This is a genomic window from Sorangium aterium, from assembly GCF_028368935.1.
Lineage (GTDB): Bacteria > Myxococcota_A > Polyangia > Polyangiales > Polyangiaceae > Sorangium > Sorangium atrum.
This window is the reverse complement of record NZ_JAQNDK010000006.1, coordinates 676,371-720,000: the sequence shown is the minus strand read 5'-3', so window position 1 is coordinate 720,000 and position 43,630 is coordinate 676,371. Positions and strand designations below refer to the sequence as shown.

38 protein-coding genes and 1 tRNA gene (1 of these 39 running past the window's edge) are annotated in these 43,630 nt (G+C 72.9%); 18 read left to right on the top strand and 21 right to left on the bottom strand.

Going from position 1 to position 43,630, the window contains the following annotated elements; translation table 11 throughout:
- The 6 genes from POL72_RS46775 to POL72_RS46750 all read right to left on the bottom strand — a co-directional run.
- A protein-coding gene (locus POL72_RS46775) for a peptidylprolyl isomerase (RefSeq protein WP_272103503.1) crosses the window boundary here: on the bottom strand, window positions 1–508 show its 5' portion. Its footprint begins 356 nt before the window's first position; the window shows 508 of its 864 coding nt (coding positions 1–508); the start codon lies at window positions 506–508; its stop codon lies off the left edge, out of view.
- Between the two features lie 116 nt (window positions 509–624).
- Entirely contained in the window at window positions 625–807 is a 183-nt protein-coding gene (locus POL72_RS46770) for a hypothetical protein (protein WP_157906650.1), read from the bottom strand.
- A gap of 91 nt (window positions 808–898) precedes the next feature.
- Complete coding sequence (locus POL72_RS46765) at window positions 899–1,741, bottom strand: hypothetical protein (RefSeq protein WP_272103501.1); 843 nt, start codon at window positions 1,739–1,741, stop codon at window positions 899–901.
- Between the two features lie 9 nt (window positions 1,742–1,750).
- On the bottom strand, window positions 1,751–2,602 hold the full coding sequence (gene ttcA / locus POL72_RS46760) for a tRNA 2-thiocytidine(32) synthetase TtcA (RefSeq protein ID WP_272103500.1): 852 nt from the start codon (window positions 2,600–2,602) through the stop codon (window positions 1,751–1,753).
- 3 nt (window positions 2,603–2,605) lie between these two features.
- The gene (locus tag POL72_RS46755) at window positions 2,606–4,090 is read right to left on the bottom strand and encodes a leucyl aminopeptidase (protein WP_272103498.1); all 1,485 of its coding nucleotides are present in this window, start codon (window positions 4,088–4,090) and stop codon (window positions 2,606–2,608) included.
- Window positions 4,091–4,401: 311 nt separating this feature from the next.
- Window positions 4,402–5,328 carry a class I fructose-bisphosphate aldolase gene (locus tag POL72_RS46750; protein ID WP_272103497.1) on the bottom strand — a complete coding sequence of 309 codons (927 nt, stop codon included), beginning with the start codon at window positions 5,326–5,328 and terminating at the stop codon, window positions 4,402–4,404.
- A 309-nt stretch (window positions 5,329–5,637) separates the two neighbouring features.
- Here POL72_RS46750 and fbp point away from each other — a divergent pair, with 309 nt between their 5' ends.
- Window positions 5,638–6,681, top strand: a complete 1,044-nt coding sequence (gene fbp, locus POL72_RS46745; protein ID WP_272103496.1) for a class 1 fructose-bisphosphatase — start codon at window positions 5,638–5,640, stop codon at window positions 6,679–6,681.
- A gap of 63 nt (window positions 6,682–6,744) precedes the next feature.
- Here the strand turns inward: fbp and POL72_RS46740 are convergent, their stop codons facing one another.
- From POL72_RS46740 to nadC, 3 genes are all read right to left on the bottom strand, one after another.
- Complete coding sequence (locus tag POL72_RS46740; RefSeq protein WP_272103494.1) at window positions 6,745–7,398, bottom strand: radical SAM protein; 654 nt, start codon at window positions 7,396–7,398, stop codon at window positions 6,745–6,747.
- A 117-nt stretch (window positions 7,399–7,515) separates the two neighbouring features.
- Window positions 7,516–8,337 carry a biotin--[acetyl-CoA-carboxylase] ligase gene (locus POL72_RS46735; protein WP_272103492.1) on the bottom strand — a complete coding sequence of 274 codons (822 nt, stop codon included), beginning with the start codon at window positions 8,335–8,337 and terminating at the stop codon, window positions 7,516–7,518.
- Window positions 8,334–9,191 carry a carboxylating nicotinate-nucleotide diphosphorylase gene (nadC, locus tag POL72_RS46730; protein ID WP_272103491.1) on the bottom strand — a complete coding sequence of 286 codons (858 nt, stop codon included), beginning with the start codon at window positions 9,189–9,191 and terminating at the stop codon, window positions 8,334–8,336. The genes POL72_RS46735 and nadC overlap by 4 nt, the downstream gene beginning before the upstream one ends.
- A 320-nt stretch (window positions 9,192–9,511) precedes the next feature.
- Here nadC and POL72_RS46725 point away from each other — a divergent pair, with 320 nt between their 5' ends.
- Entirely contained in the window at window positions 9,512–11,584 is a 2,073-nt protein-coding gene (locus POL72_RS46725) for a serine/threonine-protein kinase (protein ID WP_272103490.1), read from the top strand.
- Window positions 11,585–12,055: 471 nt separating this feature from the next.
- On the opposite strand, the gene POL72_RS46720 is transcribed toward POL72_RS46725, so the two are convergent.
- Window positions 12,056–12,553, bottom strand: a complete 498-nt coding sequence (locus tag POL72_RS46720; protein WP_272103488.1) for a hypothetical protein — start codon at window positions 12,551–12,553, stop codon at window positions 12,056–12,058.
- A gap of 153 nt (window positions 12,554–12,706) precedes the next feature.
- On the opposite strand from POL72_RS46720, the gene POL72_RS46715 reads away from it, so the two are divergent.
- Window positions 12,707–12,910, top strand: coding sequence for a hypothetical protein (locus POL72_RS46715; protein WP_272103487.1), 204 nt, complete (start codon window positions 12,707–12,709; stop codon window positions 12,908–12,910).
- 45 nt (window positions 12,911–12,955) lie between these two features.
- On the opposite strand, the gene uvrA is transcribed toward POL72_RS46715, so the two are convergent.
- The 3 genes from uvrA to POL72_RS46700 all read right to left on the bottom strand — a co-directional run bounded on the left by uvrA (window position 12,956) and on the right by POL72_RS46700 (window position 20,663).
- Window positions 12,956–18,301, bottom strand: a complete 5,346-nt coding sequence (uvrA, locus tag POL72_RS46710; protein WP_272103485.1) for an excinuclease ABC subunit UvrA — start codon at window positions 18,299–18,301, stop codon at window positions 12,956–12,958.
- Window positions 18,302–18,538: 237 nt separating this feature from the next.
- On the bottom strand, window positions 18,539–20,191 hold the full coding sequence (locus POL72_RS46705) for a DUF8740 domain-containing protein (RefSeq protein WP_272103483.1): 1,653 nt from the start codon (window positions 20,189–20,191) through the stop codon (window positions 18,539–18,541).
- 40 nt (window positions 20,192–20,231) lie between these two features.
- Entirely contained in the window at window positions 20,232–20,663 is a 432-nt protein-coding gene (locus POL72_RS46700; RefSeq protein WP_272103481.1) for a hypothetical protein, read from the bottom strand.
- Between the two features lie 186 nt (window positions 20,664–20,849).
- On the opposite strand from POL72_RS46700, the gene smpB reads away from it, so the two are divergent.
- The 3 genes from smpB (at window position 20,850) to POL72_RS46685 (ending at window position 23,318) form a co-directional block, all read left to right on the top strand.
- Window positions 20,850–21,374, top strand: a complete 525-nt coding sequence (gene smpB / locus POL72_RS46695; protein WP_272103479.1) for an SsrA-binding protein SmpB — start codon at window positions 20,850–20,852, stop codon at window positions 21,372–21,374.
- On the top strand, window positions 21,371–21,673 hold the full coding sequence (locus tag POL72_RS46690) for a hypothetical protein (protein ID WP_272103478.1): 303 nt from the start codon (window positions 21,371–21,373) through the stop codon (window positions 21,671–21,673). The genes smpB and POL72_RS46690 overlap by 4 nt, the downstream gene beginning before the upstream one ends.
- A gap of 190 nt (window positions 21,674–21,863) precedes the next feature.
- Window positions 21,864–23,318, top strand: coding sequence for a DUF362 domain-containing protein (locus POL72_RS46685; protein WP_272103476.1), 1,455 nt, complete (start codon window positions 21,864–21,866; stop codon window positions 23,316–23,318).
- On the opposite strand, the gene POL72_RS46680 is transcribed toward POL72_RS46685, so the two are convergent.
- From POL72_RS46680 to POL72_RS46650, 7 genes are all read right to left on the bottom strand, one after another.
- Window positions 23,296–23,838 (bottom strand): hypothetical protein, encoded by a 543-nt coding sequence (locus tag POL72_RS46680; RefSeq protein WP_272103475.1) that lies wholly within the window; start codon window positions 23,836–23,838, stop codon window positions 23,296–23,298. The genes POL72_RS46685 and POL72_RS46680 overlap by 23 nt on opposite strands.
- 41 nt (window positions 23,839–23,879) lie before the next feature.
- Window positions 23,880–24,299, bottom strand: a complete 420-nt coding sequence (locus POL72_RS46675; RefSeq protein WP_272103474.1) for a hypothetical protein — start codon at window positions 24,297–24,299, stop codon at window positions 23,880–23,882.
- A gap of 124 nt (window positions 24,300–24,423) precedes the next feature.
- Complete coding sequence (locus tag POL72_RS46670; protein ID WP_272103473.1) at window positions 24,424–25,188, bottom strand: hypothetical protein; 765 nt, start codon at window positions 25,186–25,188, stop codon at window positions 24,424–24,426.
- A complete protein-coding gene (locus POL72_RS46665; protein WP_272103471.1) occupies window positions 25,178–26,467 on the bottom strand; it encodes a P-loop NTPase family protein in 1,290 nt (429 codons plus the stop codon). Before POL72_RS46665 ends, POL72_RS46670 begins: the two co-directional genes overlap by 11 nt.
- A complete protein-coding gene (locus POL72_RS46660) occupies window positions 26,464–27,204 on the bottom strand; it encodes a hypothetical protein (protein WP_272103470.1) in 741 nt (246 codons plus the stop codon). Before POL72_RS46660 ends, POL72_RS46665 begins: the two co-directional genes overlap by 4 nt.
- A 185-nt stretch (window positions 27,205–27,389) precedes the next feature.
- A complete protein-coding gene (locus POL72_RS46655) occupies window positions 27,390–28,694 on the bottom strand; it encodes a formylglycine-generating enzyme family protein (protein WP_272103469.1) in 1,305 nt (434 codons plus the stop codon).
- 4 nt (window positions 28,695–28,698) lie between these two features.
- Window positions 28,699–30,144 (bottom strand): sigma-54-dependent transcriptional regulator, encoded by a 1,446-nt coding sequence (locus POL72_RS46650; RefSeq protein ID WP_272103875.1) that lies wholly within the window; start codon window positions 30,142–30,144, stop codon window positions 28,699–28,701.
- Between the two features lie 337 nt (window positions 30,145–30,481).
- On the opposite strand from POL72_RS46650, the gene POL72_RS46645 reads away from it, so the two are divergent.
- The 12 genes from POL72_RS46645 (at window position 30,482) to cyaY (ending at window position 41,543) form a co-directional block, all read left to right on the top strand.
- The gene (locus tag POL72_RS46645) at window positions 30,482–31,261 is read left to right on the top strand and encodes a tetratricopeptide repeat protein (protein WP_272103468.1); all 780 of its coding nucleotides are present in this window, start codon (window positions 30,482–30,484) and stop codon (window positions 31,259–31,261) included.
- Window positions 31,262–31,415: 154 nt separating this feature from the next.
- Complete coding sequence (locus tag POL72_RS46640) at window positions 31,416–32,639, top strand: hypothetical protein (protein ID WP_272103467.1); 1,224 nt, start codon at window positions 31,416–31,418, stop codon at window positions 32,637–32,639.
- Entirely contained in the window at window positions 32,636–33,892 is a 1,257-nt protein-coding gene (locus tag POL72_RS46635) for a hypothetical protein (protein ID WP_272103465.1), read from the top strand. Before POL72_RS46640 ends, POL72_RS46635 begins: the two co-directional genes overlap by 4 nt.
- 11 nt (window positions 33,893–33,903) lie before the next feature.
- Window positions 33,904–34,488: a hypothetical protein gene (locus POL72_RS46630; RefSeq protein ID WP_272103463.1), complete on the top strand. Its 585-nt coding sequence runs from the start codon at window positions 33,904–33,906 to the stop codon at window positions 34,486–34,488.
- A 120-nt stretch (window positions 34,489–34,608) separates the two neighbouring features.
- Window positions 34,609–35,310 carry a winged helix-turn-helix domain-containing protein gene (locus POL72_RS46625; protein WP_272103461.1) on the top strand — a complete coding sequence of 234 codons (702 nt, stop codon included), beginning with the start codon at window positions 34,609–34,611 and terminating at the stop codon, window positions 35,308–35,310.
- A 3-nt stretch (window positions 35,311–35,313) separates the two neighbouring features.
- Window positions 35,314–36,690: a histidine kinase dimerization/phospho-acceptor domain-containing protein gene (locus tag POL72_RS46620; RefSeq protein ID WP_272103459.1), complete on the top strand. Its 1,377-nt coding sequence runs from the start codon at window positions 35,314–35,316 to the stop codon at window positions 36,688–36,690.
- 305 nt (window positions 36,691–36,995) lie between these two features.
- Window positions 36,996–37,736 carry a polyprenyl diphosphate synthase gene (uppS, locus tag POL72_RS46615; protein ID WP_272103457.1) on the top strand — a complete coding sequence of 247 codons (741 nt, stop codon included), beginning with the start codon at window positions 36,996–36,998 and terminating at the stop codon, window positions 37,734–37,736.
- 113 nt (window positions 37,737–37,849) lie between these two features.
- Window positions 37,850–37,923, top strand: a tRNA-Arg gene (locus POL72_RS46610).
- Between the two features lie 22 nt (window positions 37,924–37,945).
- Window positions 37,946–38,269: a hypothetical protein gene (locus tag POL72_RS46605; RefSeq protein ID WP_272103456.1), complete on the top strand. Its 324-nt coding sequence runs from the start codon at window positions 37,946–37,948 to the stop codon at window positions 38,267–38,269.
- Window positions 38,270–38,368: 99 nt separating this feature from the next.
- Window positions 38,369–39,664 carry a phosphonoacetate hydrolase gene (gene phnA, locus POL72_RS46600; RefSeq protein ID WP_272103454.1) on the top strand — a complete coding sequence of 432 codons (1,296 nt, stop codon included), beginning with the start codon at window positions 38,369–38,371 and terminating at the stop codon, window positions 39,662–39,664.
- Between the two features lie 34 nt (window positions 39,665–39,698).
- Entirely contained in the window at window positions 39,699–41,147 is a 1,449-nt protein-coding gene (phnY, locus tag POL72_RS46595; RefSeq protein WP_272103452.1) for a phosphonoacetaldehyde dehydrogenase, read from the top strand.
- A 57-nt stretch (window positions 41,148–41,204) separates the two neighbouring features.
- Window positions 41,205–41,543 (top strand): iron donor protein CyaY, encoded by a 339-nt coding sequence (cyaY, locus tag POL72_RS46590; RefSeq protein WP_272103450.1) that lies wholly within the window; start codon window positions 41,205–41,207, stop codon window positions 41,541–41,543.
- Window positions 41,544–41,570: 27 nt separating this feature from the next.
- Here cyaY and POL72_RS46585 read toward each other — a convergent pair whose 3' ends face one another.
- On the bottom strand, window positions 41,571–43,241 hold the full coding sequence (locus POL72_RS46585; protein WP_272103449.1) for a hypothetical protein: 1,671 nt from the start codon (window positions 43,239–43,241) through the stop codon (window positions 41,571–41,573).
- Window positions 43,242–43,630 lie beyond the last annotated feature (389 nt).

Below are 43,630 nucleotides of genomic sequence, written 5' to 3'. Positions count from 1 at the left end.
CGGCGGGGACGCCCTTCGCGGCGCTGATGAACGCCTCTGCAGCCGGATCGGGGGGCGGTTGCGGTGCCCCCGCGGCGCGGGGCGGCTCGGTGCGCTGAGCGACCTCGCGCGAAGACGACACGGCCGTCCGGATGGCGTCGGCGATCGCCTTCGCCTTGTCACGGGTGGCCTCGCCAGCGTCTTCCGAGAGCTTCACGACGGCGTGCACGGTGCGGTACCCCTCGGGACGATCGAGATCGAGCCAGTGGCGCTCGGTGGCGACGCGCAGCTCGTCGTCGGTCACCGGGCCGGCGTTCGCCGCCTCTTCTTTCAGGCCGTGGAGCATGCGACGGGCGAGCACCAGGCTGATCTCGCGCTGCACGTCGGGCTCCTGTTCGAGGCCGCGGGCTCGTGCCTCGGCGGCCCAGAGCGCGTCGCGGACCGCCGCGTCCCGGGCCTGCGCAGGCGGGATCTGCTGCGCCGCCGCGATGCGAGCTACCGAGTCGACGGCGACGTCGCTCGCGCCCACGCGGGCCGCCACGTCGGGCGGCAGCGGCGCCGCCCCCCTCGCGGACGTCGATAGAGCAGCCCAGGCCGCACACGCGCACAGGCACGCGACGGCCGCGATCGCTCGGCGCCCGGGGCTCACGCGCTACCCCCGCGGGGACGAAGGATCTCCGTGGACGCCTTGAGCGAGAGGCCGCCGATCACGAGGAGGTAGATCGCCTTGAAATCCTGGCGATCACCGAGCGCGTGAACCCCGAAGGCAAAGGAGAACGCTGCGGCGACGAGGAGCAGAACCGCGAACACATCGACTGCGCGGGACACGCCCATGAGTGTAACGCGATTTGATGGGGAACCGGCGGGGATGCGGGACACCAAGGAGCGGCAGCCGGGAGGCCACGGCCGCGCCCCTCGCTCACCGCAGCGTCATCGCGACCGCCCCCAGGACGGCAAAGACGATCAGGACCACCAGGTGCCGAACGGCTCGGTGGGGGAGCCGCCGTGCGCCGGCCGTGTGCCGGCGGCCACGGGCCACCGCGACGCCGGACGCCGCCGTGATCAGCGCGACAGCGCAGGCCACCGCGACGGCCTGGGCCAAGAGGGCGCGGTCCGGGTCCCGGACGCGCCACGCGAGCACGAGGATCGCGAGGCTCACGAGCGCGCCGAACGCGACGATCGCCGTCGCGAGCGGAGGAAGGTGGGCTCGGGCCTGCAGGAGAGGGGCGTCCGGTTCCGGCTCCGGCTGGCGCCGCACATCCCAGCGATCGCGCCAGGAAAGCGCGAAGATGCCCCAGGCGATCGCGCCGATCGCCGCGCGGACCGGGTCGAGGCGGGAGGGCTGAAGGGAGGGAGAAGCCAGCAGCCAGGTCAGCGTGACCAGCGCGAGGAAGACGGAGATGCCGAGGTGCCGCGCGAGCCGGCGGTGCGTGGCGGCGAGCAGCGGCGCAGCGACGCCGCACAGGAAGGCGAGCGCGGCGGCGATGCTGGCGAACACCGGCGCGCCACGACCGAAGCCCGCAGGCGCGACCGTGATCATCCAGGCGACGACCGCGGCGAGCAACGCCTGCGGGGCGCGCCCGCCGCCCAGACCCAGGTCGAAGCGCGCCGGCCCCGGCAGCGGCGCCTCCGGGCGGTCCGAGCCCGACGCCTCGTCGACCTCGCGCGTCAACGCACCGCCGCGATCGACGGCGGCCGACGCGGTGGACTCCTCCTCGCGCGGAGCGCCGATCGAGATGGCGCCGGGGGCATCCGTGCTCATGAGCGAGCGCTAGGCCAGGTTTCTCAGGAGGTTGCCCACGGGCAGCACGTCCGGCGCTGGCGCACCCGCGCCTGCTTCGTCGGTTGCGCTCCCCTCTTCCCGGGCGACCTCGAGCCCGAGCCGCTTCCAAAGGCCCGTGTCGAAGAGGTGGCTCGGGCGCACATTGCCGAGGGCGGCGAGCATGCTCTGCCGCGTCCCGGGGTGGCGCGCGTCGAGCTCCGCGAGGAGCTGGCTCACCGCCTTGCGCTGGAGGTTCTCCTGGGACCCGCACAGGTCGCAGGGGATGATCGGGAACCGCTCCTCGGCGGCGAACGCGGCGAGCTCGGCCTCGGCGCAGTAGATCAGCGGACGGATCACGATGTTGTCGCCGTCGTCGGAGATGAGCTTCGGCGGCATCGATTTCAGCTGACCCGCGAAGATCAGGTTCAGGAGCAGCGTCGTCACGGCGTCGTCACGGTGGTGGCCGAGGGCGATCTTCGAGCAGCCGAGCTCGCGCGCGATGCGGTACAGGATGCCCCGGCGCAGGCGGGAGCAGAGGGAGCAGTACGTCTTGTTCTCGGGGATCTTCTCGGTGACGATCGAGTAGGTGTCCTCGGAGATCATCCGGAACTCGTGGCCGCCCGCCGCCATGTAGTCGGTGAGGAGGTGTCCCGGGTAGCCAGGGTGCCCTTGGTCGATGTTGACCGCGATCACGCTGAACCGGACCGGCGCGCGCCGCGCGAGGTCGACGAGGAGCGCGTGCATTGCGTAGCTGTCCTTGCCCCCCGAGACAGCACAGAGGATCCGATCGCCGTCGGCGATCATGTCGAAGTCGGTGATGGCGCGCCCCATGGCGCGCGCGAGCTTGCGGCGGAGTTGCACGGTTTAGCCGGTGAAGCCTTCGATGAGGCGGAGGAAGGTAAGCACGCCGTGGCCCGTCCCGCCCTTGGAGAAGATGCCGTACGGCTTGCTCGCCATGGAGGGGCCGGCGATGTCCACGTGAATCCAGGGGACGTCTCCCACGAACTCGCGCAGGAACAAGGCCGCGGTGATGGCCCCTCCCCAGCGGTCGGCCGTGTGCTTGATGTCGGCCCAGTCGCTCTTGAGGCCGTCGCGGAGCTCTTCGATGAGCGGGAGCTGCCACATCGACTCGCCCGCGGCCTTCGCGGCGCTCCGCAGGCGCTCCGCGACCTCCTCGCGGTTCGAGAAGAAGCCCGACACGGTCGGCCCGAGGGCCACGACGCACGCGCCCGTGAGGGTCGCGTTGTCGACGATGAGGTCCGGCTTCAGCGCGCGCGCATAGGCGAGGCAGTCGGCGAGGACCAGGCGCCCCTCCGCGTCGGTGTTGATGATCTCGACCGTCCTGCCATCCAGAGAGCCGAAGATGTCGCCGGGCCGGTATGCCGCGCCGTCGGGCATGTTCTCTGCCGCGCCGATGACGCCGTGCACCTCGACGTTCGGCTTGGCGGCCGCGACGGCGGCCATCAGCGCGATCACGTTCGCGGCGCCGCCCATGTCGCCCTTCATTTCTTCCATGCCCTGAGCCGGCTTGATGCAGAGCCCGCCGCTGTCGAAGGTCAGCCCCTTGCCCACGAAGACCAGCCTCCCCTTCGGCTTCCCGGAAGGAGCGTAGACCATGTGCACAAGCCGGGGGTCCCTCGCGCTCCCCTGCCCCACCGCCATGATGAGCTTCATGCCCCGCTTGATGAGCGCGGCCTTGTCGAGCACCGTCACCTTGAGCTGGTGCTGCTTGCCCACGTCCACCGCGACACGCGCGAGCGCCTCCGGATAAACCTCGTTCGGCGGCTCGTTGACGAGGTCGCGCGCGACGCAGATCGCCTCCCCGACCTGCTGGCCGAGCGCGACGGCATCGCGCGCCGCCTTGCCCACCTTGCCCTCGATGACCACGGTGCCGCGCGAGAGCTCGACCTTGGGCCGACGATCGCCCGTGAAGTAGCGGGTGAACCGGTACGCCCCGAGCACGAGCCCCTCCGCGGCGGCCCGCTCCGCGCGCTCGACGCCGGGGGGCACCACGACCGCGACGCTCTCGGCGCGCACGCCGTTCGCGAAGCGCGCTCCCTTCGCCGCGAGCAGCCTGCACTCGACGTCGGTGACCTTGCCCGACCCGAGCCCGAGCAGCAGCACCCGGCCGGGCTTCAACGCGCCGTGCGTCGCGAAATCGATGCTCTGATCCCTCTTCCCCGTGAAGTCGTCACGCTTGACCTGGTGGGTCACCGACTCGCCCAGCGCCGCCACGAGCCTCGCCAGCACGCCCTCACCCGTCGATGCGCCTTCGGGCACGCCGATGACGACGACGTCGACGGCGATGCTCAGCGGGTCGGACGAGGCGAGGTTCAATTTGATCGGCATGCGGTCTCCTGAGCCCGGGATGTGGAGGGTGTCCAGCGCGGCATCTAATCACGAAGGGCTAACCCCGTCGACGTGGACGATGCCCGCGGGCGGTCGGCCCGAGGTGCGGGCGGGAGAGCGCTCCCGCTCCCGGGCGCGCGGTCCCGCTCCCGCCGCGCGGTCCCACAACGGTCCTGCGCGGTTCCGCGTGGTTCCGCGAGGCTCCGCGCAGGCTTAGCGCTCGGTGGCGCGCCGTCGGAGCGCCGAGCGCAGCGCTGACCGCCGGACTGCGGGTCCGAGGAGGCCCGGCGCGAGCGTCGGATCGAGGGGCGTCAGCGCGCCGACCTGTAGATCTGGATCACGTCGGCGAGGAGCTGCAGCGCCTCGGCACGTGGGCGCTGGAACGCGTTGCGCCCCATGATCGACCCGAAGGAGCCGCCCGCGGCCATCTCGCGCACCTCCTCGAGGACGGCATCGGTCGCCTTGGACTCGCCGCCGGAGAAGATCACCACGCGCTTGCCGCCGAAGGTCGCCTGCACGACGTGCCGGGTCCGGTCGGCGAGCGTCTGGATTGGAATGCTGTATTTCTCGTACATCTTTTTCGCCTCCTCCTGCTCGATATGAGCCGTCGGCGGCTTGACCTTGATGATGTGTGCGCCGAGCTGAGCCGCGATCGTCGCCGCATAGGCGCAGACATCGATCGCCGTCTCGCCCTGCTTCGACAGCCCGGCGCCGCGCGGATAGCTCCAGACGATGACGACCAGACCTCTTCGCTTGGCCTCGAGGGCGATCTCGCGAAGATCCTCGTACATCCTGTTTCTCGCGCCGGACCCGGGGTAGATCGTGTAGCCGACGCCGACGCAGCCGAGGCGGAGCGCGTCCTCGACCGAGCCGGTCACCGCCGACACGGGCTGCTCCACCTTCGCCAGCGTGTCGCTGTTGTTCAGCTTCAGGATCAGCGGGACCTGCCCCGCGAACCTGGCCGCGCCCGCCTCCAGCGATCCGAGCGGCGCCGCGTAGGCGTTGCAACCGGCGTCGATCGCGAGCTGAAAGTGGTAGTCGGGGTCGTAGGCCTCGGGGTTGGGAGCGAACGATCGCACCGGACCGTGCTCGAAGCCCTGGTCCACGGGCAGGATCACCATCTTTCCGGTGCCCGCGAGCGCGCCATGGTTGAGCAGCCGGACGAGGTTCGTCAGCGTGCCTGGGTTCTCGGAGGCATACCAGGAGAGGATCTGCTCTACACGGGTGGTGAGGGCCATGAATCACTCCGTCGAGGATGCTGCTGCGCCGGGAGCGCGTGACCCGCCCGGGGCGTGGACTCCCCCGCCCTGCCCGCGGCTCCGTGTCTCGGGGTGCTCGGACGAGCGGGCTCGGGCCGCATCTTCAGGACTTGGACGAACGTATCGAGCCCAACGCGCGGGCGGTCCAGCGCTCCGAGGATGTTGTACGAAGGCATCGGATACGCAATTCTCGAAACTGCGCCGGTCCGCCTCGGGGGCCACAGCGGCGGACGCGAGCGCGAGCACGTGGCGGGGCGGTAACGTCCTCGCCGACAACGCGGAGGGATCATGTCGGACCAACGGGATCTGAGCTGGAAGCCGCCGGAGGCGCCGTCGCGCATCGGGATCACGCTCGAGACGTACATCCTCGAAGGAATGCTCGGGTTCCCCGCGGCGACAGGGGCGTTCACCTCCCTCCTGAACCAGTTCGGCCTGGTGGCGAAGCTCGTGACGTCCAAGGTCCGGCGGGCCGGCCTCGCCAACGTGCTCGGATACACGGGACAGACCAACGTCCAGGGCGAGGTCGTGCAGAAGCTCGACGAGGTCGCCAACGAGACGCTGCTCAGCGTGCTGGGAAGGCGCGGGCACTGCGCGGCCGTGGTGAGCGAGGAGCTCGGTGAAATGAGGCTCCTCTGCACGGACCCACGGGCCAAGTACATCGTCGTCGTGGACCCGCTCGACGGCTCGTCCAACATCGACGTGAACATCTCGATCGGCACGATCTTCGGTGTGCTCCGGAAGAGCGACGCAAAGATGGGCGCCGATCCCTCGGATTTCCTTCGCCCCGGCCGCGATCTGGTCGCGGCCGGCTACGTGCTCTATGGCTCGTCGACGCTGCTCGTCATCACGACCGGCCTGGGCGGCGTGCACGGCTTCACCTACGACCCGACCGTGGGAGAGTTCTTTCTCTCTCACGAGAACATCCGGATCCCCGAGCGCGGCTCGACATACTCCATCAACGAAGGCCACAGCGCGCGATGGCCGGAGAGCGTGCGCCGCTGGAACGCGTGGATCAAGGAGGACAGCAAGCACGAGGGGCGGCCGTACGGCGCACGCTACGTCGGATCGCTGGTCGCGGACGCGCACCGGACGCTGCTCAAGGGCGGCATCTTCGCGTACCCCGCCGATCGCGGCGGCCAGGGAAAGCTGCGGCTGCTCTACGAGGCGAACCCGTTCGCGTTCATCTTCGAGGCCGCGGGCGGAAAGGCGAGCACGGGGGCCGAGCGCATCCTCGACAGGGTCCCGAGGTCGCTCCACGAGCGCGTGCCGCTCGTCCTCGGCTCGCCCCGCGACGTCGAAGATTTCGAGCAGTTTGTGCGCGGCGAGGGCTGAGGCTGCGAGAGAAGGACGCCGCCCTCACCGCCACGAGCCGCAGCGCGGGGGGCGACCCGCGGGTCAGACCCCCTGCGCGTCCGCTCCCCAGATCACCTTGTGGAGCTGGACCTGCACCCGGACGCGGAGGCCGTCGTCGAGCACCCACTGGACGAGCTCCTTCGGCGACAGCTTGCCCCAGACGCACGAGGCGAGCAGCGTCACGCCGCGCGCGTCGAGGCGCCGCTCGCGGATGGTTTCCCGCATCCAGTCGTAGTCCGCCCGATCGGCGAGCACGAACTTGATCTCGTCGCGCGGCGTGAGGTGATCCAGGTTCGACCAGCGGTTCCGGTGGGATTCCCCCGAGCCAGGCGCCTTCAGGTCCATGATCTTGTGCACGCGCGGATCGACGCGCGACACGTCTGCCTCGCCGCTGGTCTCGACGAGGACCGTCCGGCCCGCGTCGCAGAGCTCCGCGAGGAGCGGGAACGACCCGGGCTGAAGGAGAGGCTCGCCCCCCGTGAGCTCGACGAGCGGCGTGCCGAGGGCCAGCGCGCGCTCCAGGACCTCGCCGCGGCGGATCCGCTTGCCGCCGTAGAAGGCCTGCGCCGTGTCGCACCAGGCGCAGCGCAGGTTGCAGCCGGTGAGCCGGACGAAGGTGCACGGCAGCCCGGCGAACGTCGATTCGCCCTGCACGCTGGCGTAGATTTCGTGGACGACGAGGGTGTCTTCTTTCAAGGAAGCGACGCCTCCGAGGAGCCTCGGTCGGCCTCGGCGGCGCCGCGCCGCCGGCGACCCGAGGTGGGGCGGAAGCTTTGGCCGCGCCGAGCGCGCAACGCAAGCGGCTCGGGGCGCTCAGCTGGAGATGACGCTGACCTCGCCCGCCGCCACCGCCCGGAGGATGCCGTCCGCGCCGCGGACGAGCAGGTGTCCCTCCGGATCGATCCCCGCCGCGACGCCGACCACCCCCGCGACCTCGACGCGACGGCCGCGCAGCCAGTCCATCCGGGCGAGATCCTCCGCGAAGGGCGCGAGCTCTCCTGCCTCGAACCTCGCCGCCGCGTCGCCGATCGCCTGGAGCAGCTCCGCGGCGAGGAGCTCGCGCGGGACGTCGTCGATCCCGAGCATCGCGAGCGACGTGGCCCGGGCCGACAGATCCGGCGGGAAGCTCGACGCATGGACGTTGAGCCCAACGCCGACGATCACGCTGCTCACGGACTCGCCGCGCAGCTGGGCCTCGACGAGGATCCCCGCCAGCTTGCGGCCCCCGGCGAGCACGTCGTTGGGCCACTTGAGCCGCACCTCGACGACGGAGCCGTCGGCCGATGCGCCGCGGGACGGAAGAGGCGCGAGCCGCCGCTCGATGACGGACGCGACGGCGAGCCCCATGACGAGCGCGATGGGGGCCACGCGGCTCGCCGGCAGGCTCGGGCGCAACACCACCGACAGGTAGAGGTTCTCGCCGGGCGGAGAGTGCCAGGAGCGCCCGCCGCGCCCCCGACCCTGCGTCTGCGCGTCGGCCAGAAACGCAGCCCCGTGCGGGGCGCCGGCAGCGGCCGCGCTCCGCGCGTCGTCGTTCGTCGACGCGGTCTCGGCCGCCACGGCCAGCGGCTTCCCGAACGACGCGCCCAGCCGCGAGAGCTCGCGCTCGATCGCCTCCCCGTCGAGCCGCCTCACAGCGAGAGATCCAGCGCGATGTCGGCCGCGCGCGCCGAATGCGTCAGCGCCCCGACGCTGATGACGTCGATGCCCGCCGCGACGAGCTCGGGGATGCGCTCCAGCGTGATGCCGCCGGAGACCTCGAGGAGAGGCCGGCCGTGCTGCGCCGACCGCACGCGCGCGGACGCGACCTTGACGTCGGCCAGCGTGAAGTTGTCGAGCATGATGATGTCGGCGCCGGCGGCCAGCGCCTGATCGAGCTCCTGCAGCGAGGCGACCTCGACCTCGACCTTCGTCGTGTGCGGGGCGCGCGCCCGCGCGCGGGCGATGGCGGTCGCGATGCCGCCCGCCGCGACGATGTGGTTGTCCTTGATGAGCACGGCGCTCCCCAGGCTGTCGCGGTGGTTGTGCGCGCCGCCCACGCGCACCGCGTAGCGCTCCAGCCCGCGGAGACCGGGCGTCGTCTTGCGGGTGTCGGTGATCCGCACGCCCGACCCGGCCGGGATCGCCTCGGCGTAGCGACGCGCCTCGGAGGCGACGCCGCTCATCCGCTGCGCGAGGTTGAGCGCGGTGCGCTCCGCGCTGAGGAGCGAGCGCGCGCGGCCACGCACCGTCCACAGCACGGTGCCGGCGCCGACGGCCGTGCCGTCCGCGACGAGCACCTCGCCCTCCACCTGCCGATCCAGGCGCTGAAAGACGCGCAGGAACACGTCGCCCCCGCACGCGACGAGCGGCTTGCGCGCGACCGCCTTCGCGGTCGCGCGCGCGGAAGCCTCGACACACGCCTCGGTGGTGAGATCGCCTCCCGCGAGGTCTTCTTCGAGAGAGCGATCGATCAGGGCATCGAGCAACGGCGCAGCCAGCACAGGCATCTCCTCGGCGCCGCTCCCACGCGGCGCTCCCAGGTATACTCGGTCCCGCACGCGCGCATCAGCGCTGTCGCGCCCACACGAACCCCGACAACGCATCGCGTCACCACAGCTCCTTGCAGGGGCACGTGTATGCTGGAGCGTTCGACCTCAGCCGTAGGGGCGCCCTGGACGGGACGCGGGCGGGAATGGATGGGGCTTGCGGCGCCGAAAAGCAGGGCGGATCGCGATCATCGCGACGCTGTGTCGCACAAATGGGGCTGACGTTCGTCTACCAGCCTGTGAGACTCTCCGAGCAACTCCAGCGCCCTCAACGGAGATCGATGCGTCCGCAGGCAGGCCAGGTCATCAACAACAAGTACCGACTCGTGCGCCTCATCGGCGATGGCGGCATGGGGAGCGTCTACGAAGCCCGCCACGAGGTGCTGGGGACGACGGTCGCCCTCAAGTTTCTCCACCCCGAGCTGTCCCGCCGCTCCGGCCTCGTGCAGCGCTTCCTTCAGGAGGCGCGCGTCTCCGCGCAGATCCAGAGCGCGCACGTGGTTCGCGTCAGCGACGTCGACCAGACGGCGTCCGGCCTGGCGTTCATCGTGATGGAGTACCTGGAGGGGAAGACGCTCCAGACCCTCTACGAGGAGCTCTACCGCGCAGGCGTCCGTCTCGGGTACCCCGACGCGCTCGAGTACGCGATGCAGATGCTCGAGGGCGTCGAGGCCGCCCATCGCGCGGGCGTCGTCCACCGGGACCTCAAGCCGGACAACGTGATCATCACGAAGACGGCCAAGGGAGAGCCGCTCATCAAGCTGCTCGACTTCGGCATCGCCAAGCTGAAGGTCACGGGGGAGCTCGATCGCGGGCTGACGCGCCCCGGCGTGATCATGGGCACCCCCGAGTACATGGCGCCCGAGCAGGCCTACTCGGCGGACTCCGTCGACGCGCGCGCCGACATCTTCTCGCTGGGCGTCATCATCTTCGAGATGCTGGCCGGCCGCCGGCCGGTCGGCGGCGATGAGCCGCAGCAGATCGCGGGGGCCTACCTCTCGGGCCAGATCTCGCGGCTCTCCGACCTGGCGCCGGAGCTCGCGCCCGGCCTCTGCGCCGCCATCCACCGCGCCATGGCGGCCTCGCCGCCGGATCGCTTCGCGACCACCGCCGAGTTCCGCAGCGCCCTGGAGCCGTTCGCCCGAGCCGCCCGCGCCCCGTCGGCGCTCACCCCTGCGCCGTCCGAGGTCAGCATGGCGCGGTCGTCCGGGGCCGCCCTGGCAGCAGCCCTCGCGGCGCCCGGCATGCTCACGCCCTCCGCAGCGGCGCCCGCGACCAACGCGATGGGGGACGGTCGCACCAGCTCCGTTCCCAAGACGATTCCGCCGGAGGACGGCGGCGCGCAGCACGCGTCGAGCGGCCCCCCGGGCGGTCTCGGGCCCTCGACCCCCATGGGCGGCTTCTCCTCGGATGCCCGTGGTCCCTCGGCGTCGGCTCCAGGGTTCACGCCGAGGCCAGAGCCCTCCTCAGGCCCGTACTTCGCCCAAGGGGGCTATCCCCAGATCGCGCAGCCGGCGACCGTCAGCGCCGCCCCCTACGCTCCCCCCCAGGGGGTGCCTGCCACGAGCCACGAGCCGGGACCGTTCGATGTGTCGCCGCGCCCGGGAGGGACGGCGGTCGGAGGCGCGCCGTTCATCGACAGGAGCGGGGTCCCGGGCGGCGGATTCAACGGCGGTCCAGCGCCAGGGTATGGCGGTGCGTATGGCGGCGGCGCGCAGGGCTACATCCCTGGGACGGCGCCGATGGATCCGCTGCCGAGGATCTCGCAGAGCGCGTCGGCGCACGGCGCGCAGCGGCCCGCACGACGCGGGACTTCGCTGTTCGCCATCCTGCTGCTCGCCACGGGGATCACGGGAGCCGTCGTCGGCGGTCTGTACATCGCCAACGAGCTGAGCCGGAAGGAGCAGGCCGACGTGGGGCCGGCCCTTCCGACCCTCCAGCCGGCCAACACGGTGCCTTCGGATCCGAGCCCGCCCGCGACGACGCCCACCGCCGTGACGCCCCCGGCGGTGACGCCGCCTCCTGTTGAGCCGCCCGTGGTCGCCAAGCCTCCGCCCCGGCCGACCACGACGGCGAAGCCCCCGGCCACACCGAGCACGACGGGAACGCCGCCGACCACGACGGCGCCGACGACACGCCCCAGCGGGACGACGATCATCCCCCAGCTCCCCTGGGTCATCCCGTCGACGCTGCCGCCGTTCCCGTTCCCCGCGCCGACCAGCGCACAGCCGCCGGCCAACCCCCAGCCGAACACGACGAGCCCGCCGACGACGAGCCCGCCGACGACGAACCCGACCACCACCACGCCGCCGGACAGGCCTCGACGACGCGTGATCATCGTACCCAACAACTGACGCGCCCGACGCGTACGGTAGGTAGGATGCGATCTCGATGAGCAACCAGAATAGCGGTCCGCCGCCGGGATGGCCTGCGCCCCCGAGCGGCATGTACGGCCCTGGCAAGACCGTGCCCGGCGAGCCTCCGCTCGCAGGGCTCAACTCGCCGCAGGGCGCCTTTCCCGTGCCGCCCGGCACCGCGCCGCATGATCCGAACGCCGCTGGCGCAGCCGTCCCGCGGACCCTCGTCGAAGGCGGGACCAACAGCGCGCCCCCCGGAACGCCCGGCCCTTACGGCGCTCCCGCAGGCCCGTACGGCGCGCCGCCGCCCGGAGCACCCGGCCCGTACGGCCCCGGTGCGACAGCGAATTACGGCGGCCCTCCTGGAGCTGGGAGCGCTTACGGGCAGCCGCCCCAACCTCCCAGCCCGTACGGCGGCTCGCCGTTCGGGGCCCCGAGTGGCCTTGGAGCCGGCGGACCGCCGGGCTTTCATGCCGGCGGCGCTCCCCAGCCGCCGGGTGGCGGCGCGCTGTACCCGGCGCCGATCCCCGCACGGCCTCGCGCGAAGAGCTCCGGCCCGACGCTCGCGCTGATCGGGATCGGCGCGTTCGTGCTCATCGGAGGGCTGACGACCGCCTTCTTCGTGATCCGCAGCCGAGGGTCGTCCGAAGATGCCGCAGCGCTGACGCCCATCGAGGCGCCCCCGGCGCCTGCGTCGGTCGCCGGCGATCCGGCGCCTCCCCCGCCGACGGCCGCCACCCCCGCGGCGACCGCGCCGCAGCCTCCCGCGGCGGAGCCGGCCCCCGTGGCGGCCCCGAAGCCGACGGCGCAAACACAACCCAAGCCGACGGCGACGACCCCTGCACCTACCGCCACGGCGACGACCCCTGCGCCTACCGCCACAGCGACGACCCCGACGCCCACCGCCACGGCGACGACCCCTGCGCCTACCGCCACAGCGACGACCCCTGCGCCGACCCCTTCCACGTCCTCGACGGGTCGTCGAAGGATCGTCCTGCCAGGCAGCCACTGAGCTGTCCTGCGCCGCCCGCTGTGCCGCTGGCAGCGGCGCGGCGGGTCCGTGCCGAGGTCGCACGAGCCCGCTTGACAGGGCGGTCACGGTGATCAGGTTCCGATGCCATGAGCAAATCCGGGACCGCCGCCGTGCTTTCTTTCCTTATTCCGGGCGTTGGACAGCTCTACAACGGCGCGTTCCTGCGCTGCATTTTCTGGCTGATCGTCACCCCCGGCCTGTGGATCGGCTCGGGCGGCTGGCTCGGCTGGATCTGCCACGTGATCTCCGCCTACACCGCGTACCAGTACGCGAAGCGCGCAGGCGGCTGAGCCGCGCTCCCTGGGACGGCGCGCCGGTTCGCGCGGCGCGCCCGCTCAGGTAGCCTTCGCGAAGATCCGCTTTAGCACCTCGCCCGTCGCCGTCGGCTGACGCGCCACCTCGCGCGGGGTGCCCTCCGCCACGATGCGCCCGCCGCCGGCGCCGCCCTCCGGGCCGAGCTCCACCACGTGATCCGCGCACGCGATGACCGCCGGGTGGTGCTCGATGATCACCAGCGTGTCGCCGCGCTCGACGAGGCGATCGAGCACGCGGACCAGGCGCGTCACGTCCGCCAGATGCAAGCCGGTCGTTGGCTCGTCGAGCACATACAGCGTGGGCTTCGGCCGCGCGCCGGCCGTCAGCTCCGCCGCGAGCTTGAGACGCTGGGCTTCGCCGCCCGAGAGCGTGTGCGAACCCTGCCCGATGTGGAGATAGCCCACGCCGAGATCGCACATCGTCGAGAGCGGGGCGCGGATCTTCGGGTGGGCCGCGAAGACCTCGACGGCCTCCTCCGCGGTGAGATCCAGGAGCTCGCCGACGGACAGGCCGAGGTAGCGCACGTCGAGCGTCGCCGGCTCGAAGCGCGCGCCGCCGCACGCCTCGCACGGCGTGGTCACGTCCGGCAAGAACGACATCTCGTGCGCGATGACGCCCTGCCCCTCGCACGCGGGGCACCGCCCGCCGGAGGCCGTGTTGAAGGAGAACCGCGCAGGGCCGTAGCCGCGCACCTGCGCGTCGGGGCAGGCAGCGTAGAGCTTGCGGACCTCGTCCCAGACGCCAAGGAACGTCGCGGGGATCGAGCGCGGCGTCCGCCCGATGGGCGACTGATCGACGGCCACCGCCCGCAGGATGCCCTTCGGCAGCCGCAGCGCCTTGTGCGGTCCCGGCTCGGGCGCCTCCAGCTTCAGCGCGCGGCGCGCGGCGGGGTAGAGCACCTTCTGGATCAGCGTGCTCTTCCCCGAGCCGGACACGCCGGCGATCACCGTCATCCGCCCCGCGGGGATGCGGAGCGTGTCCCCCTGGAGGTTGTGCGCGCGGGCGCCGAGGAGCTCGATCTGCTCGCGCACCTGAGGGCGCGCCGGGCGCGCGCTGAGCAGCGCGTCCTCGCCGGCGAGCGCTCGGGCGGTCGGCGAGTCGGGGTTCGCGAGCACCGCGCGCGACGGCCCCGCCGCGACGATCCGGCCGCCTTTGCGCCCGCCCGAGGGGCCGAGGTCGATCAGGTGATCCGCCGCGCGGATCGTGTCGGCGTCGTGCTCCACCATGAGCACGGTGCTCCCCATGCTGGCGAGCCTCCGGAGGTTGCCGAGCAGCCGGTCGGTGTCGCGCGGGTGCAGGCCGATGGTCGGCTCGTCGAGGACGTACAGCGCCCCGGTGAGGCCGCTGCCGAGCTGCGCCGCGAGCCGCAGGCGCTGCATCTCGCCGCCCGAGAGGGTGGCCGCGCGCCGATCGAGCGTGAGGTAGCCGAGGCCCACCTCGCAGACGAAGTCGAGCCGGCGGCAGAGCTCCTTGTGCGGCGCCTCGGCGATCAGCGCGCGATCGCCCGTGAACTGTAGCCCCCTCGCCCACGCGGCCGCGGCCGCGACCGAGCGGCCCGACGCCTGGTGGTAACGCTCTCCGGCGAGCCGGACCGCGCGCGGGATCGGCGCGAGGCGCGAGCCGCCGCAGTCCTCGCACGGGTCGGGCGTCGCGAGCGCGTCGTCGTCGAAGTCCGAGGCGCCCGTCCCCTCGCACGACGCGCAGCGGCCCTGCTTCGTGTTGAAGGAGAACCAGCGAGGATCGAGCTCCGGGACACCGACACCGCAGCGCGGGCACGTGCGCGTCGTGGAGAGCAGCTGCTCTCCGCCGCGGCCGCCGACGAGCTTGACCGCGCCGCGACCGAACGAGAGGGCGCGATCGAAGAGGGCGCGATCCAGCCCGTCCATGCGCCCCTCGTACATCACGAGATCGATCGAGTGCTCGCGGCGCTTGTCGAGGCGAGGAGGGCTGTCGGTCGCGCACGGCTCGCCGTCGGCGAGCGCGCGGGTGATGCCGGCCCGGGCGGCGGCGGTGAAGACGTCGAGGTACGTCCCCTTGCGCGCCACGACGGCGGGGGCGAGGAGCGTCCGCGCGCCGCGCGTCGAGACGAGCGAGCGGTAGACCTCGTCCGGCGATCGCGCCTCGATCGGCACGTCGCAGTCCGGGCAGCGCGCCTCGCCGACCTTGGCGTAGAGCAGCCGCAGGTAGTGCGCGATCTCGGTCACGGTCGCGACGGTCGAGTTGGCGCCGGAGCGCGTTGTGCGCTGCTCGAGCGCGATCGAGGGGGGGACGCCGGTGACGCGATCGACGTCCGGCCGCGGCAGCGTGGGGAGGAACTGGCGCGCGTAGGGGGTCAGCGTCTCGAGGAAGCGCCGCTGGCCCTCGGCGAAGACCACGTCGAACGCGAGCGTGCTCTTGCCAGAGCCGCTCGGGCCGGTGACGACGACGATCTCGCCGTGCGGGATCACGGTCGAGACCTCGGCGAGGTTGTGCTCGCGGGCGCCCTCGACCTCGATCCGCCCCCGGTCGAGCGACGCGCGCGCGGCGGCGCCGCCGCGCTTGCCGGGCTTCGGGGCCGCAGGGGCCGCCGCCGCACCGCGCCGCGGACGCCGAGCGCCGCCGTCGCCCCGCTGCGCGAACCACTCCGCCAGCGAGACGCCGGTCCGCGTCGCCGTCCTGGCCACCGCCTCGGGCGTCCCCTCGGCGACGACGCTCCCGCCCTCGCTGCCCGCGCCCGGGCCGAGATCGACGACCCAATCCGCCGCGGCGATGACGTCGAGATCGTGATCGACGACGATCACGGACGCGCCCTCGGCCACGAGCACGGAGAGCGCGGCGTTGAGGTGCGTCACCTCCTCGGGGTGAAGGCCGGCGCTCGGCTCGTCGAGGAGGAAGAGCGCGCCCGCGCAGGGCTCGCCGAGCGCGCGCGCGATCTTCAGCCGCTGCGCCTCACCGCCGGAGAGCGTCGAGAGCGGCTGGCCGAGCGTGAGGTAGCCGAGGCCGAGCTGCTTGAGCGGCGCGAGCGCCCGCCGGACCGCGGGCTGCCCCATGAAGACCTCGAACGCCTCGTCGATCGAGAGGTCGAGCACGTCGGCGACCGAGCGGCCGTCGAGCTTCACCTCGAGCACCTCGTCGCGGAACCGCTTGCCCTTGCAGGTCGGGCAGGTCAGCGACACGTCGGCGAGGAACTGCATCTCGATCGTCTCGCTCCCCTCGCCCGCGCACGCCTCGCAGCGCCCGAGCGCGACGTTGAACGAGAAGTGGCCGGGCCCGAGATCCCGCGCCGACGCCTCCGGTTGCTCGGCGAAGAGCGCGCGGATCCGGTTCCACGCGCCGGTGTAGGTGGCAGGGTTGCCCCGCGAGGTGCGCCCCAGCGGCGCCTGGTCGACGAGCGTGACGGTGCGGATGTCGGCCGTGCCCTCGATGCGCCTGTACAGGCCGGGCGCCTCGACGTCCTTGTAGCCGCGCGCCCTCGCGACGTGCCGGTAGAGCACGTCGTTCACCAGCGTGCTCTTGCCCGAGCCGCTCGGCCCCGTGATCGCCACGACGACGCCGAGCGGCACGTCGACCGTGACGTCGCGGAGGTTGTTCTCGCGAGCGCCGTGGATCGTGATCTTCCCGCTCGGCGCCCGGCGCTCCGCGCGCGCCGGCGCCAGCGGGCCGCGCGCGGCGAGCCCGTCGGGCGGGCCGTCGAAGGTGACGCGCCCGCCCTGCTTGCCCGCGCCGGGGCCGAGCTCGACGACGCGATCGCTCGCCCGGACGACGAGGGGCTCGTGCTCGATGACGAGCACGGCGTTGCCGCGATCGGCGAGCTCGCGCATGGCCGCGATGAGCGGCGGGATGTCCGTCGGGTGCAGCCCGACCGTCGGCTCGTCGAGCACGAAGAGCGCGCCCGTCAGCGACGTGCCGAGCGCCGCGGTGAGCGCGACGCGCTGCGCTTCGCCGCCGGAGAGCGTACGCGCCTGGCGGGCGAGCGAGAGGTAGCCCAGCCCGACCCGCTCGAGGTACCCGAGCCGCGCGATGAGCTCGCGGCGCGCCATCTCCCCCTGGCCCGTCTGGGGGCGCTCGGCCTCGAGGCGCGCGCGGGCGTCGCGGAGCTCGAGCTCGTGCCAGGCGGCGAGATCCAGGCCGCCGACGCGGTAGAGGAGCGACTCGGGGGAGAGCCGCTTGCCGTTGCACGCGACGCACACGTCGTAGGTGCGGTAGCGCGCGAGCAGCACGCGGACGTGCATCTTGTACGTGCGCGTCTCGAGCCAGCGGAACCAGGCCTTCACCCCGGGGTACTTCCCCTGGGTCCATGAGCCCTCCCCCTCGAGCACGAGCGCGCGCTGCGCGTCGGAGAGGTCGCGCCACGGCTTGTCGGTGCGGATGCCCTTCCGCTCGCAGAACGCGCGGAGCAGCTTCCGCTCCCACGTCGTCGAGCGGCCGTTCCAGGGCCGGATCGCGCCGCCCGCGATCGACTTCGAGGCGTCCGGGATCACCTTGTCGTAATCGATGCCGAGCGTGCGGCCGAAGCCGCGGCACGAGGGGCACGCGCCGGTCGGGGACTGGTACGAGAACAGCCCGGGGCGCGGCGGATCGAAGGCGCGCGCGCACGAGGGGCAGGCGAGCCCGCGCACGAGCCGGAGCCGCGTGGGCCCCGCCCCCTGGCCGACCTGCTCGTCGGCCTTGCGCTGCAGGTGGAGCGAGGCGTCGCCCCCGCTGCCCTTCCACGCCTCCTCGATGGCGGCGCCGAGGCGCCGGCGCTCTCGGGGGGCGACCCGGACGCGATCGACGATGACCTCGACCTTGTCGACGCCGCTCATCGCCTCGGACGGCGCCACGGTGTCGATGTCGCGCGCCTCGCCGCGGACGAGGAGGCGCCGGTAGCCGGCGGCGAGCAGCGACTCGCGCACGTCGAGGAACCGCTCGGTTCCGGCGACCGGGATCGGGTACGTGACGAGCGCGGTCGCCCCCTCGTGCGCGCTCGCGGCGAGGTCGGCCGCGCGCGCCGGATCGGTCCGCGCCGCCGGCACCTCGCAGGACGGGCAGACAGGCACCGCCTCGCGCGCGAAGAGCGCGCAGAAATACGGCTCGAGGTCGGCCATCGTGGCGACGGTCGACCGCGAGCTCTTGACCGGCGCGCGTCGATCGACGGCGACGCCGGCCGCCACCGGCTCGAGCGCGTCGATCGGCGGCCGCTCGAGCCGCTCGAGGAACTGGCGAGCGTACGGGCTGAAGCTCTCGACGAACCGGCGCTGTCCCTCGGAATAGAGCGTATCGAGCGCGAGCGACGATTTGCCGGCGCCCGAGACGCCAGCGATGGCCACGAGCTCGCCGGGCCGGAAATCGAGGTCGATGCCCTGGAGGTTGTGCGTGCGGGCGCCGCGGAGAGAGATCGAGTGCATAGGAGGCGCGGTAGGGTGAACCCGCGGGGACGCCGTCCGGAGTGGACACGCCCGCGTGAAAACCGCGAGTGTTTAGCCCCCTTTCAGCCCATCGTCGCGGACGATCGTACGAGGGGGGCGCGCCGACCGAGCGCGCCGCAGCATTGCGTTCTGCGCCGTCGAATTATCAGGGCACGTGGCGAGGGACCCGGGGGCGGGGTGCGCACGACGCTCGGGCGCGCCCGGCAGGCGCTGCGGCTAGCCGTTGACGAGGACGATCGAGAGGTAGCCGTAGTCGTTGCTGGTCCAGTTCGGGCTGAAGGTCTGGCCGCACATCCCGATGTTGTAGGTGCCCGCGGCGAGGCCGGTGATGACGGCGCTGAGCCCGAAGGAGACGCGGGTCTCCGCGGGAAGCCGGCCGCCTGCCATACCGAGGCCGACCGCCTGGACCTCGTCGAGCACCGTGCCAGACGGCCCGGAACGAACCCGCTGGTAGCACATGTAGAGCTTGAGGGTGTCCGCGGGCGAGCCGTCTGTGCCCAGGTACCGATGCGCGGTCGCGTAGATGGACTGGCTCGTCGACGAGACCGCCACCAACGCTGTCGGTCCGAAAAAGTCGACAGGCTTCCCGGCCGGCAGGGAGGAGTACGGACCGACGCCCTGGACCGTCAACGTCAGCACGACCCCCTGGGGCCCGGTCGGACCAGCAGGACCGGTAAACCCGCGTGGTCCCTGCGGACCGGTAGGGCCCACGGGTCCCTGCGGGCCGGTAGGGCCCACGGATCCCTGCGGGCCGGTAGGGCCCGCTGGTCCTATCGAACCGGCAGGACCCGCTGGTCCCATCGGACCGATCGGCCCCTCGGGCCCGAGCGGGCCCATTGGCCCCTCCGGTCCCATCGCGCCCACCGGGCCTTCTGGTCCCCTCGGGCCCATCGGCCCCTCCGGTCCCATCGCGCCCTCCGGGCCATCTGGTCCCCTCGGGCCCATCGGCCCCTCCGGCCCCATCGCGCCCTCCGGGCCTTCTGGTCCCCTCGGGCCCATCGGCCCCTCTGGCCCCATCGGGCCCTCCGGCCCCTCTGGTCCCCTCGGCCCCTCTGGCCCCATCGGGCCCACCAGGCCCTCTGGTCCCATCGGACCTGCTGGCCCCGTGGGCCCGATGGGACCTGCGGGCCCTGCCGCGCCCTCCGGCCCTCTAGGGCCAGCCGCGCCTTCCGGCCCCGTGAGCCCGATGGGACCTGCGGCGCCCGTTGGCCCGACCGCTCCAGGCGGCCCGGCCGGCCCTGTCGGACCCGCAGCACCCGCAGGCCCGGTCGCACCGACCCTCCCCTCCGGGCCCGTCGGTCCAGGCGGGCCTGCTACACCGGCAGGACCGATCGGCCCAGGCAGCCCTTGCGGTCCCTGAAGCCCCGCCGGCGAGCCGACCCACTCGCCGTTCTCGTCGATCACGAGGACGCCGTTCACGATGACCCCGCGTTCGCCGAGCACCAGCGTGTTGCCGCTCGTGGTGTTCACCGTGACCGAGGTCGGCGTGATGTCGCCGTTCACATTGCCGGCAAGCAGCGCATACGGAACGCTCGCGACCGTCGCGCGTGGCTCCAGCTCGACATCGTCACCGACGGTGATGCCGAGGTACCGCTCGGCGCCGTCGAAGATCGCTCCCTCGAACGGGACGATCGAGCCGAGGCGCACCGAGAAGAAGCCGTCCTCGAACGTGATCGAGTGGACCTCGCTCCACAAGGGCGTCGAAGCGTCGCGCTCGTCGTAAAGGGCGAACACGACATCGAGCGTCGCGCTGATGGGCGCGTCGCGCTCGTCGTAGAGCCGGCCCTGATGGGTGATGGTCGCCGGAACCGCCGCAGCCGCGGTCCCTGCGCCCATGACCGCGCCCGCCGCCAGGGCGGATGCCGTCATGCATCGCGCGATCATCGACGTCCGCATCACCAGCTCCTCGTCATGGCAAGCTCCCGTTGGCTCCGATGAGCCCTCCTCGCATCCGAACCTTGGGTGAGGTCGACGTGCCCTGGTTCTGCGTCGGCTGGCCGAGCGTGAACACCATGCGGTAGCGCGAGCTCCTCGCGACCTCGCCGGCCGTCACCGTCTCGGTCGCCCCGAGGCGCCTGGGAGTCTGCGTGCCCCCGCCCCGCCCGTCGCCGCCCTGCCCATCGCCGCCGCCCCGCCCGTCGCCGCCCTGCCCATCGCCGCCGCCCTGCCCGTCGCCGCCGCCCCGCCCGTCGCCGCCTTGCCCGTCGCCGCCCCACCCCCCATCGCCGCCCACGGTGCCGCCGTCCGCGGCGACGCCGCAGCTGCAGCTGCACGCGGGGAGCAGCGCAGAGCTGACCACGATCGCCCCGAGCCAGGCCGAAAAGCGCAGTCCGCGATTCACTGAGTCCTCCAGGCCGACGGCAGGTCGTGCGAAAGGACCATTGGACGAGCGGCGGCGATCGGCGTCAAGCGATGACGCCGCCACCGCAGCGGGACGCGCCGCGCGAAGCGGCGCGCAGCCGCGGCGCGCTCGCGCCGCCCCGTGAAGCGGTGTGGACAGGCGGCGGCGCGCGCGCTATGCGGCCGCGTGAGCCGCGCTGGCAAAGAGAAAGAGCGAGAGGGGGAGAAGCTCATCGTGCGCAACAAGCGCGCGACGTTCGACTACACCCTCGACGATCGGTTCGAGGCAGGGTTGGTGCTGCTCGGCAGCGAGGTGAAGATGCTCCGCGAAGGCGCGGCCGAGCTCACCGACAGCTGGTGCGCCATCGAGAACGGAGAGGCGTTCCTGAAGGGGGTCAACATCCCCGTGATGCCCGGCGCCGCCTTCGGGCACGAGGCGAAGCGCCCGCGCAAGCTGCTGCTGCACGAGAGCGAGATCGAGACGATCCGCAAGAGCGTGGAGCGGGAGGGCATGACCGTGATCGCGACCCGCCTCTATTTCAAGCACGGCCGCGTGAAGGTCGAGATCGCCCTCGCGAAGGGGAAGAAGACCGTCGACAAGCGCGAGAGCCTGAAAGAGAAGGACGCCGCCCGCGAAGCCCGCGCGGCGATCGAGCGGGCCCGCGGCGGCGCCGCCCGCGGGCGGAGCGCCGGGCTGCGGAGGCCGGAATGACATCGCACCTCACCTGGTCCAAGGGCGGCGAGGCGGAGCTCGTCGAGCTCGACGGCGATCGCGTGCGGCTCCACTCGACCGCCTCCTCGGCGCCCGGAGCGCGCGTGGAGGGCTCGCTGCAAGCGACGGGGACGGCGATCCGGGTGAAGGTCGCCCGGTGCCGCCTGCGCACACCCACCGAGCCCAACGGCGCAGCGCCCGGTGAGCGTACCTACGAGCTCGAAGGCCGGCTCATCGATGCGACGCGCGAGGTCCGCGCCGAGCTGGCGCGGCTCGTCGGCGGCGAACGCACGGGCTGAGCCACGACGATCCGTCCAGCAGCGAACGCCACGCCGTTCTGCATGGGCAACGCGGCGTGGCTCGTCCGGCGGCCAGAGTTGCGATGGCTCAGCGCGACCCATACGCTGGCTTTCTATGAAAATTACGTCGCGCCCTCGTGTAATTCTGCGCCGCTGCTCGACGTATGACGTTGCGAAGATCCGCAGCATCGTGCGCAGCGGTCTCGAAGAGCTCTCGCTGCGCCCGCATGGCCGGACGCTCATCAAGCCCAACGTCGTCGCGTCGGGCGCGCACTTTCCGCACGCGTACACGCGGCCCGAGTTCGTCGAGGGGGTGATCGGCGCGCTCAAGGATCGCGACGACGGGCGCGTGAGAGAGCTCGCCGTCGGGGAGCGGTGCGGCATCACGCTCCCGACCCGCATGACGTACGAGAGCGCCGGCTATTACCCGATGTTCCGCCGGACCGGGGTCAAGCACTACCACTTCGAGGAAGAGCAGCAGGTCGAGATCCCGCTCACGCACGAGGGCCGGCTGCGCGACTACGTGTTCACGCCGGAGCCCGTCGCGAGGGCCGACTTCTTCGTGAACTGCCCCAAGTTCAAATCGCACCCCTGGACCACGGTGACCTTCTCGATGAAGAACTACATCGGGATCCAGGACGATCGGCACAGGCTCATCGATCACGATCACCGGCTGAACGAGAAGGTCGCCGACCTCCAGTACATCGTGCAGCCGCAGTTCATCGCGATCGACGCCATCACCGCCGGCGAGGGCCGGATGCTCACGCCCTCGCCGTTCGACCTGGGCCTCATCATCATGGGGAACAACCAGGTCGCGTTCGACTCGGTCTGCTGCCAGATCATCGGCGTCGATCCGAGGAGCGTCGAGCACATCCGCCTGGCGTCGGAGCGCGGCTTCGGCCCGATGGATCTCGGCGACATCGAGATCGCGGGGGACGTGACGCTCGAGGAGGCGAAGCACAAGGCCAAGGGGTTCAAGGTGGGCCTCGTCCGCGTCGAGAAGTACTTCGAGGGCACGAACATCACGGCCTACGCGGGCTCTCCGCCCGAGCCCGAGCGCACCGACTACTGCTGGGGCGGCTGTCCAGGGGCCATCGAGGAGGCGATCGAGATCCTGCGCGAGTACGACAAGGAGTGCGACGCGAAGATGCCGCGGATGCACGTCGTGTTCGGCGCCTACGACGGCCCCATCGACGCGAAGCCGGGCGAGAAGGTGATCTTCATCGGCGACTGCGCGACGTACAAAGGGAAGATCGGCGATCAGCTGGTCAGCATCGAGAGCCTGTACCGGGAGCGGAGCGCGCGGGACCCCTACACAGCGAAGCACGACGACGTCCTCGCGAAGATGGTGAAGGTGACGACCAAGCTCGCGATGGCCCGGAACGAGACCACCCTCCGGCTCGAGGGCTGCCCCGTGAGCGTGGCGGAGCAGGTGCTCACGCTGGTCACGCTGGGCAAGACGAAGAACCCCTACTTCGCCCCCGACCAGCTGCTCGACTTCAACAAGGCGTACGTCGCCTGGCGCGGGGCCTCGCTCGCGAAGCGGCTCGCCGGCAAGCCCTACCAGGTCCACGGCGCCTGCCCGCGCGGCGAAGCGGCGCCCGAGCTCCCGTCCGAGCCGCCTAGCCCGCCGGACGCAGAGTGAGATCGAAGAGGACGTCGAGCTCGTCCCGCACCTTGAAGGCGCCGAGCGGCCCCTTCACCTCCCGCACGCCGAGCGCAGCCATCGACAGCTGACAGGTGCCCGTCACCCCGATCGCTCCGTCGCCGCGATCGCGCGAGGAGAGCCGCGCCACCAGGGCGGCGCTCCCCGAGGCGACCTGGACGCGCACCTCGGCGCGGTCACGCGTGGCTCCCGAGGCGCGCACCGTCACGATCTCGGTCCCCCCGAGCACCTCGCCGCGCAGGCGCCGCTCGATGTCGCCGCGATCTCCCGCGGAGAGCGCGTCGGGATCGACGCGATCGCCGCGCAGGACCCCCGCGACGGAGAGCCTGGCCACGGGGATCTCGAGCTCGGCGGTCCATGACTCGCCGTCGAGACGCGCCCGACCGCGCAGCTCGGACGCCGTGATCTCGAGGTCGTGCGCCAGGCGCGCGAGCATCCCCACGGCTCGGGTGTGGATCGTCAGGCGGGACGCGTTCGGATCGAGGTGCAGCTCGCTCATCGGATGGAGCTCCTTTTCGTCGTCATGCAAGGGCGCGCCGGTCAGCGGCGCTTGGAGCGGCGGGGGCCGTCGGGCACGAGCACGTAGCGGCTCGACGACGGCTCGGGCTGCCGGAGGAGCTCGGCCCGGAGCAGCGCCTCCGCGAGCCGCGCCTCGATGACCTCGTCCGTGACGCCTGGCTCGAGGGTCACCACCGCGGCCTGGATGTCGCGCGCCAAGGCGTCGAACTCCGCGCTGTCGAAGGCGTAGATGTCGTCGGGGAACAAGAGCGCGAGCGGCTTCCGCTCCACGGCCGTGTTCGTCAGCGCCGCGAGGTCGCTCTCGACGATGAGCATGACGCGAGCCCGCAGGCACATCCCCCTGCAGCGCGCCGCCAGCGCCTCGGACGAGCCGACGAGCAGGACCGATCGAGGCGCGTTGACCGCCTTGGTGGCCTCGTCGTCCCCGTGCTCCTGAGTCATTCCCCGAAGAGTACGTGAACGAGCGGATGAAGCCATCCCTCTTGCGCCGCTCGCGCCATCGCCGTGAACGTCAAGCAGCCGGTCGGGGCAAGGCGAGCTGAGCCCCGCCGCCCCGGCCCGCGCGCTATTCCCTGCAGCGAGCCGCCGCGGCGAGCGCGAGGACGAGGGCGCTCGACGCGAGCAGGGCGGCGCTCGCGGGCTGCCCGAGCCCGAGCGGCGACGGGCCGCCGAGGAGGTTGACGGCGTTGCCTCGGGGCAACAGTGCGCCGATCACCCCGGCCGAGCCACCGAGCAGGAGATCGACCGCGAGCGGCACGAAGCGACCGACGCCGCGCCGGAAAAAGGTCGCGCCGAGCGAGAACCAGCCAGCGTAGGCGGCTCCGGTGAGCGCGCCGATCCACCCACTGACGAGCATGTCTCGGACGAATGGCGCAGCGCCGGGACCATGGGCGACGGCGACGACGACGGCGGCGAGCAGCGCTCCCACGAGGGCGGAAGCGAGGGCCGTGGCCAGGGCGATGCCGAGCGCGACATGGTGGGACGGGGCGCCGAAGCGGGCCACCGGCCAGGCCGCGTCGCGCAGCGTTGTGCGATCGGCGGCGTCGGCGGCGAGGGCGAAGATCGTGAGCGGCGTGGCGAGGCGGAACGTGGAGAGCAGCGCCCGGTCCACGGCCCCGGAAGACCCGAACGCGACCTCGATGACCGCGGCCGCGAGCGCGAGCGCGGCGCCGAGCCCGAACGCCAGCAGCGGGCGCCGCGCGCGGAGGCGGCTCAGGGTCATCTCCATCCCGAGGCGGACCGCCGTCAGCGCGGGCCCGCCCCGCTCGGCCCCCCCTTCCGCGGGAGGCAGCGGCCGCGCAGCGGCGCTCGATGCGCTCTCACCCACCATCGTGGCGTCCTGTCTCCGCGGCGCGCGGCGAACCGTCGGCCCCCGGCGGGTCGGCCCCGATCCGTCCGCCGAAAGCGGCATCACCGGGCGCCGACAACGGCTCGCCAGCGGGCGCGGACGGGCCGTCCGACGGCCGGCTGGGCGGCGCTGCCGGGCCGGGCGGCGCCGGTGCGTCGAAGGCCGCCACGGCGAACGGCCCCTGGGGCGCGCCCGGCAGCGGGGCAGCGCCCTCGATCGCAGGTGCGCCGAAGGGCCGGCGCGAGCGAACGGCGGCCAGGTGCAGCGCGGTCGCCGCCCGCACGTCGTGCATCGACGGGGGCGGCGAGGAGATCGCGATGAGCGTGACGTCCTCCCTCGCGGCCGCATCCAGGATCGCGAGCGCGGCCGCATCCCTGTCCGCGGCCCGGATCCGCAGCGTCGACGACGCCTCCGCCGGCCCCTGCTCCCATGCGCCCGCGCGCACGGCGGGAGCGCTCGCGAGCGCCGCGGCGAGCGCGCGAGCGCCGGGCGCGTCGGGCGCCCGCTCGTGGACGAGCACGTGGATCTCGACCTCGGGCCGCCCCGCATCCGGTGGGGCGGCGCCCGGGGCGGCGGCGAGGCGCTCGCCGGCGCCGGGCTCGGTTCGCGCGATGACGCCGCGATCGAGCACGTGGATGCGGTCGGCGAGGGAGATCGCGTCGACGGTCGAGGACGTGACGAGCACGACGCAGGCGCCAGCTGCCGCGAGGGCGCGCAGGCGCTCTCGGACCGGCTCCGGAGACGGCACGGCGACGTCGGCGAACGGCTCGACGAGGCAGAGCAGGAGCGGCCGCGGCACCCCGAGGGCAAGCGACAGCTCGACCGCCCGGGCCTCGGAGAAGCTCAGCGAGGCGGCGCGGCGGGCGAGGAGCGGCGCCACGCCGAGCGGCTCGAGGAGCGCCGCGGCGCCGATCGCGGGCGCGCCGCGGGCCCGGAGCGCGACCGATATGCAGGACGCCACCGACGCGCCGTCGGGCAGCTCCGGCGTGGCGGCAAGGACGCCGATCTGCGCCCGCGTCGCCGCGCTCCGGCGCGGGTCGCGCCCCGCCACGAGGACGCGGCCGGCGAGGGGCGCCGCGCGCCCTGCGAGCACCTCCGCGAGGGCGAGCGTCCCGTCCTCCGGGGCGCCGAGCACCGCGTGCACGCCCGGGCCGAGCGCCAACGACAGGCCGGAGAGGCCCCCGCGAGGGCGCCCTTCCTCGCCGGCGCCGTCGCGCGCGCGCACGCCCTCGAGCACCACGACGGGCGCGTCCGGGCTCATCCTGCGGGGCCTTCGGCCGAGCGGGCCGCAAAGGAGAGGAACGCGCCGAGCGCTCCCGGGATCGACCACCTCGAGTCGCCGGCGAGATCGGCGAGCCCCCAGGGGACGAGGGTCAGCGCCAGGAACAGGGCGCGCCCCCGCGCCCCGGCGACGCGGCCGCTCGCCGCGGCGAGGCCGCCGAGCGTCACACCGGAGACCACGCCGAACAGGGCGAGCGCGGCGCCGAACGCGAGGTGCTGGAGGCCGAGCAGCAGCGAGCCGGAGAGGAGCGCCGCGAGCACCGAGAGCGCGGCCAGCGGGAGCGCGACGACGCGCGCGACCTCGAGCATCGCGGCGAGGCTGCGGACGCCGTGGAGCACGGCCCGCGAGATCCCCCGCGCGGCGGCGAGCGCCTCGATGCCGTCGCGGCGGTCGGCCCCCGGGCGATCGTGCGCCGCCGCGAGGGCGATGGGGCCAGCGGCCGCCCACGCGAGCCCGCGCGCCGCGGATCCGAGCAGCCCCTCCAGCGAGGTCGTCCCGTCGTCCAGCCGGAGCACGAGCGCCGTGACGCCGCACCCCAGCGAGATGAGCGCCGCCATGGCGAGGCCGAGCCGCCCGCCGCGCGCGCCGCGGAGCCGCGCGCAGCCGAGCGCCACGGCTGCGCGCAGCGAGCGCCGCGCAGCCGCGCGCCGCCGCGCGGGATCGTCCGGACGCTTGCTCGGCGCGTCGCGCGGTTCGGGGTCGTGCGGGCTGGTCATCGGAGGGAGCGCGCGGACGGCGCGGGGCGGCGACGCGCGCTGCTAGCGCTGCCCTTCCAGGCGCCCGGGCGCAAGCCGAATGTGCCACGGGCCGGAGCGCGCCGCCGGAATGTGGTGCCGCCGCGCGCCAGCGCCAGCCGTCGCGACTGCGAGCCCCGGCGCGCGCCGCGCGGGGCCGAGGGGCCTCAGTCGTACGAGAGCCCGCGGCGCCCCTTGTGCTTGCGCTTGCGCTCCTTGTCGGCGACGCCGATCTTGCCCCACTCGTAGGTGATTCGGCGGCGGAAGGCGCCCAGCGCATCGCCGCCGTACAGGAAGAGCTCGCGCGGCGAGTCCGTCTCGCCGATCGTTGGCTCCCAGAGATCCGACGGGACGAACGCGAGCAGCGCCGGCGCGCTCATGCGCATCCGGGCGACGAGGAGCCCGCACGTCGTCCCGTCGCCCGGGCGCGCCCGCTTCGCGCGCTTGGCACGGCTGCGCGGCGCCCCGTTCACCCCGGCCGGCCGCGCGCAGCCGCCGCCGAGCACGAGCTCCTCGTTGCCCCGGGGGTGCCAGGTCCACGTGCGGTCCACGCTGAACGCCCCCGCGGCCGACCCGGCCCGGGGCGCGTTGCGCGCCTCCTCCGGCGCGAGCTCTGCGAGCTGCGCCGCCGCGCGCGGGTCGACCAGCGGCTCCAGCCGGAGCGGACGATCGCGCGTCACATCGAGCACCACCTCGAAGCTGTTCACCTCGCCGGCGCAGCAGCGGACGCCGACCTCGGGGCGGCGCGTGTCCGGCTTGGCGCCGCGCCCGTGGGCGCATCGCCCGACGAGCTCGCCCGCCGGCCCGTTGCCTCCGCGCAGCGTGACGAGCCCCGGCTTGCCGCTGTCCCGCTGCCACTGGCTCGATGTCCAGGTCCACACGCCGCCATGGAGATCGTGCACCCCGAACGCGCTCACGCACCCGGCGTTCACCCCGTTGGGCGTCAGGACCCGGCTCTGGCCGGTCGCGCAGACCGGCGCCTTGTACGTGTCGCCGTACTCGTACGTGGTGTTGTCCGGCCCCTTGCAGGCCCGCTCGATCTCGAGCTCCGTGCAGAGGCGCTTGCCCTGCGCCTCGCACAGCGCGCGCGCCTCGTCCTGCGCGATGTTCGTGGTCGGGATCGCGCCGACCTCGTTGGGGTACGAGAAGATGTCGATGTAGAAGCCGTGCATCACGACCTGCGCGCCCGCCATCTCCTCGTCGGCGATGCGCGGCAGCCGGTCCGGCGGCGTGCCCGCGATGAGCACGCCCTTCGGGATCCACGCCATGCCGGGGCGCGGCTCCGGCTCGTTCTGGCTCACGTCCCAGGGCGGGGCGGCGTCGAGATCGGCGTCCGCGCCCGGCGGGGCGCCGCCGCGATCGCAGCCGGGAGAGGCCGCGAGGAGGCCGGCGAGCGAGGCGGCGGCGGCGAGGGCCTTCCCCCCTGGCGCGCGGCCCGGTGCGCGGACGGAGCGCTGCTCGCCGAGGCCCACGGGCTCACTCGGCGTCGCGCTCGCGGAGGTTCAGCTCCTTCATCTTGAGCTGGAGCCCCTTGCGCGAGATCTTGAGGAGCCGCGCGGCGTGGGTGACGTTGCCGTGCGTCTGCTTGAGGGCGCGCTCGATGAGGTCGCGCTCGAGCTTGCTCATCGCCGCCTTCACCTGCTCCTTGAGGCCGTCGGGCGTCGACGGCGCGGCGGAGGTGTCCGCGGCGGCGGCCGCGAGCGGCAGCGACGCGCCGGGCAGAGGCGCGGCGCCGCTGCGGATCTCCTCCGGCAGGTCGTCGAGGCGGATGCGCGCGCCGTCGGCGAAGAGCAGCGCCCGCTCGACGACGTTCTCGAGCTCGCGGATGTTGCCCGGCCAGGCGTGCGAGGCCAGGCGCTCGAGCGCCTCGGGCTCGATGCCCTCGATGCTCTTCTTGAGGCGCGCGTTGAACTTCGCGACGAAGTGGGCGCAGAGGTGGGGGATGTCGCTCCTCCGGTCGCGCAGCGCGGGGAGCGCGATCGGGACGACGTTGAGCCGGTAGAAGAGGTCTTCCCGGAACGTGCCCGCCGCGATCTCCCGCTTGAGGTCGCGGTTGGTGGCGGCGACGAGCCGGACGTCGACGTGGATGGTCTTGATGCCCCCGACGCGCTCGAACTCGCTCTCCTGCAGGACGCGCAGGAGCTTCACCTGCATCTCGTTCGGGATCTCGCCGATCTCGTCGAGGAAGAGCGTCCCGCCGGAGGCGAGCTCGAAGCGCCCCGGCTTGGAGGCGACCGCGCCGGTGAAGGCCCCGCGCTCGTAGCCGAAGAGCTCCGACTCCATGAGGTCCTTCGGGATGGCCGCGCAGTTGACCTTGATGAACGGCCGGTCGCGGCGGCTGGAGTTCTCGTGCAGCGCCCGCGCGACGAGCTCCTTCCCGGTGCCGCTCTCGCCGCTGATGAGCACCGTGGTCGGCGTGTCGGCGACCCGCTCGAGGATCGCGTAGAGCTCCTGGATGGGCGGGCTCTCGCCGATGATGCCGAACCGGTCGGAGCCCCCCCGGGGCAGCGCCGCGGAGACGTCCCGCGTCGCGTCCGCGCTCGCGAGATCGCGGGTGCGGAGCGCCTTCTTCACGACGACGCGCACCTCGTTCTGATCGAACGGCTTCGTGATGTAGTCGAACGCGCCCGTCTTGAGCGCCTCGACGGCGTTGTCCACGGTCCCGTGCGCCGTGAGCAGCACCACAGGCCGCGACGGGTCGTCGCGGAGCGCGGCGCGGAGCAGGTCCATGCCGTCGACCTTGGGCATCCGGAGATCGGTGATGACCAGGTCGATGTGGTGCTCCTTCAGGAACGCGAGCCCCTCCTCGCCATCTTCGGCGGTGTGGACCTCGTAGCCATCCCGGCCGAGCTGGGCGCTGAGGACGCGCCGGAGGTTCGCCTCGTCATCCACGACGAGGATCTGCTTCTTTTCGGGGAGCATCACCGGGCGAGACTAGCAGAACCGGAAACCAAGCAAGCGCCGGGACCGTCCCTCGACGTTCCGCTCGGCCGCGTCGGCCGCGTCGGCCGCCCTCGCGCCGCGCAGGCGCGAGGGCGGCGCTCCTGGCCCCGTTCCCCTGCCCGCCGCTTCGCCCGGCGTTCGCCACGCCGGTCGCAAGGCCGAACGCATTGCCTCGAGGTCGGCAATGATTCCTTTTTCTCGCTGCCGGCGAAGCGGATCAGTATGCTGCGGCCACTTCTCGCGGAGGGCGGCTCGGATGCGTGTGTCTCGGACTTGGCTGGTCGGTCTCGGCGCGGGGATATTCCTCGCCGCGGGGTTGGCCTTAGCAGGAGATCCGGCCATCGAGTACCCCGAGTGCTACCGCACGGCGACCGCCGCCGACCTCGAAGGCGCCAAGGGGGCGCACAAGGCCGCCACGCAGTTCTACGAGCGCGCTGACTACGATCGCGCCATCCAGTACTGGAAGGACGCTTACCAGCTCGACTGCTCGGCGCACGGCGTGCTGATCAACATCGCCAACGCCTACGAGAAGAAGGGCGAGCGGGGCGAGGCGATCACGGCGCTGGAGACGTACCTGGCCCGCACGCCGGACGCGAGCGACGCGCAGACGATCCAGGACAAGATCCAGAACCTCAAGAACGCCCTCCGGCCGGCGCCGAGCGCCAGCGCGAGCGCGTCCGCGTCGGCGCCGCCGGTGCTCCCGACGGCCCCCACCGCCTCGGCGATCCCGGACCGCCCCAAGGAGGAGCCTCCGCCGCAGCCTCCCTACGGCTATACGCCGTGGGTCGCGACGGGCGCCGGCGTCGTCACGCTGCTGGTCGGCGGGATCCTGACCTCGAGCGGCTTCGCCGATATCGGCGCCGCCGAGGACCGTTGCCCGTCGCGCCAGGACTGCACGCAGGACACGGCCAAGCAGGGCAATCGGGGGCGCACGCACGCGACCGTCGGCGGCGTGCTCCTCGGGTTGGGCGCCGCCGGCGTCGCCGGTGGCCTCATCTGGGAGCTCGGGTTCAACCAGCCGTGGCCCAGCAAGATCCAGCTGACGCCGGTCGCTGGACCAGGCGCGGCCGGGCTCGGCATGGCCGGCCGCTTCTGAGGGCCTGCTCCCTGGCGAGCCGTCGCCTCCGGCTGGGCGCGACGGCGGCGTGACCGGGCGCATCGGCCGCACGCGACGGCGAGAAGGCTGAGGCTGGCGAGCGAGCGCCGCCCCGCGAGCGGGCGCTCACCGGCGCATCGTCTACTCTCCTGTCGTGCGTTTCAGCTCCTACGCCCGCTCGCCCCTGACTCGGCGCCGCCTGAACAGGATCGCGCTCCCCTGCGCGCTGCTCGCCGCGCTCACGGGTACGATGACGGCGGTGCTCGCCGATGGCGGTGCCCCTGCGCCCGCGATCTCGCGGGTCGGCCGTCTCCTCGTGCCCACGGCCGTCGCGGCGCCCGCCGCGCCCACTGCTCCCTCCTCTCCCCCCAGCGTTGCGATCCTCGCGACGCCTCCGGGGGCGTCCCGGACCACGCTCCACATCGCGCCGGTCGGCGGCGCCAAGGCCGGTCCCGCGCTCGCCACGCTCCGGCACCTGAGCGACGCCGTGGTCCGGGCCCGCGTCGTCCCGCGAACGCGGCTCGTGGTCGCGACCGCCGAGACGAGCCCGTCCCGCGACCGCTCGTTCAACGCGACCCTCTTCCGGATCCAGCCGGGCGCAGAGCCCGTCGCGCTCTGCGACGGCGTGGTCCACGCGAGCCGCCCGCTCGTCACCGCCGCGGGGCGCGTCTTCGTCTCGCGCGGCGTCGCCGGCCCGGAGCCGCAGCCCGACAACGACCCCGCGCAGCTCCGGGTCGACGCGCTCACCATCGACGAGGTCGACCTCGCCACCGGCGCGATCCGCGCCGTGCACCGATACACGGGCCACCTCGCCTTCCTCGCCGGCGAGTGGAAGGGCGAGCTCGTCCTCTACCGCGTCTCCCCGGCGTCGGCCGACATCGTCCTCGTGGACCCCGACTCCGGCGCGGCGCGGGTGATCGCCCCGTCGATCCCGCCGTTCGCTCGGGATTTCTCGATCGACGCCGCGGCGGGCGCGCTCGTGTTCCAGGAGCGGCACGAGACCGACCCCGGCACGTGGGTCATCGATCGGCTCGATCTCACCTATGGCAAGCGCACCCGGCTCGAGGCGAGCGCGAGCCACGGCCTCGCACCGTATGCCTGGCCGGGCGGAGGGCTCGCGTACACGCCCGAGCGCGCCACCGGCTTATTCGTCATCGGCGCGCGCGCCACGGTCCGCAGCCCGCTCGGCCCCGGCATCGACGCCATCCAGGCCGTCTCGCAGGACGCGGCGTGGGTGGCGGCGCTGCACACGAACCCGTCCGCGTTCGCCGTCCCCTTCGCGATCCGCGTGGAGAGCGGCGAGGTCGCCACGATCCCTGCGCCCCCCGGAGCGCGCATCGCCGTCGCCGGCTTCACCTCCGCGAAGGAGGAGCCGTGACGGGCCGCCTTCTCCTGATCCCCGCGGCGCTCTCCGCGGCCGCGCTGGTCGCGCCGGCCGCGCGCGCCGCGTACTGCCCCTGCTTCACGGCGTCGAGCGCGTACAACGATCGCGGCTGCGCGATCGAGGCCGTGCCCGGGATCAACCCCTCCGTCGCGGAGTGGAACGCCATCTTCGACCGCGTCTCGCGGGGCCCCGCGGGCTGGGGCGACGCCGGCCCGGCGGCCTTCAACCTCGGTCAGGGCTGCGATCTGCCCGAGGCGCGGCGCGACGTTCCCGCCACGTTCCCCTGCGAGCTGATCAAGGCGATCGCCATGCAGGAGTCGGGGTGGCAGCAGTTCTGCGCGCCGGACCGGCCCATGGACCAGGCGGGGGGGAGCTCGAGGACGATCATCTCCTTCGACTGCGGCTACGGCGCCTCGCAGATCACGAGCGGCATGCGGAGCGGCGACAGCCCGGATTTCGATCCGCGCCGCGTGGCCGCGGAGCCGACCTACAACGCGGCCACCGGCACCCAGATCCTGGCCATGAAGTGGAGGGCCACGCGCTGCATCGGCGACCGGCAACCCGCGTTCATCGAGCACTGGTACAGCGCCGTGTGGGCCTACAACGGGCTCGCGTACGTCAACAACCCGAACAACCCCAACTACGACGCGGGCCGCGGCGTCTACGACCCGGCGATCGGCGGCGCCGTTCCGTACCAGGAGCGGGTGTTCGGCTGGATGGAGCACACAGGGGGACGGTGGGAGAAGACCGAGGTCGCCTACCCTGACCTGGGCGAGATCGGCGGCACAGGCGCGCCGCCGGCGCTCGCCGATCCCCGCTGCGCATCGCCGACGGACTGCACGCGCAAGCGTCCCCTCCATCTTACGCGCTGCGCGGACGACGGCGGCGAGACGGGCGGCGGCGGCGGCACAGGCGGCGATGGCGGCGGCGGCGGTCGAGGCGGGAGCGGCGGTGAAGGCGGTGAAGGCGGCGGCACGGGCGGCCGCGGCGCAGACGGGAGCGGCGGCGACACCGGTGACGCCGGCGGCGCGCCCATCACGACCGCAGGGCACGGAGGCGCTGACGGCCCGCTGGGCGACGACGACGACGAGTCGACCTCGACGACGGTCGGCGTCTACGGCCGATGCTCCTGCGACGCGCCCGGGAACGGCGCGGCCGCTGGCGCGCTGTCCTGGCTCTCGCTCGGCGCCGGAGCGCTCGCGGTCGCGTGGCGCCGGAGGCTTCCGAGGCGACGCCGCGCGGACTAACCTCGCCATCCATGCCGCCTCCGCTGGGATCCGAGCACATCGCGGCGTGGGCTGCCCGGCGCCGCCTCGCCTTCACCGCGCACCCTGACGAGGCCTGGTTCCGCCGCTGGGAGCCCTACGACACGATCGCGCCCCCCTCCGCCTACCTGTCCGCGTGCACGTGGACGGCGAACCCCGGGCACGCGGTGATCGCCGAGCCCTGGTACGCCGAGGGCGAAAGCGAGCCCCTCGAGCGGACGCTGCTCGGCTTCGCGGCGCACCCGGCGCTCCAGCGCCGCGCCTCGATGCGCGTCGGCGAGCACTTTCTGACGCGCGTCGCCTTCATCGAGAGCGCTCCCCCGCCCCGGGTCACCCTCGACGATGCGCTCTGGGACGCCCACGTGACGACCTTCGCCGCCTCCCAGCGCGAGGCCGCAGGCGCGTTCCATCCGCGGCTGCGCAAGCTCCTCGCCCGCCACGGCTTCCAGGGCCACCTCGAGCTCCGCCCTGGCGGGCTCGTCGTTCACTGCGCCGGCCTGCGGCCCATCCCCGAGCACTACGAGCGGCTGCTCGGCGTCGTGCGCGAGCTCGTCAACGCGGCGATCCCGCACGCCTGAGCGCGCGCGAACGCGGCGATCGCGACGCCCGCGAGCGCCCGCAGGGGCGGGGCCGGCCCGGCCCGGCCCGCCGACCAGCCCTGTCGACGCGTCCGCCGCGCCGTTCTAGGCTCCCCGATCATGGCCAAGGTCCTGGTCGTCGAGGATGAGCCGGCCATCGCCGAGTCGATCGCCTACTTCCTGCGCCGCGACGGGTTCGCGGCCACCGTCGCCACCACGCTCGCGGCCGCGGAGCGGGAGATCGACAACGCCGACCTCATCATCCTCGATCTCATGCTCCCCGACGGCAGCGGCTTCGACCTGATCGGCCAGGCGCGGCGGAGCGCGGCGCGCGCCGCGATCATCGTCCTGTCGAGCCGCGACGGCGAGGCCGACCGCGTCGCCGCGCTCGAGACCGGCGCCGACGACTACGTCACCAAGCCGTTCTCACCGCGGGAGATCGTGGCGCGGGTGCGGGCCGTCCTGCGCCGGGCCGCGCGGCCCTCGCCGTCCGCCGCCGCGCCGGCGCCGCTGCCGCTCGTCGTCGACGAGGCCACGCGGCGCGCGTACGTGAGCGGCCAGAAGGTCGACCTCACCCGCGTCGAGTTCGATCTGCTCGCCTGCATGCTCGCCGCGCCGGGCAGGGTCTTCACGCGCGCGCAGCTCATCGATCGCGTCTGGGGCGACGGGTTCGCGATCACCGACCGGACCATCGACTCGCACGTGAAGGGGCTCCGGAAGAAGGTCGTCGAGGCCGGCGGCGACGCCGACCTCATCGAGACGGTGCGCGGCGTCGGCTACCGCGTCGCGGACAAGCCGGGCCCCGCGGAAGGCGGCGGTTGACGCATGCTGCGCCTCGTCGTCACCGCGGCGGCGGCGGTCTCGCTCATCCTGCTCGTCGCGCTGTTCGCCTCCCGCCTCGTCCGCGCCCGGACGGCGGGGATGAGCATCCGGATGCAGATCTTCATCGCGCTCGGCGGCATCGTCGGCGCGTTCGCGTTCGGGCTCGGGCTGCTCGTCATCGATCGCATCGAGGCGCGCGCGACGCTGCTCGCCGAGGGCAGCGCGCGCGACGAGGCGGCCGCGTTCGCCGCCGTGGCCGCGATGGAGATGGAGGTGCGCGGCGTCGATCTCGCGGCCGTGCGCGCGCTCGACGGCGAGGCCGAGGGCCCGACCGCCCAGAGCATCGCGCTGCTCGATCCCGAGGGCCGCGTGCTCCGGGCGCGCGGCGCCTCGCCGGGCGAGCCCGGGACCGTCTTCGTGACCGCGCCCATCGAGGTCGGCGGCCAGCGCGTCGGCAGCGTGCAGGTCGTGAAGCCGACGATCGTCGTGCAGCGGATGGTCGCCGACTTCGCCCCGCCGATCCTCGTGATCAGCACGGTGCTCGGCGCCGCGGCCGCGATCTCGTCGTTCCTGATCGGCCGCACCATCGCGACCCCGATCGAGGCGCTCACCGAGTTCGCGGTGCGCGTGAGCGAGGGCGAGGTGCGCGCGGCGACGCCGCCCGCCCAGGGCCGCGAGGTCCAGCGGCTGACGCGCGCCATCGACTCGATGCGGCGGCAGATCGAGGGCCGCCCCTTCGTCGAGACGTTCGCCGCGGATCTCTCGCACGAGCTCAAGAACCCCGTCGCCGCGATCCGCGCGAGCGCCGAGGTGCTCTCCGAGGGCGCGCTCGACGACCCCGAGGAGGCCGCCCGCTTCGTCGCGCGCATCCGCGAGGCGACCACGCGGATCGAGGCGCTCCTCGGGGAGCTCCTGTCGCTCGCGCGCCTCGAGGCGCGCGGCGTGGAGCAGGCCGCGGTGGTCGACCTGGTCGCGATCGCGGAGGCCGCCGCGGCGCGGGCGCGAGAGCGCGGCAGCCGCGTCGAGCTCGACGCGCCGAGCTCGGCGGCGGTGCGCGGCGACGAGCAGTGGCTGTCGCGCGCCCTCGACAACCTGCTCGACAACGCGCGCACACACGGCGACGCCGCGGCCCCCGTCCAGATCGCCGTGTCTCGCGTGGGCGGACAGGTCGCCATCTCGATCCGCAACCGCGGCGAGATCGGGCGACACGTCGCGGGCCGCCTCTTCCGCCGCTTCGTGACGACCCGCGCCGACCGGGGCGGCACCGGCCTCGGCCTCGCGATCGTGAAGGCGATCGCCGAGGCCCACAGCGGCTCGGCCGAGTGCACCCACCGCGGGCCGCCCGAGGTCGAGTTCAAGCTCTCGCTGCCGGGGGCCTGATCCTGTGAAAGGATGAGCTCTCTCGCCATGCTGCCCTCCCCGGCAACCCTTTTGGTTTCCGGGAGGTTTCCTCGGTTTGACAGCGCGCCGGATCGATGGTGCGAAGGCGCGCCGGTGGTCTTCGGGCGAGCGAGCGCGTGCGCGTGCGCGTGTCAAAGCGCTCGCGCTACTGTCAGAGTCGGCGGAGCGCCTTGAGCTCCCCTGCGTCATCCTCCACAGAACCTCCACAATCGCATCACCGTCGGCCCCCCTACCGCGCCCATGCTCGGCGCAGAGTCTTTCGTCGTCCCCACCCAGGAAAGCCCATGACGTCCAGCAATCTCCCCAAGCACGTCGCGATCATCCTCGATGGCAATGGCCGCTGGGCGGCGGCGCGGGGGCTGCCCCGCATGCAGGGGCACCGGCACGGGGCGCAGGCCGTGCGCCTCTCGGTGCGCGCCTGCCGCGATCGCGGCATCCCGTACCTCACGCTCTACGCGTTCAGCGTGGCGAACTGGTCGAGGCCCAAGGACGAGATCGACGCGCTGATGCGCATCTGCCAGGAGTTCGCCGAGGGGGAGCACGACGAGCTGATCCGTCGAGGGATCGCGGTGCAGGTGGTCGGCGATCTCGAGGACATCCCGACGCCGACGCGACGCGCGATGGAGAAGCTCGTGGAGGACACCGCCGGGGGCACCGAGATGACCCTGGCGCTCGCGCTGAGCTACGGCGGTCGCCGCGACATGGCGAACGCCATGCGCGCGCTCGCGGTCCGCGCGCGGGCCGGGCTGGTCATCCCGGAGGAGATCAACGAGAAGTCGCTCCGGAACTTCCTGACGACCAGCTCGATGCCGGATCCCGATCTCATCATCCGCACCGGCGGAGAGAAGCGGCTCAGCGACTTCCTGCTCTTCGAGGCCGCGTACGCGGAGCTGTTCTTCACCGACACGCTCTGGCCCGATTTCACCGAGGCGACGTTCGATGAGGCGGTCGCGACCTACAGCCGGCGACAGCGGCGTTACGGCCGGACCGGCGAGCAGGTCCGACGCCTCGATGCGTCGACCTGAGCGGACGTCGCGTGGGGGTTCCCCGCGCCCACCGGCGCTCGTAACGCTCGTAACGCTCGTAACGCTCGATTCCGCGTCCGCGATGCAGTACGAGAGATGCGCTTGTCGTCCAAGCGCCCGTAGCTCAGCTGGATAGAGCAGCGGCCTTCTAAGCCGCGGGTCGCAGGTTCGAATCCTGCCGGGCGTGCCGAACGTCCTCGGAGCGTCGCTTGACGCTCCTGCCCGGCGCGGACCACGATGTCCCCGACGCCATGGACAAGAGGGTCGTGCTCGTGCTGGGCGGTCTGGTGGTGGGAGCGGCCGTCGCGCTCGCGACGGGGCGAGTGCGCGCCCAGGTGCTTATGCCGAGCGTCCCCCCGCCGCGGTGGGAGCAGGACTGCGAGCAGACGCACGGCGTGGACGAAGCCCGCGCCATCGCCAAGGCGCGGGGCGAGGGCGGCTGGGAGCTCGTGGCGCTCGACGCAGGCGTGATGTGCTTCAAGCGGCCGGTCCCGGCGCCTCCGAAGCCGGCCGATCCCTGGCCGGGCTACTGACGCATCGCCGCCCCCTGCCCGCCGTTCGAGGCGGAGGAGCGCCCGTGGCGGCGCAGCGTCGGCCCTTCTCGGCCCGCGCGCTGCGTGTCAGCGTTCGGCATGATCGAACTCGGCGATCGGCGCTACGCGCTGCCCGCGCGCAAGACGGTGGTGTTCTGCGTCGACGGCTGCGGGCCGGAGTACCTCGACCAGGCGCTCGCGGACGGGCTGATGCCGCGGCTCGCGGGCACGCTCGCCGCCGGCGGCCTGTACGTGCGCGGCCGAGGCCAGGTCCCCAGCTTCACGAACCCGAACAACGTGTCCATCGTGACCGGCCAGCCGCCGTGCGTGCACGGCATCTCGGGCAACTACTACCTCGACGCCGCCACGGGGGAGGAGGTGCCGATGAACGATCCCCGGTTCCTGCGGGTGCCGACGCTCTTCGAGAAGATGGAGCAGGCGGGCGTCAGGACCCTCTGCGTCACGGCCAAGGACAAGCTCCGCGCGCTCCTCGGCGCGTGCCGCGAGGGGGGCCCTCGCCCGATCTCGCTGTCGGCGGAGAAGGCGCACGAGCAGGCCATCCCGGAGCACGGGATCGGCTCGATCACCGCCGCGGTCGGCCGCGAGAACCCGTCGATCTACGACTGGGACATCTCCCACTACGCCATGGAAATGGGCCTCGCGCTCCACGAGCGGCTCTCGGCCACGCTGCTCTACGTGTCGCTGACCGACTACGTGCAGCACAAGGAGCCGCCGCGCGGACCGATGTCCGATCGGTTCTACGCCCGCTTCGACGCCCTCTTCGGCGAGTACCTCGACGCCGGCTTCGTCTGCGGCATCACCGCGGATCACGGCATGAACGACAAGACCGCGGAGGACGGCTCGCCGAACGTGCGCTACCTGGACGACGCGCTGCGCGAGGCCGGCCTCTCGGGCTTCCGCGTGATCCTGCCGATCACCGACCCGTACGTCGTGCACCACGGCGCGCTCGGGTCCTACGCGACCGTGTACCTCGGCGCGCCGGACGACGGCGCGCGCGCCGCTCAGATCCTGGCGCTGATCCCGGGCCTGGAGCTCGTCCTGAGCCGGGAGGAGGCCGCGCAGCGCTTCGCGCTGCCGCCGGATCGGATCGGCGACCTCGTGATCCTCGGCGATCGGCACACGGTGCTCGGCAAGAGCGCGGCCTACCACGACCTCTCCGCCGTGCAGCGCGGGCTCAGGTCGCACGGCGGCCTGCACGAGGCGGAGGTGCCGATCCTCGCGAGCCACCCGCTCCGGCCCGGAGAGCGCGCGTGGCTCCTCGGCGCTGAAGCGGCCAAGGAGGACGAGGACGCCGCGCGCGGCCGGCCGAGCGCGCTGTCGAACGCGGACGTCTTCGATCTGGTGCTCAACCGACTCTCGACCGCCATGGCCTAGCGCCGACGATCGAGCGCCTGAAGGGGGGACAGGGATGGGCTCGATGCTCTCAATCGATCGACCAGCGTTCCATTTTCCGTGCCTGATCGGGGGAAGACCGGTGAGCCGGGACGAGCGCATCCTCGTGCGCTACCCGTTCACGGGCGAGGTGATCGGCAGCGTGCCGAGGCTCGACGAGGAGGCGGTGCTGGAGGCGCTCGCGAGCGCGTCCTCCGGCCCGCCGCGGCTCTCTCGCCACGAGCGCAGCGAGATCCTGCTCCGCGCCGCGGCGCACATCGAGGCGCAGGCGGGGGCGGTGGCGCGGCTCATCACGTGGGAGAGCGGGCTCTGCCTCAAGGACACGGCCTACGAGGTGCGTCGCGCGGTCGACGTGCTCCGCTTCTCCGCGTACGAGGCGCTCCGCGACGACGGCCAGTGCCTCGCGTTCGACATCTCGGCGAACGGCAAGCCCCGGCGGGGCTACACGCTGCGCGAGCCGCTCCGCCTGGTGACGGCGATCACCCCGTTCAACCACCCGCTCAACCAGGTCGCCCACAAGGTCGCGCCGAGCGTCGCGAGCGGCAGCTCCATGGTGCTCAAGCCGTCGGAGAAGACGCCCCTCTCCGCGATCTACCTCGCGTCCGTGCTCTACGAGTCGGGGCTGCCGCCCGGCATGCTCAGCGTCGTGACCGGCGATCCGGCCGAGATCGGGCGGGCGCTCGTGACCCACCCGGCGGTGGAGCTCGTGAGCTTCACCGGCGGGGTCGAGATCGGCAAGCGCATCGCCGGCCTGCTCGGCTACCGGCGCGCGGTGCTCGAGCTCGGCGGCAACGACCCGCTCATCGTGCTCGACGACGCGGATCTCGACGAGGCCGTGCGGCTCGCGGCGTACGGCTGCTACAAGAACTCGGGGCAGCGCTGCACGGCGGTGAAGCGGCTCATCGTGAGCGAGCGCGTCGCCGACGAGCTCGCCGGGCGCCTCGCCGCCGCGTCGGCGCAGATCAAGGTGGGCGATCCGCTCGATCCGGCGACCGACATGGGGACGGTGATCTCCGAGGCCGCGGCGCGGCAGCTCGAGGCGGCGGCCGAGGACACGCTCGCGCGGGGCGCCCGGCTGCTGTTCGGGAACGAGCGCCGCGGGGCCCTGTACGGCCCCACCGTCATGGATCACGTCCCGCGGGACGCCCCCTCCGTGCAGCGCGAGACGTTCGGCCCGCACGCGCCCATCCTGCGGGTGAGGGACATCGACGAGGCGATCGCGGTGGCGAACGGGACGAGCTACGGCCTCTCGGCCGGCGTCTGCACGAACGACATGGGGCGCGTCCACCGGCTCGTGCGGGAGCTCCGCTGCGGCACGGTGAACGTGCGCGAGGTGCCGGGGTACCGGTCCGAGCTGTCGCCGTTCGGAGGGATCAAGGACAGCGGCATCGGGATCAAGGAGGGCGTCGTCGAGGCGATGAAGGCGATGACCAACGTGAAGCTCTACACCGTCCCCTGGGAGTGAGGGGGTGCCGGCGCTTCCCCGTACCGCCTCGGCGCGCGCCGTTGTAAGCGGATCGGCATGAGCGGAGAGCCCCTATCGGAGCGAGAGTTCGACGACGTGGCCGATCGGTCGCTGCGCGCGCTGGATCGAGCGATCAACGAGATCCCCGACGGCGTCGAGGCCGACCTGCAGAGCGGCATCCTCACCCTGGAGTTCGAGGACGGCATCAAGTACGTCGTCAACAGCCACCGCGCGGCGCGGCAGGTCTGGATGGCCGCCGAGCGGGCCGCGTGGCACTTCGACTACCGGCCGTCCGAGGGCCGCTGGGTGGCCCAGAAGTCGGGCGACGAGCTCTGGAGCACGCTCGAGACCGTGCTGTCCCGGAAGCTCGGCCGCGCCGTGAAGCTCGCTCGCTGAGCCGCGCGGCCCGCGGGGCGACGCGCATCACAGGGCGAAGCGTATGCCGAGCCCTCCGAGCAGGCCCGTCACGGAGGCGCCGACCCGGAGGTCGAACGCGACGCGGTCCCACGGGCGGAGCGCGAGCCCGATCTCGGGCAGGACGAGCCACGGATAGACGAGCGGCCGCAGGCCTTGAGGCCGCCCCTTGGGGCGGGTGAACCAGCTCGGCTCGACATAGCCGGGGTAGTGTTCGGCGTCGTAATCGAGCTGGTTGCAGTACCGGAAGCTCCCGATCGGGTTGTTGGGCCCGCGGCATTTCACATAGCGGTACGGGTCCCCCGGCACGAAGGAGCCCGCGTCGCCGGGCACCGCGTCCCCGGGATAGGCCTGCGTCCGGTAGAGGTCGCCCATGAACGTCCAGCCCACGCCAAGGCCGGCGCCGACGCGGAAGGCGAACAGCTCGTCCCGATCGAGCGGGATGTTCCAGACCAGGCGGACGCCCGCCTGGAGCGCCTGGAGATCGCTCTCGACGATCTCGTAGTCGGTGTCCGGGTGTCCCTTCGGCTTGAACGGCGTCTCTTGCATCCGGAAGCGCGCGTAAGCGACCGAGAAGACGAGATCGAACCGCCGCCCGAGCCGCGTGGACAGCGAGATGTCTCCGCCCGGGACGAGGACGTCCCGCCCCCCTTCTCCGAGGAGCTCGAACATGAGCTGAGGGATGAAGAAGCCCTGGAAGCCTACGCCGAGCCACACGTCGCGCTGCCTGCGCGGGCTGGGCGGCGTGGGCTCGGGCATCTCGACGGCGGGCTTCGGCTTCTCCTCGGGGCCCGTCGCGACACGCGGCTTCTCCTCGCCCGGCTTCTCGGCGGCGCGAGGCGGCTTTTTCGTGGGCGGCTTCTCCGCGACCGGCTTCTCCGGCGGCTTCTTCGCGACCGGCTTCTCCGGCGGCTTCTTCCCCGGCGGCTTCTTCGCGACCGGCTTCTCCGGCGGCTTCTTCCCCGGCGGCTTCTTCGCGACCGGCTTCTCCGGCGGCTTCTTCCCCGGTGGCTTCTTCGCGACCGGCTTCTCCGGCGGCTTCTTCTCGACCGGCGTCTCCGCGACCGGCTTCTCCGGCGGCTTCTTCTCGACCGGCTTCTCCGGCGGCTTCTTCGCGCCGGGCTTCGGCTTGAGGCGCAGCTTGATCTCGCGCCGCTGCTTCTCTTTCAGCGTGATCTTCTGCGACGCCTCCTCGTGGCCCTCGGCCCTGGCGACGATCACCAGCACCTTGCCCGGATCGAACCGGTGCGGCGTCGACGGCTCGCTGATCACCTCACCGTCGACCTCGACCACGAGCCCCTCGTACGGCTCCGCCGGCGTGACGACGAGCGTCGGGATGCGCGCATCGAGCTGAGTTGCCTTCTTCTTGGCCGATGTGATGGCCGCGACATCCCGCGCGTTGTAGCCGGGCGCCTTCTTCTCGCTCGCGACCTTGTGATAGATCTCGCTGGCCTTCAGCAGCTCGCCCGTCTTGACGTAGCAGTCGGCGAGCGGAACCGCCGAGCTCGGGCGATGCCGCTGGCTCTCGGCGGACTCGAGCAGCGGGATCGCCCGCTTGCAGAAGCCGCCTCTGGCCGCGTTGATGCCCTGGTTCGCCTCCTTGTCGCCTGGTCCGGCGAACACCGGAGGGGCGAACAGCACAGCCAGGAGGCCGAAGAGAAAAGCGATCGGAAGACGCAAGAGGCGCTCAGTCTACCATCGCCCCCACGAGGCGCGCGGGGCGGACCGGGCGCTGCGATCACGGATGTCGCGAACGGCGCGGCCCGAGGTAAGGAGCAGCGCCAGGGATCGCCCACATTGGCCCCTGCGTCGCCTGGCGGCTGGCTCGACGGAGCGAGCGGGGCCTGGATCGCCCACCGTCCGGGCAGATACCGCGGCCCCGGCGAAAGCGCGGGGCCTCGTCAGGATCCGAAAGCGCTCCCCGGCGCGCCGAGCGCCGCAGACGAAAAGCTCGACGGTTTCCTCTTTACACCTTCGACGCTGGCCGAGAGCCCCTGTAAGCTCCCCCGGAATGGCTTCCGGCGCAGGTATCGAAGGACCGCACGGGCTGGGCGAGAGCACCAGCGCAG

Excerpts from the sequence above, each read along its gene's own strand:
- POL72_RS46765 (WP_272103501.1), bottom strand. The coding sequence starts at position 1,741 with ATGAGCACGGATGCCCCCGGCGCCATCTCGATCGGCGCTCCGCGCGAG.
- POL72_RS46755 (WP_272103498.1), bottom strand. The coding sequence starts at position 4,090 with ATGCCGATCAAATTGAACCTCGCCTCGTCCGACCCGCTGAGCATCGCC.
- POL72_RS46750 (WP_272103497.1), bottom strand. The coding sequence starts at position 5,328 with ATGGCCCTCACCACCCGTGTAGAGCAGATCCTCTCCTGGTATGCCTCC.
- fbp (WP_272103496.1), top strand. The coding sequence starts at position 5,638 with ATGTCGGACCAACGGGATCTGAGCTGGAAGCCGCCGGAGGCGCCGTCG.
- nadC (WP_272103491.1), bottom strand. The coding sequence starts at position 9,191 with ATGCCTGTGCTGGCTGCGCCGTTGCTCGATGCCCTGATCGATCGCTCT.
- POL72_RS46725 (WP_272103490.1), top strand. The coding sequence starts at position 9,512 with ATGCGTCCGCAGGCAGGCCAGGTCATCAACAACAAGTACCGACTCGTG.
- POL72_RS46715 (WP_272103487.1), top strand. The coding sequence starts at position 12,707 with ATGAGCAAATCCGGGACCGCCGCCGTGCTTTCTTTCCTTATTCCGGGC.
- uvrA (WP_272103485.1), bottom strand. The coding sequence starts at position 18,301 with ATGCACTCGATCTCTCTCCGCGGCGCCCGCACGCACAACCTCCAGGGC.
- POL72_RS46705 (WP_272103483.1), bottom strand. The coding sequence starts at position 20,191 with ATGACGGCATCCGCCCTGGCGGCGGGCGCGGTCATGGGCGCAGGGACC.
- POL72_RS46690 (WP_272103478.1), top strand. The coding sequence starts at position 21,371 with ATGACATCGCACCTCACCTGGTCCAAGGGCGGCGAGGCGGAGCTCGTC.
- POL72_RS46680 (WP_272103475.1), bottom strand. The coding sequence starts at position 23,838 with ATGAGCGAGCTGCACCTCGATCCGAACGCGTCCCGCCTGACGATCCAC.
- POL72_RS46675 (WP_272103474.1), bottom strand. The coding sequence starts at position 24,299 with ATGACTCAGGAGCACGGGGACGACGAGGCCACCAAGGCGGTCAACGCG.
- POL72_RS46670 (WP_272103473.1), bottom strand. The coding sequence starts at position 25,188 with ATGGTGGGTGAGAGCGCATCGAGCGCCGCTGCGCGGCCGCTGCCTCCC.
- POL72_RS46665 (WP_272103471.1), bottom strand. The coding sequence starts at position 26,467 with ATGAGCCCGGACGCGCCCGTCGTGGTGCTCGAGGGCGTGCGCGCGCGC.
- POL72_RS46660 (WP_272103470.1), bottom strand. The coding sequence starts at position 27,204 with ATGACCAGCCCGCACGACCCCGAACCGCGCGACGCGCCGAGCAAGCGT.
- POL72_RS46650 (WP_272103875.1), bottom strand. The coding sequence starts at position 30,144 with ATGCTCCCCGAAAAGAAGCAGATCCTCGTCGTGGATGACGAGGCGAAC.
- POL72_RS46630 (WP_272103463.1), top strand. The coding sequence starts at position 33,904 with ATGCCGCCTCCGCTGGGATCCGAGCACATCGCGGCGTGGGCTGCCCGG.
- POL72_RS46625 (WP_272103461.1), top strand. The coding sequence starts at position 34,609 with ATGGCCAAGGTCCTGGTCGTCGAGGATGAGCCGGCCATCGCCGAGTCG.
- POL72_RS46620 (WP_272103459.1), top strand. The coding sequence starts at position 35,314 with ATGCTGCGCCTCGTCGTCACCGCGGCGGCGGCGGTCTCGCTCATCCTG.
- uppS (WP_272103457.1), top strand. The coding sequence starts at position 36,996 with ATGACGTCCAGCAATCTCCCCAAGCACGTCGCGATCATCCTCGATGGC.
- phnA (WP_272103454.1), top strand. The coding sequence starts at position 38,369 with ATGATCGAACTCGGCGATCGGCGCTACGCGCTGCCCGCGCGCAAGACG.
- phnY (WP_272103452.1), top strand. The coding sequence starts at position 39,699 with ATGGGCTCGATGCTCTCAATCGATCGACCAGCGTTCCATTTTCCGTGC.
- cyaY (WP_272103450.1), top strand. The coding sequence starts at position 41,205 with ATGAGCGGAGAGCCCCTATCGGAGCGAGAGTTCGACGACGTGGCCGAT.